This window comes from Nonomuraea sp. NPDC050540, assembly GCF_044457485.1.
Classification (GTDB): domain Bacteria; phylum Actinomycetota; class Actinomycetes; order Streptosporangiales; family Streptosporangiaceae; genus Nonomuraea.
Genome location: NZ_JBITHA010000006.1, coordinates 110,065 through 167,117 on the forward strand (window position 1 = coordinate 110,065; position 57,053 = coordinate 167,117).

Consider the following 57,053-nt stretch of genomic DNA (forward strand, 5'->3'; position numbering starts at 1 on the left):
GATCGTCGCCAGCATCCGGGGTGTCCGATCCCCTCCCGGCTCGTTCGCCAGCAGGGGTCGCACCAGTTCGGCGAAGCCCTGCGCGAAGCGCACGAACTCCTCCTCATCCAGATGCAGCACCAGCTGCTGATAGCCGACGCCGTCGGCCACCAGGTCGACGTGCTCTTGGGACAGGTAGCGCGAGAACTCCGACAGCAGGGTGGAGACGAACGCGGTGAAGTAACGCGCGTGCTCCTGCGGTGACGCGGCGGCCAACGCCTCGGGGGTCGGGGTCAGTCCTTCCTTGGGCAGCGCGTAGACGCGTTCCGTCGCACCGCCGACCTTCCGCTCCTCCACCACATCCACCAGCCCGGCCTTGGCCAGGGTGGAGATCTGCCGGTAGAGCGTGGCCTGCGGCACGTCGGGCAGCAGGTCCGCCAGGTCGGAGGCCGTACGGCGGGCGCCGGCGATGGCGGCCAGAATCCGGATGCGCACCGGGTGAAGCGCCAGCTCGGCCCACCGTTCAGTCGAAGCGTTCACAGGAATACATTATCAATATCGATAATGAGAATGCAAGGCGGCACAGAGAGGGCCGCCGTGTCGGATGCCGGGATCAGATTCGGAACATGGACAGGTCGGCAGTGCAGAGAGTCTGCTCGGCGCCGAACTCCTCGAACGTGCTGGTGGGGCGGAAGCCAAGGCGGGCGGCGAGGTTGAGCGATCGGGTGTTCGCCGTCTGGGTCACGAGCAAGACCGGCTGGTCGGGGAGTTCGCCGGCCGCGGCGCGCAACGCGGCCGTCGCGGCCTCGAACGCGAACCCCGTGCCCCAGGCGCTACGCCGCAGCACATAGCCCAGTTCCAGCTCCCCGCCATCCTCGGTGACATGCCCGGGGCCACCGGCCGACCGGCGGGCGAGCATCAAGGTTCCGAGGAAGCGGTTCGTCGTTTTGTCCGCGATGACGTAATTGCTGTGACTGGATGTCGCGTCAGCCGCGAGGGCCGCATCGAAGCGCTGCTCGGCCTCACTCCGAGGCCGCGCGCCGCCGAGGTATTCCTGAACCTCGGGATCGGTCGAGAGCTCGATGAATCCTTCACGGTCGGCCTCCTGCAATGCTCCGCGCAGCAGGAGCCGCTCCGAGGGGACTATCGCGGCAGACAGGCTCATGGGTCCATGATCATAGAACACGGGCCCGCCGGGTGGCGGCCGGCAGGACGACGAGCCGCCACAGCGGCGACGGTCTACGGAACGACGAGCCCCCAGTACAGCGCCCACGGCAGGTACGCCGCGGCGGCCGCGAGCAGCAGGCCGAGCCGGATCCGGCCGCCACCGGACAGCGAACGCCGCGAGCGCCACGCGGCGGCCCCGGTGGCGATCCCGGCGGCGACCACGGTCACGGAGAGGAGCTGGAGCAACAGCCAGGGCACGGACCGGCCGAGGACGACGGGCCCGATCACGGTCGCGCCGGTGAGGATCAGGACACCCAGGTAGGCGAGGAAGCCGATCAGTGCCACCGGCAGCGCGACGACGAACACGCGGGCGGGCCGGGCGGCCACGGGTGCGCCGCGGCGTCCGCGTCCACGGCGCACCAGTGCCCCGATGGGGTAGCCCAGGCAGGCCGTCACGAAGAACGCGAACGCCACCAGCTGCCACTGGGGAGCCTCGTACCACGCGAGCGGCCCGTCGACCGGGCGGCTCGCCTGCGCCTGGGGCGGCGGGCTGCCGACCCGGATCGGCGGCGGCCCGCCGGCCAGGCTCTTGATCCAGGAGGCCTCCAGCGTGGCGTACGTCGGGGGCAGCAGGTCGGGCCGGTCGAAGCCGTCGTCCCGGGTGCCGTTGAGGTTGTGCCGGGCTCCGGCGATGAAGCGGATGGTGTAGTGCTCGTTGCCGCCCCTGGCCAGCGCCCCGGCAATGATCTTCGCGCTCTCCGCGGGCACCGCTTCCCTGTCCAGGGTTCCCCACACCGCCAGGACCGGCTGGCGAACGTGCTCCCAGCCTCGTACGGGATCGTGGGCGGCCTCGCCGAACAGCCCGCCGGCGACGGCGTAACGGATCAGACGTCGTTGCAACGCCGGGACGAGTGACCCGCGGATCCCGGCATGCCTGAGCCGCTCGCCGTACGCCCACGCCTGTTGTCTCGCGGGCGTGGTGCCGACCGCGCCCGCGACGATCAGGAAGGCGACGTCCGCCGAACGCGCCGCCGCCAGGGGCGCCACCCAGCCGCCCTCCGACAGCCCCCAGACGCCGACCCTGTCCGGGTCGACCTCGGGGCGGGCGCGCAGGGCCCGCACCGCGGCGAGCGCGTCGGTGGCGAGCATCGCGTAGTCCCGCCGCACGGTGGAGTAGCCGTCGGTGCGCTTGTCGTAGATCAGGGTCACGACGCCTCGTCTGGCGTACGCCTCGGCCTCGTCCCGGTACTCCTCCCGGGTGACCGGTCCGGCGCCGTGCACCATGACGATGGCCGGGCTGCGCCTCTTCGCCGCCTGTGGGCCGATGATCGTCCCGTGCAGGGTCACGCCGCCGGCGCCCATGAAGGTGACGTCGCCGCTGCGCACGGCCTGGGTCTCGGCCCGGACGGAGCCGGCCGGCAGAACAGCGACCGGGAGCAGCAGTAAAAGGGCGGGCAACTTGCGTCGGAGCAGCATGAGCTGGTCTCCTTTCTCTGAGGTTTTCGCGCACGGTGAGACACGCCCTTCGCGGGCGTGGTGACGCGGATTCCGTTCCTGGGCCGCCGAGCTGGCACTCGGCGGCCCGGTTTCACTCGTCGTCGGCGGGTGCGGGGAAGGCCAGCAGCCGCGCGAGCACGACACGCGCGCCGGGTGGAGTCTCCTCCTCCGGCCGTTTGAAGCGGTAGAGCAGTTTCACGTACTCCTCGAGGAATTCAGTGAGCTCATCGGCCGTGAGCTTGATCGTCGAGCGGGACCAGGCCAGGGCGTCGGCCCACTCCCCCATCTGTGCGCGCTGGAGCTGGAAGCGGGTGAACTGCTCCAGTTCGTCGGCGAAGTCGAGGCGATTCATCTCCTCGACCGCCTCCCGCATCTCCGGGCTCTGCCTGCTGTAGGGCGGAATCCGGCGATCCGCCGGCACGTGACGCCACCATCGCTCCCGTCCCCGCGACAGCTCGGGGACCTCTTCGATGAAGCCGTGCTTGGCCATCTGCCGGAGGTGATAGCTGGTCAGCCCGCTGCTTTCCCCCAGGGCGCGGGCGAGCGTCGTGGAGTTGGCCGGGCCCTGCCGCAGCTGCCGCTCGATCCGCTGCCTCATGGGGTGAGCCAGCAGCTTCAGCGCCTCGACATCGGCGATCTCTTGGGGACCCGGCGGATCTGGCATGAGACCAGACTATGAGATACAAAGACTCTTTGCAAAGATGACTTGCAAAGGAGCGTGCGCCAGTGGTCGTGCGCGACGGACGTCGAGGAAAGGAAACCCTCACGATGAACGCGTTACGTCAGAGCTGGCGGCCGATCTTGCTGCTGATGGCGCTCTCACCGCTGCTGGCGGAGGTCTTCAGCGGCTCCATGCCGGCCACCGACTTCTTCCGGCCGGGCGTGCTCCTCCCCTTCACGATCTTCGTGTACGGCCTGCCGATCCTGATACTCCGCGAGGTGGCGACACGCGGAAGCTTGGGCCTCCTGGGCCTGTGGTGCCTGGGAATGATCTACGGCCTCTACAACGAGGGCCTCATCTCGGAGACGCTCTTCCACCCGCTCGACCCGGCGAACGAAGCGTACGGAAACTTGGGACTCGTGGCGGGGCTGCGGATCCCCTGGATGCTGTACATCCTGCCCTGGCATGGCCTGTTCTCGCTGGTCACCCCGGTCCTTCTGGTTCACCTGCTGTTCCCCCGGCAGGCGGACCGGCCGTGGCTGCCGAAGCGGGCGACCTGGGTTATGGCGATCGTCACCGGCGGGCTGGCGATCGCCCGTTTCGTGTTCTGGGGTGAGAACCGCGGCGTTCAGGACGGCGGGACTTTCCTGCTGCACGTGGCGGTCGTGCTCGGCGCCGCGCTGGTGGCGTATCTGCTCGCGGTGCGGCTGCCCCGGCGGCCCTGGCTCCCCCGGGCCGTGTCGGGCGTGGATCGTCCCGGTGTGCCCTGGCGGCCGTTCGTGGCGGGCGCCGGGCTCTACGTCCTCTGGTTCGTGGGAACCGAGACGCTGGTCGCGGTCGTCAAGGCGCCGTGGCCGGTCGTGGTGCTCTACACCTCGGTGGCGGTGGTGGCGGGCCTTGGGGCGGTGGCCCGTGTCCAGGCCCCCTCGCGGGTCGCCGCGGCGGTGTTCGTTCTCGGTGCGGGAACGGCACAGGCGGCCATCATCGTCCTGTTGGTCGGGCAGGTGCAGGGCGACGTCTTCAGAAGCGTGTCCGGAGCGATCTTCGTCGCCGCCTACGTCACCGCGGTGGCGCTCATCGCCCGGCGGCGCGGATCCGGCAGCACGATCGAGCAGCGTGGCGGTCAGCCGCGCAGGTAGCTGAGAACCGCCAGGACTCTTCGGTGGCCGACCTGGTCGTCGATCAGGTCCAGCTTGGTGAAGATGCTGCCGATGTGCTTGGAGACGGTCACGCCGGAGATGACCAGTTCCCTGCCGATGGCGGCGTTGGACCGGCCCTCGGCCATCAGCGCCAGCACGTCGAGCTCACGGGCGCTGAGCCGCAGCAAGGGGTCGTCCCGGTGCGTGAGCAGGCGCCGCACCACCTCCGGGTCGATCACCGTCGCGCCCCCGCCGACCTCGCACATGGTCGCCACGAACTGGGCTCCGTCGACCACCCGGTCTTTGAGCAGGTAGCCGGTGCCGGCGCCGCCGCTGCGCAGCAGCTCGGTGAGCGAGGCGGCGTCGACGTACTGGCTGAGGACCAGCACGGGCAACGAGGGGCGGCCTCGGCGCAGCTCGATCGCGGCCCGCAGGCCGTCGTCGGTGTGGTCGGGCGGCATGCGCACGTCGGTGACGACGATGTCGGGCCGGGCTTCGGCGGCCGCGGTGCGCAGGTCGCCGGCCGTGGCCACCGCGGCCACCACCCGGTGGCCGAAGTGCGTGAGGAGGTTGACCAGGCTCTCCCTGAGCAGGCCGGAGTCCTCCGCGAGCACGACTCTCATGCCGTTGTCTCCTGTGGCAGGCAGGGGATCTCGGCGCGCAGCACGGTCGGCCCGCCTTCGGGGCTGTCGAACCTCACCTGGCCGCCCACCGCGGCCACCCGGTCGGCCATGCCCTGAACGCCTCCGTCCTCCCGTGGGGTCAGGCCGCCCCGCCCGCTGTCGCCCACTTCGAGTATCAGGACGTCGCGGATGATCCGCCCGCTGACCCAGCAGTCACCGGCTCGGGCGTGCTTGGCGACGTTCGCCAGAGCCTCGCTCACCACGAAGTAGGCGGTGCTCTCCACGCCGGGCGCGAGCCTGCCCGCCACCTCGACCTTCACCCGGATCGCCATGGGGTGGGCGCCGGCCAGCTCGGCGACGGCTTCGGGCAGGCCGCGCTCGGTCAGCACCCGCGGATGGATGCCGCGGACGAGCTCGCGCAGTTCTTCGAGCGTCGTGAGGGTCTCCCGATGGGCTCGGGACAACAGACCGCGCAGCTCCGGCTCTTCCACACCCATCCGCGCCAGGTCCAGCATCACGCCGAGCGCGACCAGCCGCTGCTGGGTGCCGTCGTGCAGGTCGCGCTCGATACGCCGTCGTTCGGCGTCGAACGCGTCCAGCAACCGGCCGCTGGAGCCGACCGTCTCCATGCCGGGGACCTCGGACGGTGGCGGCGCGAGCAGTACCCGGACCAACACGACGCGGATGCTCGCGACCGCGACGGCCAGATAGGCCGCGGCGACCAGCCCGAGCGCGGCGAATCCAGCCGTCAGGAGCGAGTCCCCCAGCGTGGCCAGATGGGTGCCGAGGACGTCCACCGGCCCGGACACCAGGTAGACGACGGGTGCGGCGAGGCAGACCAGGCAGGCGAGAGGGACGGCCGCGACCACGTAGTCGAGCGGCCACAGCCCGGTGATCAGCGCCATGGTGTAGGCGAGTTCGCGCCAGGACGCGTTCTCGCGGAGTCTGGTGCGCATCCAGGCCGCGGCCCCCGTGCCGCGCAGCGTCCGGTGAGGGCTGGGGTGCGCCGGCAGGCCCAGCAGCCGCAGCCGCCGGCGTTCGACGGCGCCGACCGGGATCCCGGCCAGCCCCGCCGCCGTGAGCGGGACCAATCCCAGGAGCACGGGCGCCAGCGTCGCGCCCACCAGGACGAGTGCCAGCATCACCGCCATCGCGCAGCCGCCGAGGAGCGCCCCGGTCGCCGCGTAGGCCCAGGCGCGCCAGGGGGCGGAGGAGGTCAGGAGTCTCTGCGGACGAGATCTCAGCGCCTCTCGCGGGTGCGTGCTCTCCACACCGCCGCAGCTTAGGACGTCTGGGTGCCCGTGCCATGACAGCCACCTATACCAAGGAGTGTGGGCCCCGCCGTGATTCGCCCGGCCGCCGGTCACCTGTGTGCTGGAGGCATCGTCGTCGACCGCGCAGGAGGGCATGACGTGAGGGCAGTCCATACCGCACCCAGGCGATCCATCACCTGGCCGATGAAACCCACCGCACGCAAGGTGTGGCTGGTGCTGCACGTGAGCACCTCGGTGGGCTGGCTGGGCGGCAGTTACGCCATGCTTGTCATGGGAGCCGTGGCGCTGACCAGCGAGGGAAGGCCGCTGCGGCCCGCGGCTTACGAGCTGATGCACGTCAGCGACACGGCGATCATGATTCCGGGCAGTCTGGCCGCGCTGATCACCGGTCTGGTGCTGGCGCTGTACACGAAGTGGCGCGTCCTGCGTCACTGGTGGGTGATCACCAAGCTGGTGCTCACCGTCTTCGCCATGGTCTTCGGCTACGTGTACACCGCGCAGGGGGTGAAGGACGCGCTCGCGGCCACCCTGGCCGATCCGCGGGCCGACCTCGGCTCCCTGGGGCCGGGCCTGGTCAACGGGTCGGTCGTGATGCTGGCCGTCCTCTTCCTCGCCACGGTGCTCTCCATCGTCAAGCCATGGGGACGCACCACCAGAGGCAGGGCCCGGCGATGAGGAGGATGGCGCGATCGGCGGTCGTCGTCGCTGCCGTATCGCGGGTGAGCGTCAGGAGATCCAGCCCGCGTCGGAGGCGATCCGGATGGCGTGGACGCGGTTGCGGGCGTTCAGCTTTGTCAGGATCTTCGTGAGGTAGTTGCGGACCGTCCCCACCGACAGGTGGAGCGTGGCGGCTATCTCCTCGGGTTCCACGCCTTTGGCCGCCAGGTGCAGGATCTCGATCTCACGCGCCGAGAGCGGGTTCTCTCCGATGTCCCAGGCCGACAGCGCGAGCTGGGGATCGACGATACGCCGCCCGGCCGCCACCCCGCGCACGGCGGCGGCGAGCTGGTCGGCGGGAGCCTCCTTCAGGAGGAAGCCGGACACCGACACCGCGAGCGCCCGCCTGAGCGTGCCCGGCCTGCCCATTCCGGTGACGATGAGCGTGCGGCAGCTGGGCAGCTTTTCGTGGAGGATCTGCGCGGCGGTCAGGCCGTCCATCTTCGGCATGTCGATGTCGATGACCGCCACATCGGGACCTGTTTCGAGCGCCACGGGCACGATCATGTCGCCGCTGTCGACCTCGGCGACCACGGTGAGGTCGGGCTCCAGGGAAAGAAGGGCGGCCAGTGCGCCCCGCACCATGTGCACATCCTCGGCGATCAGCACCTTTAAGTGCAGCATCCACGCCCCCTCGCCCATTCCATTTCATGGAGCGTATAAGCATCAGCGTATACGGCAAGACATTCACAGGAAGGCGGTCACGTGGAACCATCCGTCCGCGACACCGGCCGTCAACCGCCCGCCGACGCCGTCCAGGCGCCGCGCCACGTCGCCCAGCCCACGCTGATCCTGCACCACAGGCTGCCCCGATGACGGATCCACCCCGTCGTTCCTGATGGTGAGCGAGCCTTGCTCGCTGGTGATGACGCAGTGGCGAGCGGTGCTGTGCCGCAGGATGTTGGTGACGGCTTCACGCAACATGGTCGCCAGCACGGCGTCGGCCTTCTGATCGCGGACCCGGCCGTGGAGGTCGATCGTGACCTCGATCCCGGCGGCGGCCAGGATGGCCCGGGAGGAGTCGAGTTCGCCGCCGAAGGAGAGGTTGCGATAGTCGCTGGCCACGTTGCGCACGTCGGCGAGCATCCGCCTGAGCAGTTCCAGGATCCCCTCCAGCTCCGACGGCGCCCGCTCCGGGGCCACGTCCAGGAGGCGGCAGGCCAGCACGCCCCTGAGCGCCACCTGGGACAAGCCGTCCACGAGCACCTCATTGAGCTCGCGTGCCATGCGCAGGCGTTCGCGTTCGACGGCCTCGTCCGTCAACTCGGTCCGCGCCGAGTGCGCCTCCCTCACCAAGGTCATCAGCCAGCTCACGCCGTACACGATGAGGCCGGTGAGCAGGGTGGAGATGGTCAGCCAGGCGATCATGCTGACGCTGCTCGCGGTCAGCACCGCCAGCGTCAGGACAACACCCCCCAGAGCGGAGTACAGCACCCACCGCAGCACCCCTCTCAGCTCCAGGAGTACGGCTCCCGCGACGAACCCGGCCATGCTGCCCCAGGGGGCGTTCAGCCAGAGCAGCGGCAGGAAGGTGACCGCGGCCTGCCCGGCCATCGCCGCCCTGCGCGCCCAGGGCGTGCGCAGGAATCCGAAGGTGAGCAGCAGCTGCATGGCCAGCATCGTCACCACGCACGCGGCGGCGCCCAGCGCGCCGGCCACACTCGGCTCCGTCCAGACGATGTTGAGCAGGATGGTGAGCGCGTAGCCGGACAGCACCAGGAGAACGATGGCCGAGGTCGTCTTCGGCCCCCACCGCTCCGCGGGACCGGCTCCGCGCGGCCAGCGCTCTCGCGGGGAGGTGTCCGGCGGGTGGCGGTCGGCGGCCGCGGCCTGCCGTCGCGCCGGGGCCTCGACCGTCAGGTGGAACCACTCGCCTTCGCTTCTGGTGGTCAGGCGCCCGCCGACCTCCGCCAGGCGGACGGCCAGATTGCCGAGTCCGCAGCCGCGGTCGGCCAGGTCCTCGGGCACGGTGTCCACTCCGTCGTTGGACATCCGCAGGCGGACCGTGTCGCCTTCGGTCACCAGCTCGACCCGGCACTGCTGCGCCTTGCTGTGGTGCAGCACGTTGGTGATGCCCTCGCGCAGGACGACCGCCATGACCTCGTCCAGGCGTCCGGCGAGCGTGATGTCGGGGATGCGGATCCTCGCCTCGATCTGGGCGCTCGACAGCGTGGCGAGCGCCGCGCTCTTCTCCGTGGCCAGGGAGATCCGGCCGCTGCCCCCGGCGACACCCTGCACTCCGGCCGTGGCCCGCCGTACGACCTCCAGGACGTCGCGCAGTTCGGTCGCGGCCCGCGCGCGGGCGGCGGGCAGCAGGCGGTAGGCCAGCTCATAGCGCAGGGTGATGGCGGAGAGGTCGTGGCCCACGAGGTCGTGCAGGTCACGGGCGACCCGCAGGCGTTCCTGGACGACCGCCATCCGCACCAGGTCGCCGCGGGAGGCGCTCACTTCGGCGACGATGCCCGACAGTGAGCCGACCGCGTACAGCATCAGGCCGGTCAGGAGCGTGAAGTGCACGGCGTAGGCGAGGTTGAGCGCCTGCCATCCCTGGTGTTGCAGGAGCGCCGCGGCGAACACGCCTGCCGCCACCGCGGCATAGAGGGCCCACCTCACACGGCTCCGGATCACCAGCAGCATCGAGCCGGCGACGAAGCCCGCGGCGGCGCCGAACTGCGGCCCCACCCACGCGGCCGGGGCGAAGGTGGCGAGCACCTGCGCCAGGAGCGTCACGGAGCGAACCCGCCGCGGCCAGGCGAGCGCGCCGGGGCTGGAATGGGCCAGTTGCAGTGTGACGACGACGCCCAGGCAGCCCAGGAAGGCGAACAGGCCCGTGCCGCGCAGTCCGGCGAGCACGACGGTGACCAGCGAGCTGGTGGCGTAGCCGACGGCGACGACGGCGGTGACGACCCGTGCCGTGCGGCGCGCCCGCGGCTCCACAGGTTCGAGCCGCACACTCTCCCGGTCGTGCACCAGCGCGCCCATCGCCATGCCCTCTCCGCGACCCGGCCGCATTCCTGACATGTACGCGGGGTTTAGCCAGGCGAGTCTATATTGTCACCATATGCCGTTCAAGGTCCCTCATCGGGGCGTACCAATCGGCGTGCCAGATCTGCCCAGTGCGCGTCATTCACTTGATGCCAACCGATTGCCGTGCTGTCTTTCGCCGGCAGTTTTCTCCCGAGCACAAGACCCCCGACACTGGATTCGGCCCGCCAGTCGGCGCCCAATGCTTCCGCCCACAACTCGATGTCCAGGCTTTCCAGGGGATGCGTCCCCAGCCCCAGCCCCGCCGCCACCAGCGACAACGTCTGGCTGAGCATGCCGACGTTCTTCAGGACCGAGGCGTAACTGAGACCGCTGTACTTCCAGGACACACGGCGGAAACGCGCGGTGATAATGACGAGAACAGGCGGCTGATGACGCATTCCGGCCGCCAGCCGCGCATTCTCCAGGGCGGCGTCGACCCAGTGTATTTCGCCCGCCAGTGCCCTGAGTCCGTGGTTCAGCGGATCGTAGTGATATATGCCCTCGTCAATTCCGGTGCAGTCGCGCACGGCGACGTAAAGCTCCAGCTCATAGCCGGAGCCAATGCTCAGATACGGACGGTCGCTGGTCTCTTCGGGCGAGAATGGGGAACCGCTCAGCGAACGCACCCTGGCCACCCGGTAGAGCAGTTCGCCGAGCTCGCGCGCCGTGATCGGGCCGGAGCTCAGGTGCGCCTCATCCACCGCCTCGACCGCCGCGCTGAGCGGCGGGTCGGCCGCCACCAGTGCCTCCCACGTGGGCCGGTACAGACCGACGAGGCCGTTGTCGCCGCGCGAGACGACCACGGGCTCGACGCCGGGCCGGTCTCCGCCCGGATAGGTCGCGCCGAAGTCGCGATCGTGCCTGCCCAGCGTGGAACGACTGTGGAACAGCAGGTCGACGGGTGACCACGAGATCAGCAGGTCGTCGGTGTCCTCGGCGAACTCCACCGGGCGAAACTCTTCGACGCGCTCGGCGCGCACGACCATCCCCGCCGCCGCCAGATAGGCGACGAAGGCATCGAAGTACGGCGAAGCCGTCCGGATCGCGCTGGGCCTGGTCGGCCGCCGCAGATGGCCGAGCAGGCCCATGGCATCCGCGCTGTGCAGGATCACCCGGTGCAGGGCCAGCGGCGATTCGAGCCGGTAGTCCCTGCCGTTGGTGCTGATGACGGCGAACCTGGACAGGCGGATCGGCACGTCGGCGGCGATCGGGGTCACGTGGAACCGCGAGTGGTGCGTCAGCGGCACCACGGACACCAGGGGCTGCTCCCGGTCCACGCTCAGGGAGCGGACCACCAAGGGTTCGAGGCGCTGCAGCAGGCGAAGGAGGTCGGCCATCTCGGCTTCGCCGCTGATCACGTTCTCCAGGTGCGTCGGCCCCAGGCTCATCCGCTGCAGCGCCTCGAACACGGCCGCGCCCGGCTGGACCAGCTCGATGTCGCCCCAGCGGCTGTGCACCAGCAGGACCCCGCCCTCGGACCCGGCTTCGAGGTGGACGTCCTCACGAAGTGACCACAACACGTGGAGCTCCGAGGGTGTCGCCTCGTCCCCGAATCCGGCAGCCATGGTCGGTAACTCCTGGGTCAGAGGAACAGCGGGATGGGATTGAGCTCCGCGTAAGCGGTCGGACGGGGCAGGCGCCCGAGCTTGACGGGAACGTCGTACAGCCGGCCTGGGGCGAAGCGCGCCCAGAAGTGCCGCAGGCCGGGCACCACCACCTTGACGACCGGCATGCCGACATCGGGTCTCGTCTGGTCGAGGACGAGGACGTCCAGGTGGCGACTCTCGGCGACGGCGCGCATGCGGTCCAGGCCGGCGTTCAGGTTACCGCGCTCGGCCTCGCCGCCGCCGCGGAAGCGCGTGGATGGCTGGTCCGGGTCGGGCAGGAGGTACGGCTGGTTCGCCGTGGTCGCCTCCTGCCACCAGCGCCGGATGTGCTCGTCGGTGCGCGGGTATCCGCTGCCGTCTGGCTTGGCGTCGATCACCGCGGACAGGAGCTGGCCGAGTTCCGTGAGCGCCCGCCGTACGGCGATGCGCAGGTCGAAGTGGGCGCCGAAGCCGAGCATGATGTCCTGCGCGGGTTTGTCGGTCCGGCGCGAGATCGCCGCCACGACGGGGATCTCCAGGTCGGAGGTGAGGTCGAGGAGCCACACCGCGCGGTTGATCTCGGCGTAGCCGTCGAAGACCTCGGCGATGAACGGGTCGTCCAAGGAGGTCTGGTCGATCGGCGCCTGCCGCGTCCTGTTGTACCACCACAGCGCCACCGCGTCGCGCTCGACGAGTTCGAGGAAGCCCTGGACGACCGCGTCCTCCAGGCTCGCGCCCGCGGCGTTCCCGTTGGAGGTCGCCCTGAGGGAGGGAGCACCGGTTCCGCCGTTGAAGTACAGCAGGTCGGTGGGCAGCAGCCGCTGCGCCCCCGTCATGATCGAGTGGACCGGGGTCCACTCGATGACCGCGCGTTCGTCGAAGGGCTCGGGGATGCGCTGGAACGGCATGGCGCGCGCGTTCCAGCGGTCCCGGTCGGCGTACTGGCTCGGGTGGAAGAGCTGGCAGGTGTCGGGGTGAATGGCGTCGCCGCGCAGCCGGCCGTACGTGCCGAGGATGACGCGCTCGTCGCCGAGCCGGGTGCCGCAGTATCGCTCCACCGCCTCACCGAGGGCGCTGACCTGTGCCTCCAGATCGGTGCGGCCTTTGCCGCCGCTCCACTGGCGCAGCCCGCCGCGCCCGTCGCCGGCGAGCGCGAGGTTCCTGCCCGACAGGTAGCTGTGAACGAACCGCGGGCAGCGCGGGTCGCGCCGGATGGGGTCGGTGACCCCCGTCACCGGGTCGGCGAGGTGGTGATAGGTGTCCCACATGTCCTCCAGGGACATCGCGCGATGGCTGTTGCCGGGCGCGCTGCCCCCGGACCGGCCGATCGTGGCGGCCACGGGCACGGCGCTCGCGTCGCTCGTCCCGCACGCGCCGCACTGCGGGCGGCGCGTGAGGGGATGGCGCGTCAAGCCCAGGTCCAGGGTGTCCAGCGTCCACATCCCGTCGCGCAGACCCGTGGACGCGCCGGCCAGCCACTTGGTCAGCTCGTGCACCGCCAGGTGCAGGCCGAGGGCGCGGGTCGGGGCCAGGGACGCCTCGGGCGGGCGGTGCGTGCCCGCACAGCGGTGCATGCGCAGCCGCCCGGCCAGGCACTCCCAGCACGGGCCCGTCCCCGGCTCGAAGGCCGGGCCGATCCAGATGTCGGGGCCGCGGGTGGCGGCCAGCAGCCAGGGCGTGCCGTCGGCCAGCCGCCGGGCGTTGACCTCGGCCAGTCTCGGGTCGAGATAGTCGGCGCACAACACCAGGAACATGCCGGCGTCCTCTTCCCGCGCCACGGTCAGGCCGGCGGCCCGGCACGCCTCGGCGGCGGCCTGCGGCCGGTCACCGAGCGTGATCACCGCGACCGGTGTGGAGGCGGACTTGAGTCCCGCCTGGTCGAGGCCGGCGAGGTCCCAGTAGGCGTCCGCCTCTGTCGTCGAGGCGCTCTGGAAGCCCACGAGATTCGCCCGGGTGAGCTGGGCCAGCATGTGGCCGAGCCTGGGCGCGGAGGCCCAGGGCGCCATCGCGTGGCGGATCTCGGCCACAGTGCGGGTGCCGTCGAGCATGGGCGCCAGCCTGTGGACCAAGGCTCCTTCCAGCGCGGTCGTGCCCCTCGCCGACGACACGTACACCGCCTCACCCGCGACCACGTCCACCCGCAGGTGCCGTTTGAAGCCGAGGAGCATCTGGTCTGCCTTGTCCACCATGGCCGCCTCACTCAGTGAAGGTGGGCCATGCCGGCCGCGCCGAGTTGACCAGGTCGTCGATGATGAGGTCCGCCGCCCAGAGCGCGGGCACGTCCGGGGTGGCGAGCACCGCGAGGTGGGAGTCCGCCCGCACGTCGGCGGCCGGGACAACAGCAGCGATCATGACTTTCTCCTTGGTCGAGGAGCTAATCCGAACAGCCAGATCATTAGTCATGAGCGCCGGCATTCCTAGTTAACGCATCATTCGTGCGATGTGAATATTTCACTGTGCACGCGTGATCCATTGCGTCGATCCGCCGTCCCCAAAAACCTACTCTGAGCGAAGAATCACCAGAAATGGAAGGAAGGCGATGATCAGATCTCAGATGCGGAGACCGCCCCGGGCCCGTGCGGGCCGGCAACTCGACCTGCGCACCCCCAGCGGCAGGCTGCTCCCCTACTAGTGATCAGGCCGTTCGGCGCCCGCGGAGGCTGCCGTGGCCACCTGACTCCGCAGCCTCCGCGCACTCATTCAAACGAATAGGCAGCGCCCGTTCCCGGCGCCGTCGATAACCATGTGAACACAAGCTTAGGAAGGCCATGACACAAATTCTGGATCCAGCCCACAAAGTGATCGGCAGCTACCTTGAATACGCCGTGATGTTCACCGATCAGCAGCACACCACCATCGAGGACTTCGGCATGGACAGGGAGGCGGCCGAGTGCGCGCACCGTGAGATGGCCGCCATGGGCGAGTCCGCGGCTCAGGTCGTCGCACGCGCCATCACCGTCGCCTACGGCCCCTGGGAGCCGTTGCCCCTCTCGCACAGGAACGGACCATGATGGAGACGACGCGCGCCCAGCGACCCAGAGGCGGCGAGGTATCGGGCCGCAAACCGGAGGCGGCCCCGAGCAGGCTCGGCGTGGACGGCACCGCCCTCACCAAGCGCGTCGGCCTGGTCCTTCCGCAGACGATGCCGTTCTCCTCCTGGGAACGGCTGGGCAAGCAGATCGCGCTCATCACCGACTCGTCGACCTGGTGGCTCGGCGACTGGATCAACTACGGCGAGCGGGTCTACCCCGACCGGTACCAGCGGGCCGTCGCCGGCACGTCGCTGAACTGCCAGACGCTGCGCAACTACGCCTGGGTGGCCCGCCGCTTCCCGATGAACCGCCGCAGGGACAGGCTCAGCTTCCAGCATCACGCGGAGCTGGCCTCGCTTCCTCCCGAGGAGCAGGACGAGTGGCTGAACCTGGCCGAGCAGAACCGCTGGTCGCGCAACCAGCTCCGGCGCCAGCTGCGCAACCGGAGCGTGGGCGCCCGCGTGCGTCCGGCCGAGACCTCGGTCACGCTGCACATCGACCAGAGCAGGGAGCAACGCTGGCAGCAGGCCGCCGGAGAGTCCCGGCACAACCTGCACGACTGGATGACCATGGTGCTGGACCAGATGGCCGATCTGCTGCTCCTGCCCGAGCGGCGCGCGAGCAACGTGGCCCTTCCGGCCGGTGACGGGATGATCGTGCTGACGCCCGCCGTATCCGATGCCGCCGCCCCCGTCGCGGCGGGCGAGGTGCTCGTGCTGTCAGGCGGCGAACGCCCCCTGTCATGATCATCAGGATTCGCCCCGCCATGAGCTCTCCGGAGACATGGCGGGGCCTCTTTCCGCACGCACGCGTGAGCGCCTGGGGAGGGTGACCCTCCCCAGGCGCTTACGGCAACAGGCGGACGGGCAGGCTGCGCAGGCCCCAGGTGAAGTTGGAGGCGTTGAACACCGGCTCACCGGCCGCCTCGATCCGGCCGACCCTGCTGATCAGCTCCTCGAAGAAGACCTTCAGCTCCAGGCGGGCCAGCCGCGCGCCCAGGCACAGGTGCCTGCCCGCGCCGAAGGTGATGTGCCGGTTGGGTGAGCGGTCGACGCGGAACTCCCCGGCGTGCTCGAACACCGCCTCGTCCCTGTTGGCCGAGACGTTCCAGAGGGTCACCCGGTCCCCCACGGCGATGCGCGCGTTGCCGATCTTGGTGGGCTTGACCGCGGTACGCAGCGCGTGCACGCCGGGCACCGTCCACCGCAGGACCTCCTCGACGGCGTCCGGCACCCCGGACGGCCCCGCCGTACGCAGGAGCCGCCACTGATCGGGACGTTCGATGAGCGCCAGCACGCCGCCGGCGGCCGAGTAGCGGGTGGTCTCGTTGGCGCCCGCCAGCACACCGTTGCAGTTGAAGACGATCTCCTCATCGGTGAGCGGCCGCCGCTCGCCCTGGCCGGTGCTCCTGCGCTCGGCGGCGATCCGGCTGACGAAGTCGGGGCCGGGATTCTTCCTGCGCTCGGCGAGGAGTTCGGTGAAGTACAGGAAGATCTCGCCGTGCGCGCCCGCGCGCGTCTCCTCGTCGTCCCCCTCGAAGGCCTCGGTGGTCACCGTGCCCACCCAGTCCCATTCGCTGCGCGGAATGCCCATCAGCGCGCACACCACGTTGTTCGGGATCTGCTTGGTCACCTCCAGGAAGTCCATCTCGCCCCGGGCCACCGCCTCGCCCACCACCTCCCCCACGACCCGTTCGACCAGCGCGTGCAGGCGCGGCACCTCGGCATGGCCGAACTCCTTGGCCAGCACGCTCTTCAGCTGGGTGTGATCGGGCGGATCGGAGACGATGAGCATGCGCTGCGCGACGGCGGCGACCGCGCCGGGGTCGCTGTCCAGGCGCATCCCGTAGCGGGAGCTGTAGGACCGCTGGTCGGTGTAGACGCCCACGACGTCGTGGTATCGGGTGACCGCCCAGAACCCCGGCCCGTCGTCCTCCTCGTGCCAGTGCACCGGATCGTTCTCCCGCAGCCAGGCCAGCACGGGCCAGAACGTGCCCCGGCTGAACAGGTCGGGATCCTTGAGATTCACCTTCATGGTCGGCTCCAGTGCCGCCTCAGCCCGGCGACGACCTCGTCCGTCCGGTCGAGGCAGAAGTAGTGTCCGCCGGGGAACATCCGCCTGCGGAAGGCGCCAGCGGCGTAGCCGCGCCAGCCGTCGAGGTGCGCGGAGGTGACGGTGGCGTCGGTCTCGCCGCCCCACGCCTCCAGCGTGGAGGGGAGGGCCGCGGCGTGATGGTCGTAGGTGAGCGACAACCGCGCGTCCTGCCGCAGGACGTCGAGCATCAGCTCACGGCTGTCCTCGTCGAGGTCGTCCTCGTCCAGGGCGCGCACGTCGAGCAGCTTGGCCAGCTCGGCGTCCTGGTCGGCCAGGCCGCGGCCGGCGCCCACCCACATGTGGGGCGGGCGGCAGCCGGCCACGACCAGAGCGCGGGGCCATCGGTCGTACTCCTCACCCAGCCTGCGGGTGATCTCGTAGCCGAGCAGGCCGCCGAAACTCTGGCCGAACACGACCAGCGAGCCGTCCGGCGGCAGCGTCGCCTTCAGTTCCTCGAGCACCGCGGTGACCGCCTGGGTCATGCCGGTCGCCGGCGACTCCCCCCAGCGGGTCTCCCGGCCGGGAAGCTGGACGCCGACGACGGAGACCTCCTGGCCGGCCATGGCCTGCCAGGAGCGGTACTGCCCGCAACCGGCCCCCGCGGGGGCCAGGCACAGCAGGGTCACCGGCCGCGGCGCTCCCGGGTGGAAGGGCACCAGCCAGGATCCGCTCACGACACCTCCTCCGCCGGGGCCGCGCCCAACCGGTCCAGTTCGGCGGCCACACCGGCCGCCGTCGGATGGGCCAGCAACTGCCTGATCGTCAGCCGTACCCCGGTCGCCTTGCGAAGCGCCGCCACCGCGCGCGCGGCCAGCAGCGAATGGCCGCCGAGGTCGAAGAAGTCGGCGTCGACGTCGTGCACCGGCTGCGGCAGCAGGGCGTCCCACGCCTCGACCACGACCCTCTCGCTCGGCGTGACCGGTGCTCTCCCGTGCGCCGACGTGGCGGCGGTCATCAGGGCGAGGGCCGCGCGGTCCACCTTGCCCGCAGGGGTGGTGGGAAGCGCCTCGATCGCCGTCACCCGCGCGGGGACCACGGCCGCGGGCAGGCGGCCGGCGCAGGCCGTACGCACCGATTCCAGGCACTCCTCGGCGGACACCACCAACGCGAGCCCGAGCGCGTCGCGGCCGGGCAGCACGTAGGCGGCCGCCCCGCGCACGCCGTCGGTCTCCACCGCGACCCGCTCCACCTCCGTCAGCTCCACGCGGAAACCACGGATCTTCACCTGCTCGTCGCAGCGACCGCGGTACTCCAGCAGGCCGTCGGGCCGCAGCAGCGCGAGGTCGCCCGTGCGGTAGAGCCGGGCGCCGTCGGCGGTGAACGGGTCGGGGAGGAACCGCTCGGCGGTCAGGTCCGGACGATGGCGGTAGCCCGCAGCGACGGCGGGCCCGCCGATGAACAGCTCCCCCGGGACGCCGGGCGCGACAGGGCGCAGATCGGCGTCCAGGAGGTGCACGGTGTAGCCGCGAAGCGGCCGTCCGATCGTCGTCACGTCGTCGCCCCTGGCCGTGTCGGCGCAGGTGGCCGCGATGGTCGCCTCCGTCGGGCCGTAGACGTTAAGCAGCCTGCCGGTGAAGCGGGCGGCCAGCGGGGCGGGAAGCGACTCACCCGCCGCCACCACCACCTCAGCCGCGCTCACCTCCCCCGCGCAGGCCAGCAGGAGGGACGGCGTCATGCACACCACGTCGGGCCGCGCGGTGGCGACCGTCTCCGCGGGGTCGTCACCGGCGATCGTCATGCACTGGCCGTTGAGGAGATACAGCAGCGCGCACCACAACCAGCCGTCGAAGGCCGGGGACACCGCGTTGACGCCCGTCCCGCCCACGGGCAGGTCGAGCGCGGCCAGCGCGGCCACGAAGGCGGCCAGGCCCCGGTAGGGCACCTCGACCCCTTTCGGCCAGCCCGTCGTGCCCGAGGTGTAGATGACGTAGGCGATGCCGCAGGGATGCGGGCCGACCCGGCGCGGGGCCGGATGCGCCGCGGTCACGGCGCTGGAGGTCAGCACCTCGCACCGCTGCGGGATGACGCCCGCGGGGACGCGGTCGCCCAGCACCACCTGCGCGCCTGAGTCGCGCAGGACGAAACTGAGCCGGTCCGTGGGATGCCGTTCGTCCAGTGGTACGGCCGTCGCCCCCGTCCACCAGGTCGCCAGCAGCGCGGGCAGCGACAGCCGGCCGCGGCCGAAGCACAGCCCCACCTGGCTGCCCGGCCCCACACCGCGGGCGGCCAGCGTGCCCGCGATCGCGTGTGTGTGCTCGGCGAGCTGCGCGAAGGTGAGGCTCCCGTCGGGCGCGTGGACCGCGGTGCCGGACGGCTGGACGGCCGCCCACCTGTCCATGGCATCGAATATCCGCGCCAGATCGACGTTGACCGTCATGCGCTCATCTCCTCCACGTCCGCGGGGCCGGCCAGGAACGACGGCCGCCAGACCGAGTACGACCGCATGCCGTGCAGCAGCGGCGTTCCGGGTCGCATGACCACGCCCACCAGCCGTCCGAAGATCACCTCGTGATCGCCGTGCCTGAGCACTCTGCTCACCTGGCACTCGGCCATCGCGAAGGCGTCATCGGCCAGCCAGGGCAGCCCGGACTCCGATCTGATCCAGCGCACCGCGCCGAACCGGTCGGGGGCGGGCCCGGAGAACAGCTCCGCCGTGGCGCGCGCCTCCCCGTGCAGCAGGTTCACGGCGAAGGCGCCGCTCTGGCGCACGGCGCACTGCGTGGCGCTGCCGATGCGCAGGCACACCAGGATCGTCGGCGGGTGCAGCGTGACGCTGGTCACCGACGAGCACGTCATGCCCTGCGGAACTCCGGCCGCGTCCAGCGCGGTGATCACGGCGACCCCGGTGGGGAACCTGCTCATCAGCGCGCGATGTTCGGCCGTCGACGCCACGGGCTCTTCGAAGACTCTCAGCTCGTGGCCGTTCATCGGCGCTCTCCGTGCATCCGCCGCAGGAACTCGTAGTTGGTGGGCAGGGTGGCGGCGAGCTCTTCCTGGTGGCGCTTGACGTCGGCGAACAGCGCGTCGGCCGCTTCCTCCGCTTCAGGCTTGTACGTCAGCGCGGGCAGCGGCTTCCCGGGCCGCAGTCCCAGGCCGGCGAAGATGCAGTAGTAGCTGCCGTTGGTCCAGAAGTTGCGGAACTCGGCCTCGAAGTTGCCGTAGTAGCCCCGCTCGTCGGTGATCGGCAGGTTGATCGGCAGTCCCGCCTTGAACATGGCGATCTTCCGCTTGATGCCCTCGGCCAGCTCCAGTTCCTTGTTCGCCCGCCAGAACGGCGTGTCCGTGCGCGGGGAGAGGGAGAAGTGCGCCTGGATGAAGTCCCTGGTGTCGTCGAACATCTCCTCGATCTCGCGATTGAAGCAGTCGCTCAGCACCGGGTCGAACGTGCGGTCGGGGAAGTGCTTGGCGAGCTGGTGGATGGCCGCGTAGATGAAGTAGATCCCGGTGGACTCCAGCGGCTCCAGGAAGCAGGAGGCCAGCCCGATGCTCACGCAGTTGCGCACCCACGCGCGCCGGTTGCGGCCCACCCGGAAGCGGATGTGGTTCAGCTTGGTGTTCTCGGGGTCGAGGCCCCACAGCCCGCAGAACTCCTCGGTCGCCTCGTCCCGTGTGGCGAACTTGCTGGAGTACACGTAGCCGGTGCCGAAGCGGGTCAGCATCGGGATCTTCCACGTCCATCCCGACGACATCGCGATCGAGGAGGTGTAGGGCTCGACGCCGTCGGCGGCGTCGTCGTGCGGGATCGCGGTGGCCACGGCGCTGTCGCACAGGAGGTGATCGCTCATGTCGATGAACGGCTCCTCCATCGTCTGGTTGATCAGCAGCCCGCGGAAGCCCGAGCAGTCGATGAACAGGTCGCCCTCCAGCAGCCGTCCGCCCGCGGTGCGCAGCGCCGTGATGAAGCCGCGCTCGTCGCGCAGCACCTCGGTCATCTCGTCCTCGACGTGCTCGGCGCCCTGCTTCTCCGTCGCGAACCTGCGCAGGAAGCCCGCGACGAGCTGGGCGTCGAAGTGCCAGGCGTAGTAGGTGGCCGGGCTGCCGTCCGCGTGACGCGGCGCCAGGTTGCCGTCCATGATCGCGGTCTCTTTGAAGCAGGCGTAGTCGAACGGCTCGTCGCTCTCGCCCTTGAGCGTCTTGGCCGCCCAGAAGTGCGACAGCGGGATCTGGTCGGCCGACGGCAGGAGGCCGAAGGGGTGGAAGAACTGGTCGGTGCGCCCGTCCAGCGGCTGCGGCGTCGGCGAGCTCGGCCCCGGCGTGCGCCAGTTGATGAACTTGACCGCCACCTTGAAGCTGGCGTTGCACTCGCGCATCCACTCGTCTTCCGGGATCCCCAGGTAGTTGAAGAAGGCGCGCTGCAGGTTGGGCACGGTGGCCTCGCCCACGCCGATCCGCGGGATGGCGGGCGCCTCCAAAACGGTGATCTTGACGGTGCGCTGCAACGCCTTGCCCAGATAGGACGCGGTCATCCAGCCGGCTGTGCCACCACCGAGAATGACGACATTGCGCACCCGGTTGTCCTGGAACATGTTCTCTGACTCCTTTAGATCGCGTGTGCGCGAAGCCGTGGTCCGACCGGCTCCGCCACTTCCAACGGCAGCTGGAGCGACTTGGTCTCGCAGAATTCCGCCAGCCCCTCCAGGCCGCATTCACGGCCGATGCCTGACTGCTTGACCCCGCCGAAGGGGGCGAGCACGTTGAACGGCCCGCCGTTGATGTCCACCTGACCGACCCGCATCCGCCTGGCGAAGGCCTGCGCCCTGTCCAGATCGGCGGACCACACGGCCCCGTGCAGGCCGTACGCGGTGTCGTCGGCGATCCTGAGCGCCTCTTCCTCGTCCCGATACGGCATGATCGACAGCACCGGGCCGAAGATCTCCTCCTTGGCGATGGTCATGGTGTCCCGTACGCCGGAGAACACGGTCGGGCGCACGAAGAACCCGCGCTCGCACCCTTCGGGCGCGCCGCCGCCTCCGGCCAGCAGCCTGGCGCCCTCCTCCACCCCGCCTCTGATGTAGCCGCGCACGCGCTCACGGGCCTGGTCGGAGATGAGGGGTCCCAGGTCGGTGGACGGGTCGCGCGGGTCGCCCACGCGATAGCTGCCGGCCAGGCCGGCCGCCAGTTCCGCGGCCTCGTCGTGGCGGTCGGCGGGCACCAGCAGCCTGCTCCACTGCAGGCAGGCCTGCCCGGAGTTGAAGCACATCTGATCCACCGTCGCGGCCACCGCGGGTCGCAGGTCGGCGTCCTCCAGCACGACGCTGGCGTTCTTGCCGCCCAGCTCCAGATGGACGCGCTTGACCCGGCCGGCGGCCATCGAGGCCACCTGGCGGCCCGCGCGGACGGAACCCGTCAGCGAGACCAGGTCCACGTGCGGGCTGCGCACCAGGTCGGCGCCGGCGCCCTCGCCCGTGCCCACCACGACGTTGAAGACGCCGGGCGGCAGGCCGCACTCGGCGGTGATCTCCGCGAGCAGGTAGGCGTGTAAGGGCGTGAGCTCGCTGGGCTTGTGCACGACGGTGCAGCCGGCCAGCAGCGCGGGCACCACCTTCTGCAGGGCGAGCAGCAGCGGCACATTCCACGGGGTGATGGCGGCGACCACTCCCGCGGGCTCCTTCAGCACGAGGGAGTTGCCCACCCGCTGCTCGAAGGCGAACCCGGCCGCCAGGTCGGCGAAGGACGCCGTCATGGCGATGGCCAGGCCGACCTGCGCCTGCCGTGCCACGGTGACGGGGGCGCCGACCTCGGCGGTGATGACCTCGGCCAGCTCGTCGGCTCGATCGGCCAGCCTGCCGGCCAGCCGCTCGACGAACGCGATCCGCTGCTTCAGCGGGGTCGCCGCCCACCGGGGCAGCGCCCCCCGTGCGCCTTGGGCGGCCCTGCGTGCGTCCCCCGGCGTGCCGGCGGGGACGATGGCCAGCAGGCTCTCGTCACTCGGGTCGAGCACGTCGATGCCCTCGACCGCCTCGGAGAGCCGCCAGTCGCCGTCGATCCAGTGTGACTGAACGAGCTGCGCGGACCGCCCCATCGTTACCGCTCCTTCCTGACGGGGAACTCGGCCAGGCCACGGAACTGCGGCGTGTCGGCCTTCCACCGGTGCGGCCGGCCGGGCACGGGGCACAGGCCGGGCGCGCGCTGGGTGAGCGCCTTGAGCGCCGCGGCCGTGATCACCTGGGCCAGCCCCGCGCCGAGGCAGCGGTGGATGCCGACCCCGAAGCCCACGTGTCCCGAGTCGTGGCGGCGCAGGTTGATCCGGTCGGGGTCCGGCCAGCGCTCGGGGTCGCGGTTGGCCGCGCCACGGACCAGGTAGACGAGCTCGCCCTCGGCGATCGGCCGCCCGGCGATCTCCAGGTCGCGGGTCACCAGCCGGTGCGTGAGCTGCACGGAGGCGTCGTAGCGCAGCACCTCCTCCACCGCGGCGGGAATCAGCGCGGGCTCGTTCCTGAGCAGGTTCCACTGGTCGCGCTGCTCGAGGAGGCCGAGGACCCCGTTGCCGATCAGGTCCATGGTGGTGCCGAAGGAGGCCAGAGGCAGCAGCAGCAGGTGCGCGAACATCTCGTGCTCGTCCAGCCGCTGCCCGTCCTCCGTGCCCTGCTCGCTGAGGGTGATCACCCGCGAGACCAGGTCCTCCTTCGGGCACCGCCGCCGGTCGGCGATGATCTCGGCCAGATAGGGCGTCATCGCGCTGAACGCCTCGGCGACCGAGCTGCCCGACGGCGCCACCTGGGTCGGATCGGCGCCGAGGAAGACCCGCTGCATGTGCCGGATCTCGTACCACCAGTCGGTCAGGCGGACGCCCTCGGCGGGCGGCAGGCCGTACATCACCGCCAGCACCCGCCCGGGAAGCTGGTACGCGAAGTCCTTGACCAGGTCGAACTCCCCCTTGGCCGCCGCCTGGTCGATGACCCCGGCGGCGATCTCCTCGATCCGGGGGCGCAGGGCGCGGACGTCCCGCCCCCTGAACTCGGTGTTCATGATCCTGCGAATGCGCGTGTGGTCGGGCGGGTCGCGGAAGAGCATCCACTCGGGCGCGAGATCCATGAACGTCTTCATCTCGTCCGAGGAGGTGGGGCCGACCCTGTTGGAGACCATCGCGCCGAGGCGGTGGGAGGAGTACGTCTGGGGGTCCAGGTGGGCGGCGTACACGTCGTCGTGCCGTGTGATCACCCACCCGTTCAGCCGATCGTCCCAGTGGACGGGCTCCTCTTTCCTGAGCTTGGCGTAGGCGGGGTAGGGGTCGTTCAGGAATTCCTTCCCGAACATGTCGACCCGCACCTTCTGGGATCGAATTTCGGTGCCAACTGTCATCAGCGATCACTTCCTCTTTTTGAGCACACCGATGCCCGCGAAATAAAGAATGGGAAGCATGGGGATAGGCGCAACCCTGCGCACACTTGCGACTAAGGTCGGCCGATTCCCGGCATTTGTCAAGGAGCCGGCCCAGCGCGCACGATGGTGAGCGTCTCCGAGTTGAAAGGGGCTGTCGGTGAAGACCGAGAACGCACTAATCCACGCGACTGATAAGCCATCACGTGGAATCAGGGCAACCGTTTCGTCGATGATCGGATTTGCTCTTGACCTGTACGACCTTTATGTGATCGTTTTCGTGGCGCCCACCATCGCGGCGGTGTTCTTCCCGTTCGAGAACTCCGCCTTGGCGCTGGCCGGCGCCTATGTCGCGCTGGCCGCCACCTTGATCATGCGGCCGATCGGGGCCGCGCTGATGGGCACCGTCGCCGACCGCCACGGCCGCAAACGGGCGATGGTCCTGGCGTTGCTCGGTGTCGGTTGCGTGACGGCGCTCATGGGCCTGCTGCCCGGCGCCCACGCCATCGGTGTCGCCGCGCCGTTGTTGCTGCTGGTCCTGCGCCTGGTCCAGGGCCTGTTCGTCGGCGGAGTCTTCGCCTCCACGCTGACCCTGGCGACGGAGTCGGCCCCGCCGCGCTGGCGCGGGCTCGTCTCGGGCCTGGTCGGCGGGGGCGGAACCGCGCTGGGCAGCCTCCTGGCCGCGCTGGCCCTGTTCGCCGCGACCAGGCTCTTCCCCGGCGACGCCTTCGCCGAGTGGGGCTGGCGCGCGATGTTCCTGGCCGGGGGCCTGCCCGTGCTGGTCAGCGTGTTCGTGATGAAGCACGTGGAGGAATCGCCCGTATGGACGGCCAAGGAGACCCGCTCCGGCAGCCCGCTGGCCCCGCTGCTCGCCCGCGGCCCGCACCGCAGGGCCCTGGTGGCCAACATCGCCGTGGTCTTCGGCGTCGGCACGTTCTTCCTGCTCACCATGGGACTGCTGCCCAGCTTCCTGCAGCTGGTCAACGGGCTGAGCCTGGCCTCGGTCAGCGTCATCCTGCTGTGGGTCAACCTGATCGCCTTCGCCTTCGCACCGCTCAGCGGCCATCTGAGCGAGCGGTACGGCAGGCGGCGCATGCTCCTGTACACCTCGATGGTCAACGCGGTCGCCCTGCCCGTGCTGTATCTGTGGCTGGCCGGCGTGGACTCCCCCGTCCTGGTCATGCTGCCGGCGCTCTTGGTGTCGGGGCTGACCATCGCCGCGTTCGGCCCCTTGCCCATCTTCCTGAACGAGCGTTTCCCCACCTCGATCCGCGCCTCGGGGACGGCCCTGTCGATCAACGGCGGGTTCGCCCTGGCCGGGCTGGTTCCCGCGGCGGTCAACGCCCTGAGCGGTGGCCCCGCCCAGCTCCCCTACGTGGTCGCGGGCGCTCTGGCCCTGGCCGGCGCGGTGACCGTGGCAACACTTTCGCGCACGTCAGAGCCGAAGCGCGGGCTCACCTGATCGGAGAGGACGATTCATGACAACGCTTTCCGCGGTCCGGCCCTCAGGGGTCCAGATCGCTCCGTGGGTACCGGCCGGCGAGATTCTCTCGGCCAGCTCGGTGCTGGGCGCCGCGTTCAGCACCATCTGGGTGCCCGACCAGATGCTCTCGCGCAACGCCCACATCCTGATGTCGGCGATCGCCGCGGGCCGCCAGGTGGGGGTGGCCAGCGGCGTGACGATCCCGCTGTCGCGCAACCCCATCGACATCGCCAGCGCGATGGCCACCGTCGCCGAGCTGGTCGCACCGGACTGCTCGGTGCAGATGGGCGTCGGCACCGGCGGCTCGCTGGTGTCGAGCATGTTCTCCAAGCGCGCGGTGCTCGATCTGCTGCGTGAGTGCATCGGGCTCATCAGGCGGCTGTGGGCGGGCGAGATCGTGCTGCTGCGCGAGTACCCGCTGCTGCGCGACCGGCTGGGCTGGCGCGAGGACGCCATCGCGCAGCTGTCGTTCCCCGTCACCAAGCCGATCCCGATCCTGATGGCCGTGGGCGGGCCCAAGACCAGAGACCTGGCCGAGGAGGTCGCCGACGGCATGATCTGCACCAGCACCTATCCGGCGGTGTCGTACACGGCCCTGGAGTCAGGCGATCACGCGATCGTCGGCGAACTGGTCGCCCTGGGGCAGCGACGGGCCGCGGCCGGCCGGCCGTTCCGGCTGCTCTACGGCTTGAACTGCTGCGTCTCCCAGGACGGAGAGGCGGCGCGGGAGTTCGCCCGCAGGCAGGCGGCGATCGTCGCCGGCAACCCCGCTTTGTGGCCGGATCTGTCGCGGGCCGGGTTCGACATGGACTCGTGCGCCAGGGTGCGCACGGCACTGCGCGGTGGCGCCCCCCTGGCCGAGGCCGCGCGGGATGTGTCCGACGACCTGCTCGACGGGCTCCTCATCTCGGGGACGCCCGAGGAGTGCGCCCAGCGGATGAAGACCGTGGCGCGGACCGCCAGGTCGGCCGGCTTCGGCGAGTTCTATCTCGGCGCGCCGCTGGGCCCCGACATCGGCGAGGCGGCCCAGCTGCTGGTCGAGAAGGTGCTGCCCGCGGTCTGGCCGAACGACATGTGGAGGTAGTGGCATGTGTGGAATAGCCGGTTGGGTCGCCTTCGAGCGTGACCTGACCCTGGAGGTGCCGGCGGCCGAGGCGATGGCGCGGACCATGGCCTGCCGCGGACCCGACGCGGAGGGCGTGTGGACCTCGAGGCACGCCGCGCTGGGCCACCGCCGCCTGTCCATCATCGACCTGGAGGGCGGCGCCCAGCCGATGACCGCCCAGGTGCCGGGCGGCGAGGTCTGCCTGGTCTTCAGCGGCGAGGTCTACAACTTCACCGAGCTGCGCGCCGAGCTGGAGAACCTCGGTGAGCGGTTCAGGACCGCCAGCGACACCGAGGTCGTCCTGCGCGGCTATCTGCGCTGGGGCGACGGGGTGGCCGAGCGGCTGAACGGCATGTTCGCCCTGGCCATCTGGGATACCCGCGAGGACAGGCTGGTCCTGATCCGCGACCGGCTCGGCGTCAAACCGCTGTACGTCTACCCGACCCGCGACGGGTTGCTGTTCGGCTCGGAGCCGAAGGCGATCCTGGCGCACCCGGAGGCCGAGCGCGTGGTCGACGCCGACGGGCTGCGGGAGTGGCTGGCCTTCGTCATGACGCCCCGCCACGCGATCTGGCACGGCATGCGGCAGGTCGAACCGGCGACCGTCGTCACCGTGGACGCCCGGGGCACCCGTGAGCGGGTCTTCTGGCGGCTGGAGACCCGGCCGCACCCCGATGACCTGGACTCCACGATCGCCCGCGTGGGAGAGCTCCTCGACGACACGGTGCGCCGGCAGCTGGTCTCCGACGTACCTCGCTGCGTGCTGTTGTCCGGCGGGCTCGACTCCAGCACGCTGACGGTCCTGGCCGCCGGGCATCTCGGCACCGAGCGGGTGCCCACTTTCTCGGTGGACTTCGCGGGCCAGGCGGACGGCTTCCTTCCCGACGACCTGCGCGGCACCCCCGACGCCCCGTTCGTGCGCGCCGTGGCCGACCACGTCGGCGCCGACCATCGCGACATCGTGCTGGACCACGCGGCGCTGGCCGACCCGGACGTGCGCCGCGCGACGCTGGTCGCCCGCGACCTGCCGGTGGGGTTCGGCGAGATGGACTTCTCCCTGTACCTGCTGTTCAAGGCGATCAACGAGCACTCGACCGTCGCCCTGTCCGGCGAGTCCGCCGACGAGGTCTTCGGCGGCTACCGGCAGTTCCACGACGAGCGGATCCGCTGGGCACACGAGTTCCCCTGGATCGCCATCAACGCGGGCCCGCTCGACCGGGACGCCGCCTGGCTGGACCCGGGTGTGCGCGCCGCCCTGGACCTGGACGGATACCGGCGCGGCGGCTACGCCGACGCCGTACGGGGCGTCAGCAGGCTGGACGGCGAGAGCGACCTCGAGCACCGCATGCGGATCATGAGCCACCTGCACCTGACCCGGTTCCTGCGCTTCCTGCTCGAACGGAAGGACCGGCTGAGCATGGCGGCCGGGCTGGAGGTCAGGGTGCCGTTCTGCGACCACCGGCTCGTGGAGTACGTCTACAACGCCCCGTGGTCCATGAAGAACCACGACGGCAGGGAGAAGAGCCTGCTGCGCAGCGCCATACGGGCCAAGCTCCCGGCGGCCGTCGCGGAGCGGGTGAAGAGCGCCTACCCGTCCACGCAGGACACCTTCTACGTCAAGGCGCTGCAGGAGCAGGCGCGGGAGCTGCTCAGGCGGCCGGGCCACGCGGTCTTCGCGCTGGCGGACCGGCGCAGGCTTCAGGCGGCCACCGCGCAGGAGCCCGCGGCGGTGGACAAGCTGGCCAGGCTCGGCATGGAACGGGTGCTCGACGTCGCGCTGTGGCTCGACATCTACCGCCCTGACGTGCGGCTCCCCTGACCGGTGTCCCGCTGGCAGGACATCGCCGATGGCCCGCCGAACCACAGAATGGCATCATTCATTTATCGCCCTTATCACTGAGGAGTCCCTCATGCCGGAAGAGACATTTGTGATCGTGTGCAACCACGAGGAGCAGTACTCCATCTGGCCGGCCGGCCGTGACATTCCGGGCGGCTGGCATTCCGTGGGTCCCGCGGACACGAAACAGGCCTGCCTTTCGCGCATCCAGGAACTGTGGACGGATATGCGCCCACTGAGCCTGCGCAAGGCACTGGCGGAAATCTGACGCAGCGGAAGGGGCGAGCCAGGTGACCGTGTTCTCCGGATGGAGCAGTGAGCTCTCCGCATTCTTCACCGGCCTGGAACAGGACAATTCCCAGAGTTACCTGGACGCCCATCGCGATTTGTGCCGGCGAGCGGTCCTGGAACCCGCCAAGGCCCTCGCCGCGCAACTGGAACCCCGGTACGGCAGGGCGCGCGTCTTCCGGTTGCGCAAGGACGCGCGCTACGCCGACGAGCGCAGCCCGTACCACACGCATCTCGGTGTGCAGTTCGCAGGAGGCGGAGCCCACCACTATCTGTCGGTGTCGGCCAGGGAACTGATCGCCTCCGTCGGCGTCTTCCGCGCCGGCGGCGCCTGGCTCGCCGCCTTTCGCGAGGCGGCGGCCGGGCCGGCCGGGGCCCGCCTGCTGACGATCGTCTCGGCTCTGGAGTCGGAGGGGTTCGCCATCTCCGGGCAGACGCTGAAGAAGGCTCCTCGCGGATACGCGCGGGACCATCCCCACATCCGCCTCCTGCGTCACACCAGTCTCACCGCCACGTGGCGCTGGCCGGCGCCGCTCTGGCTGGACGATCCCGGCGCCGCCGATCTGATCACGGGGGCGTGGGAGCGTGCGGCTCCGCTGAGCGGCTGGCTGCGCCATCATTCGCCTTTGGAGGATTGACGTGCCCATCTCCCCTACGAGGACGCGTGCCTCATCGCTCAAGGACTACCAGCGTTCCGCGTGGTCGGGCGGCGACTACACCTCGGTCGCGGGAACCACCACCATCGCCAGCGAACTCCTCGTCGAGCGGCTCGACGTGCGGCCCGGCGAGCGGGTGCTCGACGCCGCCTGCGGCAGCGGCAACGCGACCATCGCGTGCGCCCGGCGTTTCGCCGACGTCACCGGCCTCGACTTCTCCGCGACGATGCTGAAGGACGCCGAGCGGCGCCTGGCGGCCGAGCGGGTGAGCGCGGAGCTCATCGAGGCCGACATCGAGAACATCCCCCTGCCGGACGCCGGCTTCGACGTGGTCGTGTCGGCCTTCGGCGCCATGTTCGCCCCCGACCAGAAGCGCACGGCCGCCGAGCTCCTGCGGGTCTGCAAGCCGGGCGGCCGGATCGGGCTGGCCTGCTGGACGGCCGTCGGCTCCCTGGGCGGCCTGTTCGACATCATGTCGCGCTACATCCCGCCCACGCCCGGCACCCCGCAGCCCACCGCCTGGGGCGACCCCAGCCAGTTGCGCGAGCTGTTCGGCGACGGCATCGACGAACTCGGCGCGACCCGCAGGGAGTTCGTCTTCCGCTACCGCTCTCCCCAGCACTGGCTGGAGCACTTCAAGACCAACTTCGGACCCACCAGCATGGTCTTCTCCGTTCTGCCTCCCCGCCAGTCGGCGGCGCTGGAGCGCGACCTGATCGACATGTGGCGCTCCTGGAACCGGGCCTACGACGGCACGCTGGTCGCGCCCGTCGAGTACCTCGAGGCCGTGCTGATCAAGAAGTCCTGACCACCGCAGGGCTCCCGCGGCGCGTGGCGGAGCCACGCGCCGTCCACTTCGCCGACAGATCAAGGAGCCAACCATGCATACCGTCGAGGACCTGGCGGAGGGCTGCCGGGTCGGCTGGCGCAACCACGCCCGGTGCATCGGGCGGCTGCACTGGCAGTCGCTGCGGGTGATGGACCGGCGTGACGCGCGCACGGCCGAGGACGTGGCCCAAGCCTGTGTCGAGCACCTGAGGTACGGCACCAACGGCGGCAACATCCGCAACGTGATGACCGTGTTCCCGCCCACCGGAATCCGCATCTGGAACCCCCAGCTCATCCGCTACGCCGGGTACCGGCAGCCGGACGGCTCGGTCGTCGGTGACCCGCTCAACGCCGACCTGACCCAGATCGCCCAGCGGATGGGCTGGCGAGGGCGGGGCGGGCGGTTCGACGTGCTGCCGCTGGTGATCGAGATGCCGGGCCGGGCGCCGGAGATGTTCGAGCTGCCGCCCGACGCGGTGCTGGAGGTCGACATCACCCATCCGGATCTGCCCTGGTTCGCCGACCTCGGTCTGCGCTGGCACGCCGTACCGGCGATCTCCAACCTGGCTTTCGAGCTGGACGGGATCACCTACACCGCGGCCCCGTTCAACGGCTGGTACGTCGGCTGCGAGATAGGCGCCCGCAACTTCGGCGACACCGGCCGCTACGACATGCTGCCCGCCGTGGCCGAGCGGATGGGGCTGGACACGCGCACCTCGGCCGGCCTCTGGAAGGACCGCGCGCTGATCGAGCTGAACCAGGCCGTGCTCCACTCCTACCGCGCCGCCGGCGTGCGGATCGTCGACCATCACGTCGCCGCCCGCCAGTTCGTCACCCACGAGGAGCGTGAGCTCGACGCGGGACGGTCCACGCCCGCCGACTGGGCCTGGATCGTCCCGCCGCTGTCGGCCAGCACCACGCCGACCTTCCACAGGAGCTACTCGGTCGAGCCCGGCCTGTCGCCCGACTTCCACTATCAGCCCGACCCCTGGAAGTCCGCCGCCCAATGTCCCTTCGCCGATCCGCTCCGGGCGGCCTGACGGACGAGAAGGCCGGTCGCCGCGGGCGATCGGCCTTCGCCGGTCAGCCCGCCTCCGCGACCGGGGTCAGGGAATCCTCGAACGAGCCGATCAGCGACTCGATGGCCGGCAGGCACGTGCCGCACCCGGTGCCCGCCCTGGTCTCCCTGCTGACGGCGGCCGCGGTGCCCGCGCCCGCCAGCCAGGCGGTCCTGATCCTGCTCTTGGACACGGCGTTGCACTGGCAGATCGTCGCCGTGCCCGCCAGTGCGGCGAGGCCGGGCCCGTCGCCACCGGCCGCGAGTTCGGGAAAGAGCAGGGACTCTCGTGCGGCGGGCACCTCGCTCTGCCTGTCGTACAGCTGTGTGAGCGTGCCCACGGCGTCGCTGCGGCCCAGCAGGATGGCGCCGGCGAGGCGCCGGTCGCGGATGACCAGCTTCCTGTAGACCCCGGCCACGGGGTGGCTGAAGGTGACCGTCTCGCCGTTCACGTGCACGTCGCCCAGGGAGGCCACCTCAAGGTTGGGGGCCTTGAGCCGGGTGACGATCCGGGAGCCGCGGTAGCGCAGCGGTTCCCCGGTGAGGTGGGCGGCCAGGGCCTCCGCCTGCTCCCAGCAGGGGCCGACCAGGCCGTAGGTGACGCCCCGGTGCTGGGCGCACTCGCCGATCGCGTACACGGCCGGATCGCTGGTGCGGAGCAGGTCGTCCACGACGACGCCGCGCTCGACCGCGAGTCCCGCCGCACGTGCGAGGGAGGTGACGGGACGCACCCCGCACGAGGCGATCGCCAGGCCTGCCTCGATCGCCGTGCCGTCGGCGAGCACCACGCGGGCGGGCTCGACCGCCGCCACGCTGACGCCGACGTGGACGGTGATGCCGAGGCCGGCCAGCGTCTGGGCGAGGATCTCGCCTCCTTGGGCGTCGAGCTGGCGCTCCATGAGATGGCTCGCGAGATGCACGACGGTCACGCGGATCCCGCGCATGGCCAGCCCGCGCGCGGCCTCGATGCCGAGCAGGCCGCCGCCGATCACCACGGCGTCACGGACGCCGCGGGCGCGGGCGAGGATGTGCTCGCAGTCGTCAAGGGTGCGGAACGGGACGGTGAGCTCGATGCCCGGCATCGGGGGCATGATCGGCTCGCTGCCGGTGGCCAGCACGCAGACGTCGTAGGGGCTGCGGCTGCCGTCCTCGGCGACGACCTGCCGCGCGGCGCGGTCGATCGCGGTGACCTTCACGCCGAGGCGGGTGCGCACGCCTTCGGGCAGCGGCATCGTCAGCTGACTCGCCCGGGTGGTCCCAGACAGCACGCCGGACAGCAGCACCCGGTTGTACGGCGGGCGCGGCTCGGCGCCGAACACGGTGATGTCCGCGTGACGCAGCCGCGCGTCACCGGCCAGCCGGGCGCCGGCCATGCCGTTGCCGATCACTACCATTCTCACGGACAGCCTCCACACGGACGGCGCACACCTTGAGCTCCGGCATACGCGACATAGGATCCAAAGCCGTATTTGTCAGGAGATTTGCCCCCGGCCAATGGAAGGGCATGAACACCGTGTCGCGCCGGATCGTGGTGGTGATCCTCGCGGGCGCGGTGACGCTGCCCCTGCGGCTGGTGACGCGTACGGCCTCGCCGTGCGCCACCGGCAACTGAGCCGCCAGATCGGGATGCAGCTCGACGAACGGCCCCGGGGCGGCGCGGTTGAGCTCGCGGACCCGGCGGGTCTGCGCGCCGCTCTGGTACTGCTGCGCCACCCTGCCCGTCGTGAGATACACCGGAAAGTCGGCGCAGACGTCCTCCTCGGCGGGGCGGAAGCGGACGGGCACGAACCGCGCCCTGCCGTCGGCGGTGGCGAAGCGCTCCTGGAACATCCGCGTGCCGCCCCAGAAGCCGCCGGTGTCGTAGTCGATGCCCGAGTAGTCGACGGGGCCACCGGCGCTGGCCCGCTGAAGTTCGGCGAAGACGCGCCGCGGGTCGGGGGTGAACTCCCCCGGCGCGTCCAGGCGCCGGGCGAGCTCGCACATGACCTCCAGGTCGGAGCGGACTCCGGGGGGTGGGCCGGCCGCCTGGCGGCGCCGTACCACCTTGCCCTCCAGCGTGGTCATGGTGCCGTCCTCCTCCGCCCACTGGGTGACGGGCAGCACCACGTCGGCCAGCGCGGCGGTCTCGGAGGGGACGACGTCGCACACCATCAGGAAGTCCAGGGCCCGCAGCCGCTCCCGCACCACCGTCGCGTCGGGAGCGGAAACGGCCGGGTTGGACCCGAAGACCAGCATCGCGCGCGGGCCTCCCGGAGTGCCGAGCGACCGCAGGAGTTCGTAGGCGGAGGGCCCGGGACCCGGCAGGTCCTGCGGGCGGACGCCCCAGACGCCGGCGACGTGGGCGCGGGCGGCGGGATCGCGGATGTCGCGGTAGCCGGGCAGCTGGTCGGCCTTCTGCCCGTGCTCCCTGCCCCCCTGGCCGTTGCCCTGCCCGGTGAGCGTGCCGAATCCGCATCCCGGACGGCCGGGCAGGCCCAGGGCGAGAGCCAGGTTGACGAACGCGGTCACCGTGTCGGTGCCCTTGGCGTGCTGCTCGGCGCCGCGCGCGCTCAGCACGATCGCGGGCCGGCGCGCCAGCGCGCGGACCACCTCGCGCAGCTGGTGCACCGCCACGCCGGTGATGCGCTCCACCCGCTCGGGCCAGTAGTCGTTGGACGCCGCGGCCGCCTGCTCGAACCCGGAGGTACGGCTCTCCACATAGGCGGTGTCGACGAGGCCGTCGGCGATGGCCAGGTGCAGCAGCCCCAAGGCCAGCGCCAGGTCGGTGCCCGGAGTGATCTGCAGGTGCGTGCCGGCCAGCTTGGCGGTAGCCGTCCGCCGCGGATCCACCACGATCAGCCGTTTCGCGCCGCGCAGATGCCGGACGAACGGCGGCATGGTCTCGGCCGGGTTGGCGCCCACCAGCAGCACGGTCCGCGCGGCGGCGATGTCGGCGACGGGAAACGGCAGGCCGCGGTCGAGGCCGAAGGCGCGCCGGAGGGCGGCGGCGGCCGAGGACATGCAGAAGCGGCCGTTGTAGTCGATCCGGCTCGTGCGCAGCGCGACGCGGGCGAACTTGCCGAGCAGGTACGCCTTCTCGTTGGTCAGCCCGCCGCCCCCGAACACCGCCACGCCGTCCGGGCCGCAGGCCGCCTGCACCCGGCGGATCCGGCTGACGACCTGGCCGAGCGCCTCCTCCCACGTGGCGGGCCGCCCGTCCACCAGTGGCGTGGTGAGCCGGTCCGGCGCGCGCAGCACCTCGCCCGCCGTCCAGCCCTTCTGGCACAGGCTCTCGGCGGAGATCAGGCCGCCGGGCGAGACGTCCATGCCGCACTGCAGCGCGCAGTAGGGGCAGTGCGTCCTGGTCATACCCGCGCCTCCGCGAGACTCGGCCGCCACCGCAGCAGGACCGTGCGCAGGTAGCACCACCACGTCACGCCGCAGCACGCGAAGTAGAAGATCCCGAACGCGGCCAGGGCCGCGCCGGCGCCGCCGAGGGCCGCGTAGGACTCGCCGAACGCCCGGTTGATGAGGAAGCCGCCCAGCGCGCCGACGGCGGAGACCAGGCCGAGAGCGGCGGAGGCGGCCCGCCTGCCGCGGTTCAGGTCCTGCTCGGTGGCGGTGAAGATGGCCGGGATCATGCGGTAGGTGGAGCCGTTGCCGACCCCGGAGGTCAGGAAGAGCAGCATGAAGGCGCCGAAGAACGCCGGGAAGGCGGCGGAGTCGATCGCCGCCCACACCGCCAGGACTCCGGCGCCCATGAGGGCGAAGTTCCAGAAGGTCACCTTCGCGCCGCCGTACCGGTCGGCCAGCCATCCGCCCAGCGGCCTGGCCAGCGACCCGAGCAGCGGGCCGACGAACGCCATGGCCGCGACGGGCGCCTGCGGGAACTCCTTGTGCATCAGCAGCGGATAGGCGGTCGAGTAGCCGATGAACGACCCGAACGTGCCGATGTAGAGAAACGACATGAGCCACGTCTGCCGGTGGCGCGCCACACGTAGCTGCTCACGCGCGCTCGCCCTGGCCGAGGACAGATTGTCCATCCCCCAGCGCGCGGCCACCGCCGCGATCACGAGCAGCGGCACCCAGACCCATCCCGCTGCGGCCACCCCGTAGGCGCCGACGACCAGCGGAATGATCACCTGGACGGAGCTGACCCCGATGTTGCCGCCCGCGGCGTTGAGACCGAGGGCCAGGCCCTGCTTGCCCGCGGGGAAGAAGTTGGTGATGTTGGCCATGCTGGAGGCGAAGTTCCCGCCGCCGAGCCCGGCCGTCGCCGCGATCAACACGAACATCCAGTACGGCGTCGCCGGGTCGCTCACCGCCACCACGAGAAGCAACGCGGGGACCAGCAGGAACAACGCGCTCAGCACGGTGAAATTGGCGCCGCCGAGACGCGCGGGCAAGAACGTGTAGGGAATCCGCAGGACCGAGCCCACCAGGTTGGGTATCGCCACCAGCCTGAACAACTGGTTCACGGAAAAGGCGTAGTCGCCGAGCTCGAGAATGACCACGCTCCACACCGTCCAGAGCGCGAACCCGAAATGCTCCACCAGAATGGACAGGCCGAGGTTGCGCCAGGCGACTTTCCTGCCCCTACCATGCCAATAAGTCGCGTCATCAGGCCGCCAATCGGCGATCCAGCGACTTCGCCAAATACCTGTGTTCATGCCTCCCATGATGAAACACACAGGAGATATGCGCACCCATGCCTAGAAAGGCAGGACGACAATGCTAGAATCCCCCGTCGCCCTCATCCCCCATCATCAGCTATTGATCTTTCTGCTGCAAGTCTGCGCCCTTTTGGTCGCCGCCAGGGTGCTCGGCGCATTGGTGCGGCGCGTGGGAATTCCCGCCATCGTGGGCGAGCTGGCCGCGGGCGTGCTGCTGGGGCCGACCGTTCTCGGCAAGGTGACACCGGGCTTCTTCGACTGGCTCTTCCCGCGCGATCCCGCCCAGTTCCATCTGCTGGACGTCGTGGCGCAGCTCGGCGTCCTGCTGCTGGTGGCCTTGACCGGCGCGGAACTGGACCTGGCCGCGGCACGCAGACGACGCCGCGCGGTCGCCGCCATCAGCGCCGCCGGGCTGCTGATACCCCTGTGCCTGGGGGTGGCGCTGGGCCGGCTGATGCCCGCGGGCGTGCTCCCCGACGGCTCCGACCCGCTGGTCTTCGCGTTGTTCCTCGGGGTGGTCATGGGCGTGAGCGCGCTGCCCGTCATCGCCAAGACGCTGATGGACCTGGGCCTGTTCGGCCACCGGGTGGGCCAGCTGATCATCACCTGCGGCGCGCTGCAGGACATCGCCGGCTGGCTGCTGCTCATGGTCGTCTCGGCGCTGGCGGTGACCGGCCCGCCGGGCGGGAACAAGGTCCTGCTGCTCGCGTCGCTGCCCGTGATGGCGTGCCTGTTGCTCATCGGCAGGCCCGTGGCACGCACGGCGTTCGGCGTCGCCGGCCGCTCCGGGGTCGCCCTGATCGTGATCATGACGCTGGTGGGAGCGGCGGCCGCGCACGCCGTGGGCCTGGAGCCCGTCTTCGGCGCGCTGGTGGCGGGGCTGGCCATCAGGGCCGCGGCCCCGCACGCCGAGCAGTCCCTGTCCGTGGTGCGCACGTGGGTGCTGTCGGTGCTGGCGCCGCTGTTCTTCGCCACGGTGGGCCTGCGCCTGGACCTGACGGCGCTGGCGGAGCCGGCCGTGCTGGCCGTGTCGGCGGCGGTGCTCTGCGTCGGCGTCGGCGGGAAGTTCGCCGGGGCCTGGATCGGCGGCGCCGTGTCGGGAATGGGCCGGTGGGAACGCCTGGCCGTGGGCGCCGGAATCAACGCGCGCGGCGTGGTCGAGGTGATTATCGCGACCGTGGGGCTGCGTCTCGGAATCGTGGACGGCAGGATGTACACGGTCATCGTGGAGTTCGCGATCGTGACCTCGCTGATCGCGCCGCCGATTTTGCGGTTCACCATCCGCAGAATGCGCACGCCTGAAATAGCGGCTACCGCCGGCGGGACGTCGCCCTCGTTGACTGACCCATCGCCGCGAGTATCGTCGTTGCGAAACTAACTATTTTCTCCGTGGAGACTCGTATGAAATTCGGAATTGGCATCGGGCGCACATTGACTGCTCAACAGGCGGCCCTTGTGGCGGTATCGGCGGACGAACTCGGGTACGAGCACTGCACCTTCATCGAGTCGCAGAATCTCTGCCGCGACTCGACGGTCATGATGGCCCTGGCGGCGGCAGGAACCACGCGGATAAAGCTCGGGCACGCGGTGACCAATCCCTATATCCGCCACCCCGCCGTGCTGGCCAACACGATGGCGACGATCGACGAGCTCTCCGGCGGCCGCGCCTTCCTCGGGATCGGCGCGGGCGGCAGCGCGGTGGCCATGGTGGGCCACACCCCGCGGCCCCTGGGCGAGCTGGACGACCTGGTCTCCTTCTTCCGCGCCTTCGTCGCCGGGAAGGAGACGTCCTGGCACGGAGCGCCGATGAAGTCGGGGTGGTCGCGCGGGAGCATGCCGGTCGTGCTGGGCACGCACGGCGCGCGGAGCTGCCGGCTGGCCGGCCGCGTCGCCGACGGCGTGTTCCTGCCCGGTCTGGATCCGTGGATCACGCGGTGGAAGCGCGCCAGAGTGGCCGAGGGCGCAGCGCGGGCCGGCAGGCGCCTGTCCGACCTCGAACTGTGGAGCCGCGGCGCCCTGTTCGTCCACGACGACGAGGACTACGCCAGGGAGTTCGTCCGCTCCTACGCCGCCACCTCGGCCTTCTTCCTTTGGCGCTCGGCCGTCAGCCGCACGGAGCCGGTCAACCGCGAACTCGCCGCCGCGCTGCCCGGTGGCGTCGTGGACGAGATGGCCAAGCTGGCCGAGCGCTACCGGTGGGACCAGCACGAGGCCAAGGGCGCCGAACACGCCCGCGACCTGTCCGCCGACCTGATCGACTGCTTCGCGATCTACGGTCCGCCCGCGCGCTGCGCGGAGCGCCTGGCCGCTCTGGCCGAGGTGGGCGTCGACGCCGTGTCGTTCACCTTGTACGGCGTGCCGGACAAGGTCGGCATGATCACCCGGTTCATCCAAGACGTGGCCGGTCAGCTCCGCTGACGACTGGAAGGGAATGCCCCGATGCCGTTCATCACGGTGCTCATGCTCCAAGGCAAGAACCTGGAGCAGCGCCGCAGGTTCGCAGAAGAGGTCACCAAGTCGGCCGAGGCGACGCTGGGCGCCAGGCCGGAAGAGGTGCGGGTTCGGTTCGTGGAGATGGCACGCGACGATTTCGCGCGAGCCGGGCGGCTGATGTGTGACGAGGTGTGAGGACTATGAGTCTGGCTACGCTCCCTGAGGTTGGTATCCGGGCAACGGCCCGGCAATCCCGTTTGTGGTATCTGCAGCACCTTCACGATGGCGTCGCCTCCTTCACCGCGGGCGACGCGCTGGTCCTCGACGGCCCCTTGATGGTCGACCGGCTGCGCACGGCGATCACTCAGCTCTGGCTGCGGCACGCCGAGCTCAGATCCTGCTTCGTGGCCGCCGAGGGCACCGTCCGCACGGTGCCGAGCGACCACACGTCTCCTTCTTTGGTCGTGGAGCAGGGTGAGGAGCCGGCCGTCCGGCAGTGGGCCGCGCAGGCGACCAGGATCCCCTTCGACGCCGCCGGCGGTCCGCTGTGGCGCGTGCGGGTGCTTTCGCTGCCCGATGACAGACATGTGATCCTGCTGGTCACCCACCAGTTGATCGCCGACGGCGCTCGTGTCCGCGGCCTGCTCGACGAACTGCTCACCTTCTACGCCGGCGGCACGATCGCGCCACCCGTGGAACTGGTGCTCGCCAGAGACGCGGCCGACGCCGTGGACGCGGCGACGCGCAGGCTCGCCGGCGCGCCGGCCGGCGTGGAGCTGCCCACCGACCGGCTGCGACCGCCGATGCTGAGCTACCGGGGCGGCAGGGTCGGCGCCGAGGTCGGCGCCGGCCTGCTCGACCGGGCCGGCGGCGAGGTCTCCCTCCTGGCGGCCTTCGCGGTGCTCGCGCATCGCTACACCGGAGCCGAGCAGGTCGTCGTCGCCGTCCAGGACGAGACGGTGACCGTCGAGGGGGCGCTGAACCCGCTGCCCGTGCTCATCGACCTGTCCGGCGACCCCGGCTTCACCACCGTGCTGCATCGGGTCCGCGACGCCGTCCGAGAGGCACGTGCCCACGGCGCGGTGCCGTTCGAGGCCGTGATCGACCGGCTGGAACGCGAGCACGACCCCAGCCGCCGCCCCGTGTGCCAGCTCTCCTACACCTCGTGGCGGCAACGGCGCGACGCGGTCGAGGTCGACGCGGGCCTGGCCCTCTTCGACCTGTCGCTGTCGGCCAGGCTGCACGAGCACGGCGCGGCGCTGTCCTTCGACTACGACGCGGACCTGTTCACCACCGAGACCGTGAAGCGCTTCGCCGGCCACTTCGCCGCGCTGCTGGAGAGCCTCGCCGACGGCCCCGGCGAGCCGATCTCCCGCCGGAGGATCCTCACCGACGCGGAGAAGTCGCTCATCGCCCGCCACCAGGACGGCGGCCCCGCCGGCAGCCCGGCGCTGGTGCATCAGCTCATCGCCGGGCAGGCGGCGCGCAGGCCGGACGCGCCCGCGCTGATCTCCGAGACCGCGCGGCTGACCTTCGCCGACCTCAACGACCAGGCCAACCGGATCGCCCACCACCTGCGTGACCTCGGCGTCAGAAGCCAGACCCCGGTGGCGGTGTGCCTGCAGCGATCGGCCGAGATGGTCGTGGCGGTGCTCGGCGTGACCAAAGCGGGCGGCTGCGCCGTACTGCTGGATCCCGCGCAGCCCGCGCGGCGGCTGGCGGCGATGCTCGACGACTCCGGGCCGCCGGCCGTGCTCACCGCCGAGGAGCAGCTCGGCAAGCTGCCCGGCACGTACGCCGGTCACATCCTGTGCCTGGACCGCGACAGAGAACTGCTGAGCCGCTCGTCCTCCGCCGATCCCGTCGAATGGGCGCATCCGCTGTCGCTCTGCCAGATCGCCTACACCTCCGGCTCGACGGGCGAGCCGCGCGGGGTGGCGTTCAACCACTCCGCGGTGGCCGGCGGCGCGCAGGGGACGCGGGAGTGCTACCGGCTGGGCCCGGACGACCGGGGCACGTGGATCTCGGCGCCGGGCTTCGGGATCTCCTTCGTCAACGAGTTGTGGCCCTTCCTGAGCGCGGGCGCGGCCGTGCACATCGCCGGCGAGCGGACCGTCAGCACGCCGTTCCGGCTGCGGGACTGGCTGGTGGAATGCGGGATCACGGTCTCGCTGGTGACCAAGGCGCTGGCCGAGCGGCTGTGCGCCGTCGACTGGCCGGAGGAGGTGGCGCTGCGCGCGCTGCTGGTGTCCGGTGAGCGGACCGGCTGGCTGTCGGCCGACGCGCCGTTCGAGGTGGCCACCATCTACGGCTCGACCGAGACGACGAATGCCACGACCTGCCTGAACGAGTCGGCCGGCATCCGCATCACCACCCGGCACGTCACCGGGGAGCAGCGGCGCTCGATCTCCTCGCCGATCGGGCTGCCGGTGCCGGGCGCGCGCGTTTACGTGCTCGACGCCAACCTGCAGTTCGTCCCCATGGGCGTGCCGGGCGAGATCCACGTGGGCGGCGACCTGCTCCAGAGCGGGTACGTCAACAGGCCCGACCTGACCGCGCGCAAGTGGCTGCCCGACCCCTTCGCCGGACGCGACGGAGCCCGCATGGTCGCCACCGGCGACATCGGGCGCATGGCGTCCGACGGGTCGATCGAGATCCTCGGCCGGGTGGACGACCAGATCAGCCTCAACGGCTACCGGGTCGAGCCCGGCGAGGTGGCCGCGCGCCTGCTCGAACATCCGGCGGTACGGCACGCCGCGGTGGTCGTCCGCGAGGACGAGCCCGGCGAGAGACGTCTGGTCGCCTACGTGGTGCCCGAGGTCAACCGCCGCGTGTACAAGACCGACCTCCTGGACCTTCTGCGCGAGCAGCTGCCCGCGTACATGGTGCCCGGGGCCTGTGAGATCGTCGACTCGCTGCCCACGCTCCCCAACGGCAAGCTCGACCAGCGCCGCCTGCCCGCGCCCGACCGGGCCAGCCGATCGGCCGCCTACGACGAGCCCGCGACCGAGGCGGAGCGGGACCTGGCCGACATCTGGGCCTCGGTGCTGCGCTGTGAGCGCGTCGGCGCCAACGACAACTACTTCGAGCTCGGCGGCGACTCACTGACCGGGATGGAGCTGATCGCCGCGATCGGCATCGGCTTCGGCGTCGAACTCGCGCTGTCCGTGCTGTTCGAGGCGCCGACCGTCAGGGAGCTGTGCCGGGCGATCGACAGGGAGCGCGACGGCGACGGCGGCCGGACCGTCGACAAGGCCGCGCTGCCGGTGATCCATACCGACTCCGCGGCGCGGTTCGAGCCCTTCCCGCTCACCGACATCCAGCACGCCTATTGGATCGGCCGCATGACCGGCATGGAACTGGGCGACGTCGGCTGCCACGGCTACCAGGAGTGGGACGTGGCCGACCTCGACGTCGACCGGCTGGGCGCCGCCCTCGACCGGCTCGTGCGCAGGCATGACATGCTGCGCGCGGTGGTCACGGGCGACGGCCGGCAGCGGGTGCTGCCGGAGGCTCCGCCGTACCGGATCGAGCGGGCCGATCTGCGGCGGCTCGACGCCACGGAACGCGCGGCCAGGCTGGGCGAGATCCGTGAGCGGCTCTCGCACGAGGTGCTGGCGGCCGACCGGTGGCCGCTGTTCGGGGTGCGCGTGACGCGCGTCGACGAGGTCGTCTCCCGCGTGCACATCAGCTTCGACCTGCTGATCTTCGACGCCAGGAGCGCGCGCATCTTCACCCAGGAGCTGTCGCGCCTCTACCAGGACCCCGACGCGCCGCTGCCGCCGATCGAGCTGTCCTTTCGCGACTACGTGCTGGCCGAGCGCGCCGCGCACGAGAGCTCCCCGCTGTATCTGGCCGCCCAGGACTACTGGCGCGGCAGGCTGGCCGAGCTTCCGCCCGCGCCGGAGCTGCCGTACCTGCGCAGCCTCGGCTCGGTCGAGCACCCCAGGTTCGTCCGGCACACGGCGCGCATCGAACCCGACCTGTGGGTACGGCTGCGCAACGCCGCCGCCGGGGCCGGGATCACCCCGTCGGCGCTGCTGCTCGCGGCGTTCACGGAGATCCTGGCGACCTGGAGCGCGGGCCCGCGCTTCACCGTCAACATGACCCTGTTCAACAGGCCGCCGCTGCACCCGCAGCTGAACGACCTGCTCGGCGACTTCACCTCCGGCCTGCTGCACGCGGTCGACCACCGCGGCGCGACCTTCGCCCACCGCGCCTACGACGTGCAGGAACAGCTTTGGCAGGATCTGGAGCACCGGCATGTCGGCAGCGTGCAGGTGCTGCGGGAGCTCGGCAGGCGGCAGGGCGGCGCGCCGCGGGCGGCGATGCCGGTCGTGTTCTCCAGCCTGGTCGGCGTGCCCCGCATGGACTGGGGGAACCTCGGCCGCTACGTCTTCGGCGTCACCCAGACGCCCCAGGTGGCGCTCGACCACCAGGTGATGGAGGTCGACGGCGGGCTCGAATACTGCTGGGACGCGGTGGCCGAGCTGTTCCCCGAGGGGCTGGTCGGCGAGATGGCCGACGCCTACGGCCGGCTGCTGCGTGACCTCGCCAACTCCCCCGGCACGTGGGACGAGCCGAACCCCGTCGGGCTGCCGCAAGCCGCTTCGGCGCGCCGGGCCGGCGTGAACTCCACCGCGTCGCCGGTCACACCGGAACTGCTCCACGCGCCGTTCCTGCGCCAGGCCGGGCGGACGCCCGACGCGCCCGCGGTCATCGACAAGCAGGTGGTGATCACCTATGGGCAGCTCGCCGAGGTGTCGGCGACGCTGGCCGCCCACCTCGCCGAGGCGGGAGCCGGGCCGGACAAGCCGGTCGCGGTCGTCATGCGCAAGGGCTGGGAGCAGGTCGCCGCCGTGCTCGGCGTGCTGCGCGCCGGCGCCGCCTACCTGCCCGTCGATCCCGACCTCCCGGCCGAGCGCATCGCGTACCTGCTCGGCGACGGCCGTGCGGACATCATGCTCACCCAGCACGACCTGGCCGTCGAGACGACGGCCAGGGTGATCGCGGTGCCCGGCTCCCCGCACGCGCTGCCGCCCAGGGATGCGCCCCCCTGTCCGGCCCGCCCGGACTCGATGGCCTACGTCATCTACACCTCGGGCTCGACCGGCGAACCGAAGGGCGTGACCGTCGAGCACCGGGCGGCGTGGAACACCATCGCCGACATCAACGACAGGATCGGCCTGAGCGCCGGCGACCGCGTCCTCGCGCTGTCCTCGCTCAGCTTCGACCTGTCGGTCTGGGACGTCTTCGGCGTGCTGGCCGAGGGCGGCGCCCTGGTCATCCCGCCGGTCTCGGCCGGCCCCGACCCGCGCGCCTGGGCCGACCTGGTCGAGGGCGAACGCGTCACCGTCTGGAACTCGGTGCCCGCCCTGTGGCAGATCCTCGCCGACTACCTGCGCGGACGCGGCGAGCGCGTGGCGCCGAGCCTGGGCACGGTCATGCTCAGCGGCGACTGGATCCCCCTGACCACCTACGAGCACCTGACCGAGGTCTCCCCCGGCACCCGGCTGATCAGCCTGGGCGGCGCCACGGAGGCCGCCATCTGGTCCATCGCGCACGAGGTCGGGCCCACCCAGGAGGACTGGCCCAGCGTGCCGTACGGCAGGCCGCTGCGTAACCAGCGCTGGCACGTCCTGGACGACGAACTGCGGCCGTGCCCCGACTGGGTCACCGGCTCGCTGTTCATCGCCGGCGACGGGCTGGCCCGCGGCTACTGGGGCAAGCCGGAGCTGACCGCCGAGCGCTTCATCACCCACCCCGGAACGGGCGAGCGCCTCTACCGCACCGGTGACCTGGGCCGCTACCGGCCCTCGGGCGACCTGGAACTGCTCGGGCGCGAGGACTTCCAGGTGAAGATCCTCGGCCACCGCATCGAGCTGGGCGAGATCGAGGCGGCCCTGGCCGCCTGCCCGCGGGTCGCGGCCTGCTGCGTGGTGGCCGTGGGCGAGCGCACGGCCAAGCGGCTGATCGCGCACGTGGTGCCGGAGCCCGGCGCCGCGCCGGAGCCCGCCGAGCTCAGGGAGTTCCTGTCCGGCAAGCTCGTGCGCGACGTCGTGCCCACGCACTACAACATCCTCGCCGAGCTGCCCCTGACCGCCAACGGAAAGGTGGACAGGCCCGCCCTGGCCGCGCTGGGCGCGCCGGAGCGCAAGAACTCCGGCGGCACGCAGGCCGCCTCGCCCGCCGAGGCGATCCTGCTCGGCATCGCGGCGGAGATCATCGGAGTCGACGCCTTCGGCCCGGAGGAGGACTTCTTCGCCTCGGGCGGCGACTCGCTACGGGCGATCGCCTTCATCAACGAGGCCGCCGAAGCGGGCTTCGACATCTCCGTCGAGGGCTTCTTCCAGAATCCGACCATTCGCGCGGCGCTGGCCGCGGGTCCCGTCGTGGTGGACATGAGAGGAGAGTCGGCGTGACCAGCTCTGTGCACTCCCTGATCCAGGAGCAGGTACGGCGGAGCCCCGGCGAGCCCGCCGTGGTGTCCGGCTCGGCGGTGCTGACCTACGGTCAGCTCAACGCGCGCGCCAACCAGGTGGCCCGCCTGCTGAGAAGCCTGGGCGTGGCCGCGGACGAACCCGTGGGCACCTGCCTGTCCCGCTCCCCCGACGCGGTGGTGTCCGCGCTCGCCATCGTGAAGGCGGGGGCCGCGCCCGTCCTGCTCGACCCCGCGGCGCCGCTGGAGCGCACCCTGGCCCAGATCCGCGCCTGCGGCGTCCGCGTGCTGATCACCTCGACGGTGGGCTGCGACCTCGCCGCCCAGCTCCTGCCCGCCGTGGAGGAGCTCGGCGTGCGCGCCGTCAGGCTGGACGCCGACCGGCACATCATCGCCGGCCTGCCCGCCGACGACCTCGCGGACGTCCACCTCACCCCGGACAGCGCCGCGCACGTCGTCTATACCTCCGGTTCGGTCACCACCCCCAAGGCGGTGGTGAGCAGGCACGAGACCGTCGGCGAGTGCGTGGCGCTGGCCCGGGAGGAGTTCGGCTTCACCCGTGACGACCGGGTGGCCTGGTGCTCCTCACCCGGGTTCGGGGTGTCGCTGGTCAACGAGTTGTGGCCGGCGCTGGGGACGGGCGCCACGGTGGTCATCCCGGACGCCGGGACGCTGCTGTCGCCGCAGCGGCTGCGGGACTGGATCCTCCAGGAACGGATCACGGTGATCCACCTGGTCGCGACCCTGGCCGTGCCCCTGTGCGAGCTCGATTGGCCCGCGGACTGCCCGCTGAGGCTGCTGCTCACCACGGGCGAGCGGTTCCGGCTCGGCACCGCCACCGACCCGCCCTTCACGATCGCGATCACCTACGGCTCCACCGAGACCACGCACATCACCGGGCGGCTGGGCCGCGGCGAGTCGGTGGGGCGCCCGCTGGGCGGCGCCTCCGTCTACGTACTGGACGCGTCGGGCGAACGGCTGCCCGACGGGGAAGCCGGCGTCGTCCACGTCGGCGGGCGGCGGCTGGCGCGAGGATATCTCGCCGAACCGGCGCTGACCGCGAGCAGTTTTCTGCCCGACCCGTTCGCCGGCGTGCCCGGAGCCCGCATGTACCGCACGGGCGACCTGGGCAGGATCGACGCCGACGGCGAGCTGGTCCTGGTGGGGCGGGTCGACCGGCAGGTCAAGGTCCGCGGCCAGGCCGTCAACCTCGACGAGGTGGAGGCCGTGGTCGCCGCACAGGCCGGCGCCGGCGAGGCGGCCGTGGTGGCGATCGGCGACGACTCGCGCGTGGTCGCCTACCTCGCGGGGGTCGACGGCGCCGCCGTAGCGGCTCTGCACAAGGCTCTTGCCGTACGGCTGCCGCGTGCCCACCTGCCCGCTGAGTTCGTGCTGCTCGACCGGCTGCCCCGCACCGTCACCGGCAAGGTGGATCGCGCTGCCTTGCCGGCGCCGCGCCGTACCTCCTCCTCTTCGCCCGCGCCGGACGCGGAAGGAGAGGGCGAGCTCGCCGGCATCTGGTGTGAGCTGCTGGAACGCGAAGGCGTCGGGATCGACGACGACTTCTTCGAGCTGGGCGGCCACTCCCTCCTGGCGGCGCGCATGGTGCTGGAGATCGAGGAGCGGCGCGGCGTCAAGATCGACCTCACGGCGTTCTACGAGCGGCCCACGCTGCGCGCGCTGTCCGGCCTGGTCTCCGCGGCCACGCAGCCCGGCAACGTGCTGGTACGGCTGAGCGGGCCGGAACAGCCGCTGGTCCGGCTGGTGTGCTTCCCCTTCGCCGGCGGCGGCCTCAGCGCCTACGCCTCCTGGGGCGACCTCCTGCCCGCCCATGTCGAGTTGGTGTGCGTGCTGCCGCCCGGCCGGGGGCCACGACTCGACGAGCGTCCGCTGGAGTGGGTGGCCGAGCTGGTGGGCGGGCTCGGTCCGAAGCTGGCGGCCGACCCGCACCCGCGTACCTACCTGTTCGGCCACAGCCTGGGCGCGATCGTGGCGTTCGAGACGGCGCGATGGCTGCGCAGGAACGCCCACCCGGAACCGGCGGGACTGCTGGTCTCCGGCTCCGCGGCTCCGCAGACGCCGGTCACCGCCCGTGCGCACCTGCTGCCCGACGACGCCCTTCTCGCGCACGTCGGCGCCCTGGGCGGCACGGACCAGAGCCTGGTCGACGACGAACGTCTCCGCCCGCTGCTGCTCCCGGCCCTGCGCGCCGACTTCGCCATGCACGAGACCTACCAGTACGCGGCCGACGAGCCGCTGGCCTGCCCCGTCACCGCCTTCGCCGGCAGCCACGACGACGAGGCGCCCATCGAGGATGTCCTGGGCTGGGGCGAGCAGACCGCGGGGCCGTTCCAGATGCAGGTCCTGAACGGCGGGCACTTCTTCATCGCCTCTCAGCACGAGCGCCTGCTCGGGCTGCTGAGCGAGGCGCTGGAGGCGGAGACGGAGAAGGTGCCATGAGAGTCGTCTCCCAGCGGATCTCGATCGACGTCACGCGCACCGGTTCGGGACCCGCGATCCTGCTGGTGCACGGAACGGGTGACGACCAGGGTTGCTGGCGCCAGGTGGTGCCGCTGCTGGCGGGCCGCTACCACGTCCACGCCATGGACCGGCGGGGCCGCGGCGGCAGCGGCGACACGGCCGGGCACACCATCGCCGCGGAGGCCGACGACATCGTGGCCGTGCTCGATCGCATCGGTCCCGCGACGCTCGTCGGGCACTCGTTCGGCGCGATCTGCGCGCTGGAGGCGGCCGCACGCGAGCCGTCCTCGCTGAAGCGCCTGGTTCTCTACGAGCCGCCCATCCCCGTCGCCGGGACCGGCGACTACTCCGACGTGTCGGCCAGGATCGGCGAGCTGTGCGTCCAAGCCCGCCTGGAGGAGGCGCTCTGCCTCTTCCTGGTCGAGGTGACCGGGCTGGACCCCGGGCTCGTCAAGCTGCTCAGGCGCGTCCCCGGCTTCGCCGGGCGGGCCGCCGTCGCCGACACCATCGCCCGCGAGATCGACGCCACCCACCAATACGCGCTCGACCGCGAGCGGCTGGCCGCGCTGACGGTGCCCACGCTGCTGCTCACGGGCGAGCGGAGCGCGCAAGGACTGCGCGACGCCGCGGGGCTCGTCGAGAGCCTCCTGCCGTACGCGTCGAGCGAGGTACTGCCCGGCCAGGCGCACCGGGCCATGGAAGGGGCGCCCGCCCTCCTGGCGGACGCCATCGACACCTTTGCAGGGAGATCCTCACATGAAGCGCACAGCCGTTAACCCCTGGGAATGGAACATCAAGTTCGGCTTTCACCAGGCCGAGCTGGTCGAGGGACACAGCCGCATGCTCGTGTGCGCGGGTCAGACGTCGCTGGACGAGAACGGCGAGGTCGTCCACGCCGGCGACATGGCCGCCCAGATCGCGCTCTGCCTGGACAACGTGGAGACCATCCTGCACGAGGCGGGGATGCGGCTGTCCGACGTGGTCCGGCTGAACATGTACACCACGGACGTGGAGCAGTTCCTCCAGCATGTGGGCGTGATGGGCGGGCGTCTCGAGGCGGCGGGCATCGCCCCGCCCGGAACCATGCTCCAGGTGTCCGGCCTGGCCTTCCCCGGGCTCCTGATCGAGCTGGAAGTCACCGCGCTGGCATGAACCTCAGTGAAGCGGTCGTGCTCCGTCCCGACGTGGTCCTTGAGCGCACGGGAGAAGGCGGATACCGCCTGGCCTCCCGGTCGGGAGCGCTCCGCCACCACGTCGGGCCGGCCACGGACCCCTCGACGCTCGAAGCGCTGGCCACCGCGGGCATGCCGTTCGACGACGACGGCCCGGTCACGCACCTGTGGCGCCAGGGCTGGCTGTCGCTCGTCGTGAGCAGGGACGGCGGGCCCGTCCTGACGCTGCACCCCCAGTCCTGCCCGCCTCCCCGGCCTCCGGGCGGCGGATCCGGCCGCCCGCTGTCGGAGCTGGTCGTGCTCCGCCGGACCGGCCCCGAGTACGCGCTGGAGTCGGCCAGGGCCTGGTGCTCGGTGCGTGTGGCGGGGCCGGAGGACCTGGCCGCCCTGCTCGCCGGGGAGGAGGAGCTGGGCCGCTACCTCGACTGGGCGGGGATGACCTCCGACGAGGCGGAGTCGGCGCAGCTCACGACGGCCCAGTGGACACCACACGAGCTGGCCTTCCACCAGCAGACGCGCATCCCGGGCGCGCACAGGAGCGCCGGCTTCGGCCGTTCCTCCTGGGGAAAGGACCGCTTCGCCGAGCTTCCCGCGCGCCACGAGCGCTTCCGGGGCGAGGGCATCGCCCTGGCCAAACCGGACCTGGCCGAACTGCGGCGATCCGACCAGACGGTCACGGCCGTCCTGGAGAAACGGCGGACCGTCCGCGACCACGACGAGGCCAGCCCGCTCACCGTCCTTCAGCTCGGGCACCTCCTGTACCGCTGCGCGCGCAACCGCTGGCTCGTCGAGCGCGAGGGATCCGAGTTCCTGAGCCGGCCCTACCCCTCGGGCGGCTCGGCCTACGAGCTGGAGATCTATCCCGTGGTGCGCAACGTCGCGGGTCTCGATCCCGGCCTGTACCACTACGACCCGCAGGAGCACCGGCTCAGGCCCGTGAGCGACCGCGTCGGCGACCTGCTCGCGCACGCCGCTCTCATCGCGGGGACCGAGCGCCGGCCGCAGGTGCTGCTGGTCATCACAGCCCGCTTCGGCAGGCTCATGCGTACCTACCGGGGCATGTCATATGCCCTGATTCTCAAGCACGTCGGCGTGGTCCAGCAGCTCATCTACACCGTGGCGACCGCGATGGGGCTGGCGGTCTGCGCCTTGGGCGACGGCGACGCGACGGCCTTCGCCGCCGCCACCGGCCTGGATCCGCTGGCCGAGGCCAGCGTGGGCGAACTCGTGCTCGGGAGCAGGCCGGGCCGAGCCAATGGAGGAGGAGTTTGATGTCGACCGCCATGGTGACCAGCCACGGACGCTGTGCCGTACTGGAGGAACCGCGGGGCCCTGAGGGCATCCGCCTGCACAGACGTTCGGTGCCCGACCCTCCGCCGGGCAAGGTGAACGTACGGCTGCACGCCTCCGGCCTGAACCACCTCGACCTCTGGACGGTGACCGGGACCCAGCGTGTGCGCACGCCGCGCGTCATCGCCGCCGACGGCGCCGGAGAGGTCGTGGCCAGCGGCGCGGCGGACTGGTCGCCGGGTGACGAGGTGGTGCTCTACCCGGTGGCGGCCTGCTGGATGTGCGGGAACTGCAGGGCGGGCCGTCACATCTACTGCAGCGGCTTCGCCGTCCTCGGCGAGCATTCCGACGGCACCGCCTGCGAGGTGGTGCAGCTTCCCGCGCGCAACCTCGTGCGCAAGCCCGCCGTGCTGTCCTGGGCCGAGGCCGGCGCGCTGCCGCTGGCCTTCCTCACCGCGTGGCGGATGCTGACCTCGCGCGGGCGGCTGACGGTGGGTGAGACGCTCCTGGTCGTGGGGGCCAGCGGCGCCGTCGGGACGGCGTCGGTGCTGATCGGCGCGCATCTGGGCGCGCGGGTCCTGGCCACGACGCGCGACCTCGGCAAGAGCGAGCAGCTCCGTGTGCTCGGGGCCGCCGGGGTCTTCTCCTCCGAGAGGTTCTCCAGGAAGGTCATCGATCACACCGACGGCGCCGGCGCCGACGTGGTGATCGACCACGTGGGCGCGGCGACCTTCGACGAGTCCCTGCGCTCGGCGACCGTCGGCGGCCGGGTGGTCACCTGCGGGGCCACGACCGGGGTGAACGTCTCGCTCAACCTGCCCCGGGTGTTCGTGCGCCAGCTCGAGATCCTGGGCTCGACCACGGGCACCCTGGCCGAGTTCGAGGGCCTGGTCGCCGCCGCGGGGGCCGGATTGCGCCCTGTCGTGGCGCGGGAATTCGGGCTGGAGGAAATTCGCGATGCCCTTACATATCTCGAATCTTCCGACAAGCTTGGAAAAGTCGTCTTGAGGCAGTGATCGAGACATTTGGTGATTACCACTTCTCACCGAAATTGTCAGACCCCCGGTCTACGGTGAAATCACCTGAACGCCAGACCCCGACAGGAGTAATCACATGACCTCCCCACCGCAAACGGGTCCCGTGCTCAAGCACAGCCCGTGGTTGGCGCTGATCACCATCGCGCTGGGCTATTTCATGAACGTGCTCGACAGCACCGTGGTAAATGTCGCCATTCCCAGTATCATGTCCGATCTGCACGCCGAGACCGGGCAGATCCTCTGGGTGGTCAACAGCTACCTGCTGCTCTACGCGATGCTGCTGCTCGTCGGAGGCAGGCTCGGTGACCTGCTCGGGCACCGCACCGTGTTCATCGCCGGGCTCTCCCTGTTCATCGTGGCCTCGCTCCTGTGCGGCCTGTCCAGCACACCCGAGCAGCTCATCGCCAGCCGCGTGCTCCAGGGTGCGGGCGCCGGCCTGGCGGCTCCGCAGGCGCTGGCCATCACCGCGGCCGTCTTCTCTCCCCAGCGCAGGGGGATGGCCTTCGGCGTCCTGGCCTCGATCATCGGCTCGGCCGCGGCGCTGGGCCCCTTCCTCGGCGGCCTCATCACCTTCACGCTCGACTGGCGCTGGATCTTCCTCATGAACCTGCCCATCGGCGCGCTGGGCCTGATCGGCGCCTTCGTCTTCGTGCCGAAGACCCGTGTGGAAGGCCGGCAGCGACTGGCGTTCCTCCCCGTGCTGCTCGCGACGGTCAGCATGTTCGGCGTGCTCTACGCGCTGATCGCCGGACCGCGCATTTCCTGGGGGCAGATCTTTTCCGGGGTGAACATCAGCTATGTCCTCATCGCCGGACTGGTCGTTTTCGGTGGCTTCGTCTATTGGGAATGGTCCCGGACCGACGGCCTCCTGCCGCGAGCGCTGTTCGACAACAGAAACTACGGCCTGATGGCATGGGCCTCCCTGGCGACATATTTCTGTATCTTCGGCACCCAGCTGACCATGACCATCTATTTGCAATCGGTCCTGCACCTCAACGCCCTGGAGGCGGGGCTGGCGTTGTCGCCCATGTGGCTGGCCTCCTCACTCGTCGCCCCGCTCAGCGGGGGCCTGATGCGACGCTTCCAGCCCCGCTGGATCCTGGTCGGCGGCTTCGCCGCCTTCTGCCTCGGCACGGTGGCCACGGCGCTGTTGATCACCCCTGACACCTCGTGGGGCGTGTTCGTCGTGACCCTGCTGGTGGCCGGAGCCGGCGCCGGGTTCACCTTCGCGCCGCTCACCACCGTGGCGATGAGCGAGGTGCCGCCACGAGACCTGGGCGGAGCCTCGGGCACCATCGAGATGGCGAGAATGCTCGGCAGCGCCGTGGCCACGGCGATCACCGGCGCCATCCTGGGCGACACCGTCGCGGCCTCGGGCCCGGCCCTGTCGGCCGAAGCGCGTACCGCCCTGCTGGCCAGTGCTCTCCTGATCGCGGCCGCGGTGATCACCACCGTGTTTCTCAAGCACGGCGGGCGCCCCGGCACCGCCCCCGGCGACCACGAGCACTCCACCCCGGCCAACGCGGCCGAAGCCACACCGACCGCGTGACGCCCCGGCAGGTGGCGAGCCCGCCGGCTCGCCCCTGTCCGCTACCCCGGCAACCTCACATCCACCAGGTACGGCGAGCCGAAGTCCGTCCGGTCCCCCGGCCCCGCGCCCGGCACGGGGAACAACCGGGCCGACAGCGGTTTACGCAGACGCACGGCGAGCGCGGCCACATCCATCAGAAGCCGGGCCACCTCCTCCACCGGCGTGTCACCGGGCAGCGGCACGGTGTCCAGGCCCGTGCCGCACACCGCCGAATAGGCCAGCAGCCGGTGGAGGTCGATCCCGCCCGACTCCCAGGCGCGTGCCAGGACGGTGTCCTCCATGACCGGCAGCATCAGGCCGCAGTAGCCGACCTGGGAGACCGGGACCGTGCGCAGGGCCTGCGTGATCGCGGCAGCCGTGCTCAACGTGCCAGGGGCGCCGAACGGCCCGGCGATGGCGTGTTCGATCGCCCGGCCGATGCTGGTGTCACCGTGCGGGGCGGGCGACAGATCGATCCCGGCGAACGGCCGGCCCACCTCGGTGGCCAGCTTCTCCGCCAGCCGTACGACAGGCAGCACGTGCTCGGCGAGCGCTCCACGGACCCGTTCGGTGATCTTCGCGGGATCCGGCTCACCGGGGATGGCACGCAGCGCCTCGGCGACCACTCCCGCCGACTGCAGCCCGAGGCTGAAGGTGCTGGGCCCCTCATGGTAGGCGGCGGGAAAGAACGGATGTCCCGGCCCGACCTCGGCCAGGACCGCGAAGCGAAAGTTGCCGACCCCCTTGGGCGTCGCGGCCGACAACTCACCGACAACCCGCGCCGCCGCCATCGCCGCCGCCACCCGCGCGCCATGCTCGCTCGTCGCGATCTGAACGGTGCAGCTCAACGCCTCGCACGCGGCCAGCATGCCGGCGATCTCCGCAAGGCGGTTCAGGTCGAAGTCCGGCCGGGCGGCCTGGGCGGGACCCAGCGACAGATGCCCGATGCCCTCGTCGTCCATCAGGCGCTGTAATCGAGTGGCGTACGGGGCCAGGTCCGGCACCTGGCCGAACACGGGCTGCGTGGCCAGCCGGACGGTCTGCACCTCGTACCCGGACTCCGCGAACCGCGCACCCAGCCGATGCGCGACGCCGGCCGCCTCCCGCAGCTCCGCGCCCCCCACGGGGTGCTCTTGCGCCACACCTACGGTAATCGTGCGTATAGTGAGCCGCACCGCTACAACCCCAAAGACCGGCGACGAGTGATTACCTCGCCAATGAACCACCTGTGCGACACGCGATCAAGCGAACGCCGCCAAGGCTCTGCCCGGAACCTGGGAACGTCCCGGGCGCCGACCGCTGCGACCGTTCTCGCCCGCGCGCACCTCGTCGAACGCCCCAAGGCCCCCCGTCCCGCTCCTGGCAACGACGGCCCAGCGCAGGAGCGCTGGTAGCCTGCGGTCGTGTCATCCAGCCGAGGCAAGTCGCGGACCGATGCCGAGCGGAATCGGGCGCGCGTGCTCGCGGTGGCGCGTAGCCTGTTCGCCGAGTTCGGCGACCAGGTGCAGATGGCGGAGGTGGCCAGGGTCGCCGAGGTGGGCATCGGCACCGTCTACCGCCACTTCCCCACGCGCAAGGCACTGGTGGAAGCGGCCGCGCAGCACCGGTTCGCGGAGATCCTCGCCTTCGCCGAAACCCGGTGCCTGGCGGCGCCCGATCCAGCCGATGGGCTGGCTTTCCTGCTGGGGCACATCGGTGAGGTGCTCGCCAGAGACCAAGGCCTGTCCGGCGCGATCGAGTCGGCCATGGGCTCCGCCGAGCCGTCCGGTGACAGCAGGATCGCGCTGGAGGGCCTCGCGGCGACGCTGATCGAGCGGGGGCAGGCGGCGGGATCCGTCCGGGAGGACGCCACGGTCCATGACGTCTACATGATCGTCTGTGGGCTGGCCGCGGTGATCCGGACCGGCAGCGGAGAATGGCGGAGATTCGTGCGGATCGCCCTCGACGGCTTGCGGCCCGTGCCGGCTCCGGCGACGCCCTCCCGGCGCTGACAGCGAGCACCAGGGCGAGCCCCGCGCCCTCACGATCATGACTCGCCGCCCGGGTATCAGCCCCTAGTTCTCCTCGTAGACCACGTGGTACGGGCGTGTGTACCGGTTGAGGGCGGCCGGGTCGAAGCGGCCCGCCACACTCACCTCTGACCTGTGCTCGATCAGGGCCTCCACCACACACTCCCAGCCCCCGGGAGAGGAAATCTGGATCACCCTCGGCGGCGGGTTGGAGCCGGGACGCAGCGCGTGCGGCACGCCATGCGGCAGCAGGACGAACTGCCCCGCTCCCGCGGTGTGGCTCCTGCCGTCGAACTCGATCTCCAGCTCGCCGTTCAGCACGTAGACGCATTCATCGGCGACGTGGTGGGTGTGCCGCGGGATCGGCTGCGCCACGACGACCTCCAGCAGGGAGAACAGTCCGTCGGTGTCGGCCGTGCGCGCCTTGACGGAGAACGCCGGCGGGACGGCGATCCGGCCCGGCCGCGCCTCACCGGCGTCGAGCACGAAGAAGCGTTCCTTGTCGCCCCACTCGTCGGCGTCGCCCTCCCCGGTGTGGTAGCGCATGCCGTACGGCTTGCCCACCTCGTTGGCCTTGGTCCAGTCGCCCCCCAGGCCTGCCTCGGCGATGTCTTCCATGTAACGCTCCCAGCCCGCCGGCGCCGAGAGTTGCAGCGCGTGTACGGCGGAGCCGTCGGGGCCGAGATTGCGCATGGCATGAGTGACCCCGCGAGGTACCAGGAAGGACATGCCGGCGGTCAGATGGTGGGTCGTGCCGTCGTAGTCGAGGCCAAGGTCGCCCTCCACGACGTAGACGAACTCATCGAAGGTGTCGTGGACGTGCGGGGGGATGCTTCCGCCACCGCGGTTCTCCATGAGGGTGAAGCGGCCCTGGGTGTCCTCGACACCCGCTTTGACCGTCGCCCACGGCGGCAGCGGCACACGGGTGGGGCGGGAGGCGCCGGCGTCCAGCAGAAAAAAGCGGTCCTTGGACATGGAAGGTCCTTTGCTAAGAGGATGCGGAATCCGATTCCGTATAGATGTAAGCAGAGTGCGCGGGGCGAAGTCAAAGAGACGTTCAGCAGCCCGAAACGACGGTGGGCACTGCGGAGATGCCGCGACGACCGCCCCGGGCGCCGGGACGGCGCACGTGGGAAAACGGGCACGTGGCTGCCGGCCACGAAGGTCAGCAGGTCGGCCAGATCACGCGGGTGCCGATGGTGAAGGTGGCGCCGCCGGCCCGCGGGGCGGTCGACGCGGCGAGAATGGCCTGCGCCGCGTCGTCGAGCCGGAACGGCTAATTGACGGTGACGAAACCGGTGCCGGGGCGGTAGTTGGGCGACTGGTGCCGGAAGTAGGTGTTGTACACCTCGCAGTAGCGCCCGCCCCTGGCCAGCAGGGTGGCGTGATCGCCCTGCTCCACGATCCGGCCGTGGTCGAGCACGAGGATCCTGTCCACGTGCTCGATCGTCGACAACCGGTGCGCGATCACTATGGAGGTCCGGCCGGCCAGCACGGTGTCGAGCCCGTCCTGGATCTGCGCCTCGGTCAGCGGGTCGACGCTGGCAGTCGCTTCGTCCAGGACGACGATCGCAGGGTTCTGGATGAGGAGCCTGGCCAGGGCCACGAGCTGGCGCTGGCCCATGGACAGCGATCTGCCGTGCTCGCCGACGTCGGTGGCCAGGCCGTCGGGCAGCGTCTCGATCCAGTCGCCGCCTCCCACGCCGACGGCCGCCTCCAGCACCTCATCGTCCGTGGCCTCCGGGCGCGGGTAGCGGATGTTGTCGGCGACCGTACCGCTGAACAGGAACGGCAATTGCGGCACCGCCCCGATCTGCCGGCGGTACGCCGGGAGGTCAAGGGTCCTGATGTCGCGGCCGTCGATGAGGAGGGTGCCGCCCTGGAACTCGTAGAAGCGGGTGATGAGCTTACTCAGCGTGGACTTGCCCGCCCCCGTGTGGCCGACCAACGCCACGGTCTGCCCGGCCTCGATCGTGAGGCTGAAGTCCTGAAGGACCGGGACCTCGGCGGAGTAGCCGAAGCTCACGTCATGGAACTCGATCCGCCCGGCCAGCTCGCCGACCGGCAGCGCGTCGGTCTGCACCACTCGTGGAGGCGCGTCGATCAGTGCGAACACCCGCTCGGCCGCCGTCAGACCCTGCTGGAACTGCGACCAGAAGGCGGCGATCGAGGTCAGCGGGAACCAGAAGAACGCGATGGCCTGCAGGAACAGATACCAGTCACCGGCCGACAGACCGCCGTCCAGCACCGACCTGCCGCCGACCAGGACCAGCCCCACCTCTGCCAGTCCGGCGATGAGGAACAGCAGCGGAAAGATGCTGGAAAAGACGAAGCCCTGCCGCAGGTTCACCGCGTAGCTTTGCTCGTTGATCGGGCGGAACTCGTCGTAGACCCGCTGCTCCTGGCGGAAGTTCTTGGCGACGGAGATCCCGCCCATGGTCTCGTTGAGGTTGGCGTTGACCCGGCTCATCGAGCGCTGGGCCCGGCGCGTGGTGGTGCGCGCGATCCGCCGGAACTGCAGCGCGCACAGGATCACGATCGGCGCGATGACCAGCGTCAGCAGGGCGAGCGGAGCGCTCCGCGTGAACAGCAGCGTGGTG

Annotated in this window: 46 protein-coding genes (2 of these 46 only partly in view); 22 read left to right on the forward strand and 24 right to left on the reverse strand. The window is 70.9% G+C overall.

Features of this window, described 5'->3' with window-relative positions:
* The 4 genes from ACIBI5_RS21685 to ACIBI5_RS21700 all read right to left on the reverse strand — a co-directional run.
* Positions 1–519, reverse strand: the 5' portion of a protein-coding gene (locus tag ACIBI5_RS21685; protein ID WP_397249370.1) for a helix-turn-helix domain-containing protein. It extends 24 nt beyond the left edge of the window; only the first 519 of its 543 coding nucleotides appear in the window; it begins with the start codon at positions 517–519; its stop codon lies off the left edge, out of view.
* Between the two features lie 73 nt (positions 520–592).
* Entirely contained in the window at positions 593–1,144 is a 552-nt protein-coding gene (locus ACIBI5_RS21690) for a GNAT family N-acetyltransferase (RefSeq protein WP_397249372.1), read from the reverse strand.
* A gap of 74 nt (positions 1,145–1,218) precedes the next feature.
* A complete protein-coding gene (locus tag ACIBI5_RS21695) occupies positions 1,219–2,622 on the reverse strand; it encodes a prolyl oligopeptidase family serine peptidase (protein ID WP_397249374.1) in 1,404 nt (467 codons plus the stop codon).
* Between the two features lie 112 nt (positions 2,623–2,734).
* Positions 2,735–3,307: an ArsR/SmtB family transcription factor gene (locus ACIBI5_RS21700; protein ID WP_397249376.1), complete on the reverse strand. Its 573-nt coding sequence runs from the start codon at positions 3,305–3,307 to the stop codon at positions 2,735–2,737.
* Positions 3,308–3,411: 104 nt separating this feature from the next.
* Here ACIBI5_RS21700 and ACIBI5_RS21705 point away from each other — a divergent pair, with 104 nt between their 5' ends.
* Positions 3,412–4,443: a hypothetical protein gene (locus ACIBI5_RS21705; RefSeq protein ID WP_397249378.1), complete on the forward strand. Its 1,032-nt coding sequence runs from the start codon at positions 3,412–3,414 to the stop codon at positions 4,441–4,443.
* Here the strand turns inward: ACIBI5_RS21705 and ACIBI5_RS21710 are convergent.
* Complete coding sequence (locus ACIBI5_RS21710) at positions 4,428–5,066, reverse strand: response regulator (RefSeq protein ID WP_397249380.1); 639 nt, start codon at positions 5,064–5,066, stop codon at positions 4,428–4,430. The genes ACIBI5_RS21705 and ACIBI5_RS21710 overlap by 16 nt on opposite strands.
* Positions 5,063–6,337 carry a sensor histidine kinase gene (locus ACIBI5_RS21715; protein ID WP_397249382.1) on the reverse strand — a complete coding sequence of 425 codons (1,275 nt, stop codon included), beginning with the start codon at positions 6,335–6,337 and terminating at the stop codon, positions 5,063–5,065. The genes ACIBI5_RS21710 and ACIBI5_RS21715 overlap by 4 nt, the downstream gene beginning before the upstream one ends.
* A 186-nt stretch (positions 6,338–6,523) precedes the next feature.
* On the opposite strand from ACIBI5_RS21715, the gene ACIBI5_RS21720 reads away from it, so the two are divergent.
* Positions 6,524–7,015 carry a hypothetical protein gene (locus tag ACIBI5_RS21720; RefSeq protein WP_397249384.1) on the forward strand — a complete coding sequence of 164 codons (492 nt, stop codon included), beginning with the start codon at positions 6,524–6,526 and terminating at the stop codon, positions 7,013–7,015.
* Between the two features lie 51 nt (positions 7,016–7,066).
* Here ACIBI5_RS21720 and ACIBI5_RS21725 read toward each other — a convergent pair whose 3' ends face one another.
* The 5 genes from ACIBI5_RS21725 to ACIBI5_RS21745 form a co-directional block, all read right to left on the reverse strand.
* The gene (locus tag ACIBI5_RS21725) at positions 7,067–7,681 is read right to left on the reverse strand and encodes a DNA-binding response regulator (protein ID WP_397249386.1); all 615 of its coding nucleotides are present in this window, start codon (positions 7,679–7,681) and stop codon (positions 7,067–7,069) included.
* A gap of 63 nt (positions 7,682–7,744) precedes the next feature.
* Positions 7,745–10,045, reverse strand: a complete 2,301-nt coding sequence (locus ACIBI5_RS21730) for a sensor histidine kinase (RefSeq protein ID WP_397249388.1) — start codon at positions 10,043–10,045, stop codon at positions 7,745–7,747.
* Positions 10,046–10,125: 80 nt separating this feature from the next.
* A complete protein-coding gene (locus ACIBI5_RS21735; RefSeq protein ID WP_397249390.1) occupies positions 10,126–11,649 on the reverse strand; it encodes a SagB family peptide dehydrogenase in 1,524 nt (507 codons plus the stop codon).
* A gap of 17 nt (positions 11,650–11,666) precedes the next feature.
* Positions 11,667–13,859: a TOMM precursor leader peptide-binding protein gene (locus ACIBI5_RS21740; RefSeq protein WP_397249392.1), complete on the reverse strand. Its 2,193-nt coding sequence runs from the start codon at positions 13,857–13,859 to the stop codon at positions 11,667–11,669.
* Between the two features lie 7 nt (positions 13,860–13,866).
* Complete coding sequence (locus ACIBI5_RS21745; RefSeq protein WP_397249393.1) at positions 13,867–14,022, reverse strand: hypothetical protein; 156 nt, start codon at positions 14,020–14,022, stop codon at positions 13,867–13,869.
* Between the two features lie 416 nt (positions 14,023–14,438).
* Here ACIBI5_RS21745 and ACIBI5_RS21750 point away from each other — a divergent pair, with 416 nt between their 5' ends.
* Together ACIBI5_RS21750 and ACIBI5_RS21755 are read left to right on the forward strand one after the other, a co-directional pair.
* Entirely contained in the window at positions 14,439–14,681 is a 243-nt protein-coding gene (locus ACIBI5_RS21750) for a hypothetical protein (RefSeq protein WP_397249395.1), read from the forward strand.
* Complete coding sequence (locus tag ACIBI5_RS21755; RefSeq protein WP_397249397.1) at positions 14,678–15,448, forward strand: LmbU family transcriptional regulator; 771 nt, start codon at positions 14,678–14,680, stop codon at positions 15,446–15,448. Before ACIBI5_RS21750 ends, ACIBI5_RS21755 begins: the two co-directional genes overlap by 4 nt.
* A gap of 100 nt (positions 15,449–15,548) precedes the next feature.
* On the opposite strand, the gene ACIBI5_RS21760 is transcribed toward ACIBI5_RS21755, so the two are convergent.
* The 7 genes from ACIBI5_RS21760 to ACIBI5_RS21790 are packed head-to-tail and all read right to left on the reverse strand — an operon-like array spanning position 15,549 to position 24,053.
* Positions 15,549–16,736 carry a cytochrome P450 gene (locus tag ACIBI5_RS21760; RefSeq protein WP_397249399.1) on the reverse strand — a complete coding sequence of 396 codons (1,188 nt, stop codon included), beginning with the start codon at positions 16,734–16,736 and terminating at the stop codon, positions 15,549–15,551.
* On the reverse strand, positions 16,733–17,470 hold the full coding sequence (locus ACIBI5_RS21765) for a thioesterase II family protein (protein WP_397249400.1): 738 nt from the start codon (positions 17,468–17,470) through the stop codon (positions 16,733–16,735). Before ACIBI5_RS21765 ends, ACIBI5_RS21760 begins: the two co-directional genes overlap by 4 nt.
* Positions 17,467–19,173 carry a non-ribosomal peptide synthetase gene (locus tag ACIBI5_RS21770; protein ID WP_397249402.1) on the reverse strand — a complete coding sequence of 569 codons (1,707 nt, stop codon included), beginning with the start codon at positions 19,171–19,173 and terminating at the stop codon, positions 17,467–17,469. The genes ACIBI5_RS21765 and ACIBI5_RS21770 overlap by 4 nt, the downstream gene beginning before the upstream one ends.
* Positions 19,170–19,724 carry a flavin reductase family protein gene (locus ACIBI5_RS21775; protein ID WP_397249404.1) on the reverse strand — a complete coding sequence of 185 codons (555 nt, stop codon included), beginning with the start codon at positions 19,722–19,724 and terminating at the stop codon, positions 19,170–19,172. The genes ACIBI5_RS21770 and ACIBI5_RS21775 overlap by 4 nt, the downstream gene beginning before the upstream one ends.
* On the reverse strand, positions 19,721–21,322 hold the full coding sequence (locus ACIBI5_RS21780; protein WP_397249406.1) for a tryptophan halogenase family protein: 1,602 nt from the start codon (positions 21,320–21,322) through the stop codon (positions 19,721–19,723). Before ACIBI5_RS21780 ends, ACIBI5_RS21775 begins: the two co-directional genes overlap by 4 nt.
* A gap of 14 nt (positions 21,323–21,336) precedes the next feature.
* Positions 21,337–22,818: an aldehyde dehydrogenase family protein gene (locus tag ACIBI5_RS21785; protein ID WP_397249408.1), complete on the reverse strand. Its 1,482-nt coding sequence runs from the start codon at positions 22,816–22,818 to the stop codon at positions 21,337–21,339.
* A 2-nt stretch (positions 22,819–22,820) separates the two neighbouring features.
* On the reverse strand, positions 22,821–24,053 hold the full coding sequence (locus ACIBI5_RS21790) for a cytochrome P450 (RefSeq protein ID WP_397249410.1): 1,233 nt from the start codon (positions 24,051–24,053) through the stop codon (positions 22,821–22,823).
* Between the two features lie 295 nt (positions 24,054–24,348).
* Here ACIBI5_RS21790 and ACIBI5_RS21795 point away from each other — a divergent pair, with 295 nt between their 5' ends.
* The 7 genes from ACIBI5_RS21795 to ACIBI5_RS21825 all read left to right on the forward strand — a co-directional run bounded on the left by ACIBI5_RS21795 (position 24,349) and on the right by ACIBI5_RS21825 (position 31,353).
* Positions 24,349–25,578, forward strand: coding sequence for an MFS transporter (locus ACIBI5_RS21795; protein WP_397249412.1), 1,230 nt, complete (start codon positions 24,349–24,351; stop codon positions 25,576–25,578).
* 16 nt (positions 25,579–25,594) lie between these two features.
* Complete coding sequence (locus ACIBI5_RS21800) at positions 25,595–26,683, forward strand: LLM class flavin-dependent oxidoreductase (RefSeq protein WP_397249414.1); 1,089 nt, start codon at positions 25,595–25,597, stop codon at positions 26,681–26,683.
* 4 nt (positions 26,684–26,687) lie between these two features.
* Entirely contained in the window at positions 26,688–28,523 is a 1,836-nt protein-coding gene (gene asnB, locus ACIBI5_RS21805; RefSeq protein ID WP_397249416.1) for an asparagine synthase (glutamine-hydrolyzing), read from the forward strand.
* A 91-nt stretch (positions 28,524–28,614) separates the two neighbouring features.
* Positions 28,615–28,809, forward strand: a complete 195-nt coding sequence (locus tag ACIBI5_RS21810; RefSeq protein ID WP_397249418.1) for an MbtH family protein — start codon at positions 28,615–28,617, stop codon at positions 28,807–28,809.
* A gap of 22 nt (positions 28,810–28,831) precedes the next feature.
* The gene (locus ACIBI5_RS21815; RefSeq protein WP_397249420.1) at positions 28,832–29,467 is read left to right on the forward strand and encodes a DUF2461 family protein; all 636 of its coding nucleotides are present in this window, start codon (positions 28,832–28,834) and stop codon (positions 29,465–29,467) included.
* Between the two features lies 1 nt (position 29,468).
* Positions 29,469–30,293, forward strand: coding sequence for a class I SAM-dependent methyltransferase (locus ACIBI5_RS21820; protein WP_397249422.1), 825 nt, complete (start codon positions 29,469–29,471; stop codon positions 30,291–30,293).
* 73 nt (positions 30,294–30,366) lie between these two features.
* Positions 30,367–31,353 carry a nitric oxide synthase oxygenase gene (locus ACIBI5_RS21825; protein WP_397249424.1) on the forward strand — a complete coding sequence of 329 codons (987 nt, stop codon included), beginning with the start codon at positions 30,367–30,369 and terminating at the stop codon, positions 31,351–31,353.
* Between the two features lie 43 nt (positions 31,354–31,396).
* Here the strand turns inward: ACIBI5_RS21825 and ACIBI5_RS21830 are convergent, their stop codons facing one another.
* From ACIBI5_RS21830 to ACIBI5_RS21840, 3 genes are read right to left on the reverse strand one after another with little or no spacing between them, the layout of a single operon-like run.
* Positions 31,397–32,764 (reverse strand): FAD-dependent oxidoreductase, encoded by a 1,368-nt coding sequence (locus ACIBI5_RS21830; RefSeq protein WP_397250314.1) that lies wholly within the window; start codon positions 32,762–32,764, stop codon positions 31,397–31,399.
* A complete protein-coding gene (locus ACIBI5_RS21835) occupies positions 32,718–34,718 on the reverse strand; it encodes a molybdopterin oxidoreductase family protein (protein ID WP_397249426.1) in 2,001 nt (666 codons plus the stop codon). Before ACIBI5_RS21835 ends, ACIBI5_RS21830 begins: the two co-directional genes overlap by 47 nt.
* On the reverse strand, positions 34,715–36,019 hold the full coding sequence (locus ACIBI5_RS21840) for an MFS transporter (RefSeq protein ID WP_397249428.1): 1,305 nt from the start codon (positions 36,017–36,019) through the stop codon (positions 34,715–34,717). Before ACIBI5_RS21840 ends, ACIBI5_RS21835 begins: the two co-directional genes overlap by 4 nt.
* Before the next feature lie 61 nt (positions 36,020–36,080).
* Between ACIBI5_RS21840 and ACIBI5_RS21845 the strand changes: the two genes are divergently transcribed.
* The 10 genes from ACIBI5_RS21845 to ACIBI5_RS21890 all read left to right on the forward strand — a co-directional run bounded on the left by ACIBI5_RS21845 (position 36,081) and on the right by ACIBI5_RS21890 (position 52,423).
* Complete coding sequence (locus ACIBI5_RS21845) at positions 36,081–37,400, forward strand: cation:proton antiporter (protein ID WP_397249430.1); 1,320 nt, start codon at positions 36,081–36,083, stop codon at positions 37,398–37,400.
* Positions 37,401–37,423: 23 nt separating this feature from the next.
* Positions 37,424–38,440 (forward strand): LLM class flavin-dependent oxidoreductase, encoded by a 1,017-nt coding sequence (locus ACIBI5_RS21850; RefSeq protein WP_397249432.1) that lies wholly within the window; start codon positions 37,424–37,426, stop codon positions 38,438–38,440.
* Positions 38,441–38,461: 21 nt separating this feature from the next.
* Positions 38,462–38,650 carry a 4-oxalocrotonate tautomerase family protein gene (locus ACIBI5_RS21855; RefSeq protein WP_397249434.1) on the forward strand — a complete coding sequence of 63 codons (189 nt, stop codon included), beginning with the start codon at positions 38,462–38,464 and terminating at the stop codon, positions 38,648–38,650.
* A gap of 5 nt (positions 38,651–38,655) precedes the next feature.
* Positions 38,656–44,877 (forward strand): amino acid adenylation domain-containing protein, encoded by a 6,222-nt coding sequence (locus tag ACIBI5_RS21860; RefSeq protein WP_397249436.1) that lies wholly within the window; start codon positions 38,656–38,658, stop codon positions 44,875–44,877.
* Positions 44,874–47,354: an AMP-binding protein gene (locus ACIBI5_RS21865; RefSeq protein ID WP_397249438.1), complete on the forward strand. Its 2,481-nt coding sequence runs from the start codon at positions 44,874–44,876 to the stop codon at positions 47,352–47,354. The genes ACIBI5_RS21860 and ACIBI5_RS21865 overlap by 4 nt, the downstream gene beginning before the upstream one ends.
* On the forward strand, positions 47,351–48,151 hold the full coding sequence (locus ACIBI5_RS21870; RefSeq protein WP_397249440.1) for an alpha/beta fold hydrolase: 801 nt from the start codon (positions 47,351–47,353) through the stop codon (positions 48,149–48,151). Before ACIBI5_RS21865 ends, ACIBI5_RS21870 begins: the two co-directional genes overlap by 4 nt.
* Positions 48,132–48,527, forward strand: a complete 396-nt coding sequence (locus ACIBI5_RS21875) for a RidA family protein (RefSeq protein ID WP_397249442.1) — start codon at positions 48,132–48,134, stop codon at positions 48,525–48,527. The genes ACIBI5_RS21870 and ACIBI5_RS21875 overlap by 20 nt, the downstream gene beginning before the upstream one ends.
* On the forward strand, positions 48,524–49,819 hold the full coding sequence (locus ACIBI5_RS21880; RefSeq protein WP_397249444.1) for a SagB family peptide dehydrogenase: 1,296 nt from the start codon (positions 48,524–48,526) through the stop codon (positions 49,817–49,819). The genes ACIBI5_RS21875 and ACIBI5_RS21880 overlap by 4 nt, the downstream gene beginning before the upstream one ends.
* Positions 49,819–50,853 carry a zinc-binding dehydrogenase gene (locus ACIBI5_RS21885; RefSeq protein ID WP_397249446.1) on the forward strand — a complete coding sequence of 345 codons (1,035 nt, stop codon included), beginning with the start codon at positions 49,819–49,821 and terminating at the stop codon, positions 50,851–50,853. The genes ACIBI5_RS21880 and ACIBI5_RS21885 overlap by 1 nt, the downstream gene beginning before the upstream one ends.
* Before the next feature lie 97 nt (positions 50,854–50,950).
* Positions 50,951–52,423 (forward strand): DHA2 family efflux MFS transporter permease subunit, encoded by a 1,473-nt coding sequence (locus tag ACIBI5_RS21890; RefSeq protein WP_397249448.1) that lies wholly within the window; start codon positions 50,951–50,953, stop codon positions 52,421–52,423.
* 41 nt (positions 52,424–52,464) lie between these two features.
* On the opposite strand, the gene ACIBI5_RS21895 is transcribed toward ACIBI5_RS21890, so the two are convergent.
* Positions 52,465–53,670 carry a DUF711 family protein gene (locus ACIBI5_RS21895; protein ID WP_397249450.1) on the reverse strand — a complete coding sequence of 402 codons (1,206 nt, stop codon included), beginning with the start codon at positions 53,668–53,670 and terminating at the stop codon, positions 52,465–52,467.
* A 177-nt stretch (positions 53,671–53,847) separates the two neighbouring features.
* Here ACIBI5_RS21895 and ACIBI5_RS21900 point away from each other — a divergent pair, with 177 nt between their 5' ends.
* Positions 53,848–54,435, forward strand: coding sequence for a TetR/AcrR family transcriptional regulator (locus ACIBI5_RS21900; protein ID WP_397249452.1), 588 nt, complete (start codon positions 53,848–53,850; stop codon positions 54,433–54,435).
* A gap of 63 nt (positions 54,436–54,498) precedes the next feature.
* On the opposite strand, the gene ACIBI5_RS21905 is transcribed toward ACIBI5_RS21900, so the two are convergent.
* Both ACIBI5_RS21905 and ACIBI5_RS21910 read right to left on the reverse strand, forming a co-directional pair.
* On the reverse strand, positions 54,499–55,428 hold the full coding sequence (locus ACIBI5_RS21905; protein ID WP_397249454.1) for a cupin domain-containing protein: 930 nt from the start codon (positions 55,426–55,428) through the stop codon (positions 54,499–54,501).
* Between the two features lie 301 nt (positions 55,429–55,729).
* Positions 55,730–57,053, reverse strand: partial view of an ABC transporter ATP-binding protein gene (locus ACIBI5_RS21910; protein WP_397249456.1) — the 3' portion only. The gene runs 485 nt beyond the window's last position; only the last 1,324 of its 1,809 coding nucleotides appear in the window; its start codon lies off the right edge, out of view; its stop codon occupies positions 55,730–55,732.

Excerpts from the sequence above, each read along its gene's own strand:
- ACIBI5_RS21905 (WP_397249454.1), bottom strand. The coding sequence starts at position 55,428 with ATGTCCAAGGACCGCTTTTTTCTGCTGGACGCCGGCGCCTCCCGCCCC.
- ACIBI5_RS21690 (WP_397249372.1), bottom strand. The coding sequence starts at position 1,144 with ATGAGCCTGTCTGCCGCGATAGTCCCCTCGGAGCGGCTCCTGCTGCGC.
- ACIBI5_RS21840 (WP_397249428.1), bottom strand. The coding sequence starts at position 36,019 with ATGAACACAGGTATTTGGCGAAGTCGCTGGATCGCCGATTGGCGGCCT.
- ACIBI5_RS21875 (WP_397249442.1), top strand. The coding sequence starts at position 48,132 with ATGAAGCGCACAGCCGTTAACCCCTGGGAATGGAACATCAAGTTCGGC.
- ACIBI5_RS21755 (WP_397249397.1), top strand. The coding sequence starts at position 14,678 with ATGATGGAGACGACGCGCGCCCAGCGACCCAGAGGCGGCGAGGTATCG.
- ACIBI5_RS21775 (WP_397249404.1), bottom strand. The coding sequence starts at position 19,724 with ATGAACGGCCACGAGCTGAGAGTCTTCGAAGAGCCCGTGGCGTCGACG.
- ACIBI5_RS21855 (WP_397249434.1), top strand. The coding sequence starts at position 38,462 with ATGCCGTTCATCACGGTGCTCATGCTCCAAGGCAAGAACCTGGAGCAG.
- ACIBI5_RS21740 (WP_397249392.1), bottom strand. The coding sequence starts at position 13,859 with ATGGTGGACAAGGCAGACCAGATGCTCCTCGGCTTCAAACGGCACCTG.
- ACIBI5_RS21700 (WP_397249376.1), bottom strand. The coding sequence starts at position 3,307 with ATGCCAGATCCGCCGGGTCCCCAAGAGATCGCCGATGTCGAGGCGCTG.
- ACIBI5_RS21890 (WP_397249448.1), top strand. The coding sequence starts at position 50,951 with ATGACCTCCCCACCGCAAACGGGTCCCGTGCTCAAGCACAGCCCGTGG.
- ACIBI5_RS21850 (WP_397249432.1), top strand. The coding sequence starts at position 37,424 with ATGAAATTCGGAATTGGCATCGGGCGCACATTGACTGCTCAACAGGCG.
- ACIBI5_RS21810 (WP_397249418.1), top strand. The coding sequence starts at position 28,615 with ATGCCGGAAGAGACATTTGTGATCGTGTGCAACCACGAGGAGCAGTAC.
- ACIBI5_RS21870 (WP_397249440.1), top strand. The coding sequence starts at position 47,351 with ATGAGAGTCGTCTCCCAGCGGATCTCGATCGACGTCACGCGCACCGGT.
- ACIBI5_RS21705 (WP_397249378.1), top strand. The coding sequence starts at position 3,412 with ATGAACGCGTTACGTCAGAGCTGGCGGCCGATCTTGCTGCTGATGGCG.
- ACIBI5_RS21710 (WP_397249380.1), bottom strand. The coding sequence starts at position 5,066 with ATGAGAGTCGTGCTCGCGGAGGACTCCGGCCTGCTCAGGGAGAGCCTG.
- ACIBI5_RS21725 (WP_397249386.1), bottom strand. The coding sequence starts at position 7,681 with ATGCTGCACTTAAAGGTGCTGATCGCCGAGGATGTGCACATGGTGCGG.
- ACIBI5_RS21860 (WP_397249436.1), top strand. The coding sequence starts at position 38,656 with ATGAGTCTGGCTACGCTCCCTGAGGTTGGTATCCGGGCAACGGCCCGG.
- ACIBI5_RS21730 (WP_397249388.1), bottom strand. The coding sequence starts at position 10,045 with ATGGCGATGGGCGCGCTGGTGCACGACCGGGAGAGTGTGCGGCTCGAA.
- ACIBI5_RS21735 (WP_397249390.1), bottom strand. The coding sequence starts at position 11,649 with ATGGCTGCCGGATTCGGGGACGAGGCGACACCCTCGGAGCTCCACGTG.
- asnB (WP_397249416.1), top strand. The coding sequence starts at position 26,688 with ATGTGTGGAATAGCCGGTTGGGTCGCCTTCGAGCGTGACCTGACCCTG.
- ACIBI5_RS21745 (WP_397249393.1), bottom strand. The coding sequence starts at position 14,022 with ATGATCGCTGCTGTTGTCCCGGCCGCCGACGTGCGGGCGGACTCCCAC.
- ACIBI5_RS21790 (WP_397249410.1), bottom strand. The coding sequence starts at position 24,053 with ATGTTCGGGAAGGAATTCCTGAACGACCCCTACCCCGCCTACGCCAAG.
- ACIBI5_RS21800 (WP_397249414.1), top strand. The coding sequence starts at position 25,595 with ATGACAACGCTTTCCGCGGTCCGGCCCTCAGGGGTCCAGATCGCTCCG.
- ACIBI5_RS21695 (WP_397249374.1), bottom strand. The coding sequence starts at position 2,622 with ATGCTGCTCCGACGCAAGTTGCCCGCCCTTTTACTGCTGCTCCCGGTC.
- ACIBI5_RS21880 (WP_397249444.1), top strand. The coding sequence starts at position 48,524 with ATGAACCTCAGTGAAGCGGTCGTGCTCCGTCCCGACGTGGTCCTTGAG.
- ACIBI5_RS21830 (WP_397250314.1), bottom strand. The coding sequence starts at position 32,764 with ATGGTAGTGATCGGCAACGGCATGGCCGGCGCCCGGCTGGCCGGTGAC.
- ACIBI5_RS21760 (WP_397249399.1), bottom strand. The coding sequence starts at position 16,736 with ATGAAGGTGAATCTCAAGGATCCCGACCTGTTCAGCCGGGGCACGTTC.
- ACIBI5_RS21795 (WP_397249412.1), top strand. The coding sequence starts at position 24,349 with ATGATCGGATTTGCTCTTGACCTGTACGACCTTTATGTGATCGTTTTC.
- ACIBI5_RS21770 (WP_397249402.1), bottom strand. The coding sequence starts at position 19,173 with ATGACGGTCAACGTCGATCTGGCGCGGATATTCGATGCCATGGACAGG.
- ACIBI5_RS21885 (WP_397249446.1), top strand. The coding sequence starts at position 49,819 with ATGTCGACCGCCATGGTGACCAGCCACGGACGCTGTGCCGTACTGGAG.
- ACIBI5_RS21825 (WP_397249424.1), top strand. The coding sequence starts at position 30,367 with ATGCATACCGTCGAGGACCTGGCGGAGGGCTGCCGGGTCGGCTGGCGC.
- ACIBI5_RS21785 (WP_397249408.1), bottom strand. The coding sequence starts at position 22,818 with ATGGGGCGGTCCGCGCAGCTCGTTCAGTCACACTGGATCGACGGCGAC.
- ACIBI5_RS21845 (WP_397249430.1), top strand. The coding sequence starts at position 36,081 with ATGCTAGAATCCCCCGTCGCCCTCATCCCCCATCATCAGCTATTGATC.
- ACIBI5_RS21780 (WP_397249406.1), bottom strand. The coding sequence starts at position 21,322 with ATGTTCCAGGACAACCGGGTGCGCAATGTCGTCATTCTCGGTGGTGGC.
- ACIBI5_RS21750 (WP_397249395.1), top strand. The coding sequence starts at position 14,439 with ATGACACAAATTCTGGATCCAGCCCACAAAGTGATCGGCAGCTACCTT.
- ACIBI5_RS21835 (WP_397249426.1), bottom strand. The coding sequence starts at position 34,718 with ATGACCAGGACGCACTGCCCCTACTGCGCGCTGCAGTGCGGCATGGAC.
- ACIBI5_RS21720 (WP_397249384.1), top strand. The coding sequence starts at position 6,524 with ATGAAACCCACCGCACGCAAGGTGTGGCTGGTGCTGCACGTGAGCACC.